The organism is Phormidesmis sp. 146-12 (assembly GCF_052939495.1).
In genome coordinates, this window is the sequence record NZ_JBJPHS010000043.1 from 11,108 (window position 1) to 55,587 (window position 44,480).

At 49.4% G+C, this 44,480-nt stretch carries 41 protein-coding genes and 2 pseudogenes; 19 read left to right on the forward strand and 24 right to left on the reverse strand.

Going from position 1 to position 44,480, the window contains the following annotated elements; translation table 11 throughout:
- The 3 genes and pseudogenes from ACKFKF_RS18330 to ACKFKF_RS18340 all read left to right on the forward strand — a co-directional run.
- Positions 1 to 603: pseudogene (locus ACKFKF_RS18330) on the forward strand (hypothetical protein); the annotation flags it as partial.
- Positions 604 to 1,076: 473 nt separating this feature from the next.
- Entirely contained in the window at positions 1,077 to 2,111 is a 1,035-nt protein-coding gene (locus ACKFKF_RS18335) for a caspase family protein (protein ID WP_446869024.1), read from the forward strand.
- Between the two features lie 284 nt (positions 2,112 to 2,395).
- Entirely contained in the window at positions 2,396 to 2,707 is a 312-nt protein-coding gene (locus ACKFKF_RS18340; RefSeq protein ID WP_446869025.1) for a winged helix-turn-helix transcriptional regulator, read from the forward strand.
- A 210-nt stretch (positions 2,708 to 2,917) separates the two neighbouring features.
- Here the strand turns inward: ACKFKF_RS18340 and ACKFKF_RS18345 are convergent, their stop codons facing one another.
- The 6 genes from ACKFKF_RS18345 to ACKFKF_RS18370 form a co-directional block, all read right to left on the reverse strand.
- Positions 2,918 to 5,167: a tetratricopeptide repeat protein gene (locus ACKFKF_RS18345; protein WP_446869026.1), complete on the reverse strand. Its 2,250-nt coding sequence runs from the start codon at positions 5,165 to 5,167 to the stop codon at positions 2,918 to 2,920.
- Positions 5,168 to 5,511: 344 nt separating this feature from the next.
- A complete protein-coding gene (gene psb34 / locus ACKFKF_RS18350; RefSeq protein WP_446856200.1) occupies positions 5,512 to 5,691 on the reverse strand; it encodes a photosystem II assembly protein Psb34 in 180 nt (59 codons plus the stop codon).
- Positions 5,692 to 5,823: 132 nt separating this feature from the next.
- Positions 5,824 to 6,648, reverse strand: coding sequence for a thiazole synthase (locus ACKFKF_RS18355; protein WP_446856199.1), 825 nt, complete (start codon positions 6,646 to 6,648; stop codon positions 5,824 to 5,826).
- 9 nt (positions 6,649 to 6,657) lie between these two features.
- Positions 6,658 to 6,816 carry a hypothetical protein gene (locus ACKFKF_RS18360; RefSeq protein ID WP_446869027.1) on the reverse strand — a complete coding sequence of 53 codons (159 nt, stop codon included), beginning with the start codon at positions 6,814 to 6,816 and terminating at the stop codon, positions 6,658 to 6,660.
- Positions 6,806 to 7,351, reverse strand: a complete 546-nt coding sequence (locus ACKFKF_RS18365; protein ID WP_446869028.1) for a Uma2 family endonuclease — start codon at positions 7,349 to 7,351, stop codon at positions 6,806 to 6,808. Before ACKFKF_RS18365 ends, ACKFKF_RS18360 begins: the two co-directional genes overlap by 11 nt.
- 166 nt (positions 7,352 to 7,517) lie before the next feature.
- Positions 7,518 to 8,306 carry a hypothetical protein gene (locus ACKFKF_RS18370; protein ID WP_446869029.1) on the reverse strand — a complete coding sequence of 263 codons (789 nt, stop codon included), beginning with the start codon at positions 8,304 to 8,306 and terminating at the stop codon, positions 7,518 to 7,520.
- A gap of 271 nt (positions 8,307 to 8,577) precedes the next feature.
- On the opposite strand from ACKFKF_RS18370, the gene smc reads away from it, so the two are divergent.
- From smc to ACKFKF_RS18385, 3 genes are read left to right on the forward strand one after another with little or no spacing between them, the layout of a single operon-like run.
- A complete protein-coding gene (gene smc / locus ACKFKF_RS18375) occupies positions 8,578 to 12,240 on the forward strand; it encodes a chromosome segregation protein SMC (RefSeq protein WP_446869030.1) in 3,663 nt (1,220 codons plus the stop codon).
- A 40-nt stretch (positions 12,241 to 12,280) separates the two neighbouring features.
- Entirely contained in the window at positions 12,281 to 13,267 is a 987-nt protein-coding gene (locus ACKFKF_RS18380; protein ID WP_446869031.1) for a PRC-barrel domain-containing protein, read from the forward strand.
- Positions 13,268 to 13,269: 2 nt separating this feature from the next.
- On the forward strand, positions 13,270 to 13,761 hold the full coding sequence (locus ACKFKF_RS18385) for a Uma2 family endonuclease (protein WP_446869032.1): 492 nt from the start codon (positions 13,270 to 13,272) through the stop codon (positions 13,759 to 13,761).
- 127 nt (positions 13,762 to 13,888) lie between these two features.
- Here the strand turns inward: ACKFKF_RS18385 and surE are convergent, their stop codons facing one another.
- Positions 13,889 to 14,563 (reverse strand): 5'/3'-nucleotidase SurE, encoded by a 675-nt coding sequence (surE, locus tag ACKFKF_RS18390; protein ID WP_446869033.1) that lies wholly within the window; start codon positions 14,561 to 14,563, stop codon positions 13,889 to 13,891.
- Between the two features lie 68 nt (positions 14,564 to 14,631).
- Entirely contained in the window at positions 14,632 to 15,714 is a 1,083-nt protein-coding gene (locus ACKFKF_RS18395; protein ID WP_446856190.1) for an ATP-dependent 6-phosphofructokinase, read from the reverse strand.
- Between the two features lie 84 nt (positions 15,715 to 15,798).
- On the opposite strand from ACKFKF_RS18395, the gene era reads away from it, so the two are divergent.
- Entirely contained in the window at positions 15,799 to 16,743 is a 945-nt protein-coding gene (gene era, locus ACKFKF_RS18400) for a GTPase Era (protein ID WP_446856189.1), read from the forward strand.
- Between the two features lie 21 nt (positions 16,744 to 16,764).
- On the opposite strand, the gene ACKFKF_RS18405 is transcribed toward era, so the two are convergent.
- Entirely contained in the window at positions 16,765 to 17,355 is a 591-nt protein-coding gene (locus tag ACKFKF_RS18405) for a Uma2 family endonuclease (RefSeq protein ID WP_446856188.1), read from the reverse strand.
- A 346-nt stretch (positions 17,356 to 17,701) separates the two neighbouring features.
- Here ACKFKF_RS18405 and ACKFKF_RS18410 point away from each other — a divergent pair, with 346 nt between their 5' ends.
- From ACKFKF_RS18410 to ACKFKF_RS18420, 3 genes are all read left to right on the forward strand, one after another.
- The gene (locus ACKFKF_RS18410; protein ID WP_446869034.1) at positions 17,702 to 18,220 is read left to right on the forward strand and encodes an adenylyltransferase/cytidyltransferase family protein; all 519 of its coding nucleotides are present in this window, start codon (positions 17,702 to 17,704) and stop codon (positions 18,218 to 18,220) included.
- A 28-nt stretch (positions 18,221 to 18,248) separates the two neighbouring features.
- Positions 18,249 to 18,974 carry a GUN4 N-terminal ARM-like repeat domain-containing protein gene (locus ACKFKF_RS18415; RefSeq protein WP_446869035.1) on the forward strand — a complete coding sequence of 242 codons (726 nt, stop codon included), beginning with the start codon at positions 18,249 to 18,251 and terminating at the stop codon, positions 18,972 to 18,974.
- A gap of 276 nt (positions 18,975 to 19,250) precedes the next feature.
- Positions 19,251 to 20,747, forward strand: coding sequence for a GAF domain-containing sensor histidine kinase (locus ACKFKF_RS18420; RefSeq protein WP_446869036.1), 1,497 nt, complete (start codon positions 19,251 to 19,253; stop codon positions 20,745 to 20,747).
- A gap of 74 nt (positions 20,748 to 20,821) precedes the next feature.
- On the opposite strand, the gene ACKFKF_RS18425 is transcribed toward ACKFKF_RS18420, so the two are convergent.
- The 5 genes from ACKFKF_RS18425 to ACKFKF_RS18445 all read right to left on the reverse strand — a co-directional run bounded on the left by ACKFKF_RS18425 (position 20,822) and on the right by ACKFKF_RS18445 (position 26,120).
- Positions 20,822 to 22,069, reverse strand: a complete 1,248-nt coding sequence (locus tag ACKFKF_RS18425; protein WP_446869037.1) for a glycosyltransferase family 4 protein — start codon at positions 22,067 to 22,069, stop codon at positions 20,822 to 20,824.
- Positions 22,070 to 22,148: 79 nt separating this feature from the next.
- Positions 22,149 to 23,882: an MFS transporter gene (locus tag ACKFKF_RS18430; RefSeq protein WP_446869038.1), complete on the reverse strand. Its 1,734-nt coding sequence runs from the start codon at positions 23,880 to 23,882 to the stop codon at positions 22,149 to 22,151.
- A gap of 17 nt (positions 23,883 to 23,899) precedes the next feature.
- A complete protein-coding gene (gene recO, locus ACKFKF_RS18435) occupies positions 23,900 to 24,763 on the reverse strand; it encodes a DNA repair protein RecO (protein WP_446869039.1) in 864 nt (287 codons plus the stop codon).
- 182 nt (positions 24,764 to 24,945) lie between these two features.
- Positions 24,946 to 25,623, reverse strand: a complete 678-nt coding sequence (gene deoC / locus ACKFKF_RS18440; RefSeq protein ID WP_446856181.1) for a deoxyribose-phosphate aldolase — start codon at positions 25,621 to 25,623, stop codon at positions 24,946 to 24,948.
- 227 nt (positions 25,624 to 25,850) lie between these two features.
- Positions 25,851 to 26,120 (reverse strand): hypothetical protein, encoded by a 270-nt coding sequence (locus tag ACKFKF_RS18445; RefSeq protein WP_446869040.1) that lies wholly within the window; start codon positions 26,118 to 26,120, stop codon positions 25,851 to 25,853.
- A gap of 386 nt (positions 26,121 to 26,506) precedes the next feature.
- Here ACKFKF_RS18445 and ACKFKF_RS18450 point away from each other — a divergent pair, with 386 nt between their 5' ends.
- From ACKFKF_RS18450 to chlP, 4 genes are all read left to right on the forward strand, one after another.
- The gene (locus tag ACKFKF_RS18450) at positions 26,507 to 27,475 is read left to right on the forward strand and encodes a DNA-methyltransferase (RefSeq protein WP_446869041.1); all 969 of its coding nucleotides are present in this window, start codon (positions 26,507 to 26,509) and stop codon (positions 27,473 to 27,475) included.
- A gap of 880 nt (positions 27,476 to 28,355) precedes the next feature.
- A complete protein-coding gene (locus tag ACKFKF_RS18455; protein ID WP_446856178.1) occupies positions 28,356 to 28,583 on the forward strand; it encodes a hypothetical protein in 228 nt (75 codons plus the stop codon).
- Positions 28,573 to 28,962, forward strand: coding sequence for a PIN domain-containing protein (locus ACKFKF_RS18460; RefSeq protein ID WP_446869042.1), 390 nt, complete (start codon positions 28,573 to 28,575; stop codon positions 28,960 to 28,962). The genes ACKFKF_RS18455 and ACKFKF_RS18460 overlap by 11 nt, the downstream gene beginning before the upstream one ends.
- 263 nt (positions 28,963 to 29,225) lie before the next feature.
- Entirely contained in the window at positions 29,226 to 30,449 is a 1,224-nt protein-coding gene (gene chlP / locus ACKFKF_RS18465; RefSeq protein ID WP_446869043.1) for a geranylgeranyl reductase, read from the forward strand.
- A 218-nt stretch (positions 30,450 to 30,667) separates the two neighbouring features.
- On the opposite strand, the gene ACKFKF_RS18470 is transcribed toward chlP, so the two are convergent.
- The gene (locus ACKFKF_RS18470) at positions 30,668 to 33,124 is read right to left on the reverse strand and encodes an ATP-dependent Clp protease ATP-binding subunit (RefSeq protein ID WP_446869044.1); all 2,457 of its coding nucleotides are present in this window, start codon (positions 33,122 to 33,124) and stop codon (positions 30,668 to 30,670) included.
- 560 nt (positions 33,125 to 33,684) lie between these two features.
- Here ACKFKF_RS18470 and ACKFKF_RS18475 point away from each other — a divergent pair.
- Positions 33,685 to 33,954, forward strand: a complete 270-nt coding sequence (locus ACKFKF_RS18475) for a GlsB/YeaQ/YmgE family stress response membrane protein (protein ID WP_446856174.1) — start codon at positions 33,685 to 33,687, stop codon at positions 33,952 to 33,954.
- A gap of 141 nt (positions 33,955 to 34,095) precedes the next feature.
- Here ACKFKF_RS18475 and ACKFKF_RS18480 read toward each other — a convergent pair whose 3' ends face one another.
- Together ACKFKF_RS18480 and ACKFKF_RS18485 are read right to left on the reverse strand one after the other, a co-directional pair.
- Positions 34,096 to 34,515 (reverse strand): hypothetical protein, encoded by a 420-nt coding sequence (locus ACKFKF_RS18480; protein ID WP_446869045.1) that lies wholly within the window; start codon positions 34,513 to 34,515, stop codon positions 34,096 to 34,098.
- A gap of 3 nt (positions 34,516 to 34,518) precedes the next feature.
- Positions 34,519 to 34,611 (reverse strand): annotated as a pseudogene (locus ACKFKF_RS18485) (hypothetical protein); the annotation flags it as partial.
- Between the two features lie 264 nt (positions 34,612 to 34,875).
- Here ACKFKF_RS18485 and ACKFKF_RS18490 point away from each other — a divergent pair.
- A complete protein-coding gene (locus tag ACKFKF_RS18490) occupies positions 34,876 to 35,679 on the forward strand; it encodes a Crp/Fnr family transcriptional regulator (RefSeq protein ID WP_446869046.1) in 804 nt (267 codons plus the stop codon).
- Here the strand turns inward: ACKFKF_RS18490 and ACKFKF_RS18495 are convergent.
- From ACKFKF_RS18495 to cax, 4 genes are all read right to left on the reverse strand, one after another.
- Positions 35,630 to 36,094 carry a response regulator gene (locus tag ACKFKF_RS18495; RefSeq protein WP_446869047.1) on the reverse strand — a complete coding sequence of 155 codons (465 nt, stop codon included), beginning with the start codon at positions 36,092 to 36,094 and terminating at the stop codon, positions 35,630 to 35,632. The two genes, ACKFKF_RS18490 and ACKFKF_RS18495, sit on opposite strands and share 50 nt — an antisense overlap.
- Before the next feature lie 256 nt (positions 36,095 to 36,350).
- On the reverse strand, positions 36,351 to 36,647 hold the full coding sequence (locus ACKFKF_RS18500) for a M48 family metalloprotease (RefSeq protein ID WP_446869048.1): 297 nt from the start codon (positions 36,645 to 36,647) through the stop codon (positions 36,351 to 36,353).
- Entirely contained in the window at positions 36,644 to 37,189 is a 546-nt protein-coding gene (locus ACKFKF_RS18505) for a hypothetical protein (protein ID WP_446869049.1), read from the reverse strand. Before ACKFKF_RS18505 ends, ACKFKF_RS18500 begins: the two co-directional genes overlap by 4 nt.
- A 111-nt stretch (positions 37,190 to 37,300) precedes the next feature.
- Positions 37,301 to 38,389: a calcium/proton exchanger gene (gene cax, locus ACKFKF_RS18510; RefSeq protein WP_446856172.1), complete on the reverse strand. Its 1,089-nt coding sequence runs from the start codon at positions 38,387 to 38,389 to the stop codon at positions 37,301 to 37,303.
- A 27-nt stretch (positions 38,390 to 38,416) separates the two neighbouring features.
- Between cax and ACKFKF_RS18515 the strand changes: the two genes are divergently transcribed.
- Complete coding sequence (locus tag ACKFKF_RS18515; RefSeq protein ID WP_446856171.1) at positions 38,417 to 38,557, forward strand: hypothetical protein; 141 nt, start codon at positions 38,417 to 38,419, stop codon at positions 38,555 to 38,557.
- 191 nt (positions 38,558 to 38,748) lie between these two features.
- On the forward strand, positions 38,749 to 39,120 hold the full coding sequence (locus ACKFKF_RS18520) for a TSUP family transporter (protein ID WP_446869050.1): 372 nt from the start codon (positions 38,749 to 38,751) through the stop codon (positions 39,118 to 39,120).
- Here the strand turns inward: ACKFKF_RS18520 and def are convergent.
- Entirely contained in the window at positions 39,067 to 39,657 is a 591-nt protein-coding gene (gene def, locus ACKFKF_RS18525) for a peptide deformylase (protein ID WP_446869051.1), read from the reverse strand. The two genes, ACKFKF_RS18520 and def, sit on opposite strands and share 54 nt — an antisense overlap.
- 147 nt (positions 39,658 to 39,804) lie before the next feature.
- A complete protein-coding gene (locus ACKFKF_RS18530; RefSeq protein ID WP_446869052.1) occupies positions 39,805 to 41,058 on the reverse strand; it encodes an HhoA/HhoB/HtrA family serine endopeptidase in 1,254 nt (417 codons plus the stop codon).
- A gap of 1,652 nt (positions 41,059 to 42,710) precedes the next feature.
- Between ACKFKF_RS18530 and ACKFKF_RS18535 the strand changes: the two genes are divergently transcribed.
- A complete protein-coding gene (locus ACKFKF_RS18535) occupies positions 42,711 to 43,115 on the forward strand; it encodes an AbrB family transcriptional regulator (RefSeq protein WP_446869053.1) in 405 nt (134 codons plus the stop codon).
- A 405-nt stretch (positions 43,116 to 43,520) separates the two neighbouring features.
- Here the strand turns inward: ACKFKF_RS18535 and ACKFKF_RS18540 are convergent.
- A partial coding sequence (locus ACKFKF_RS18540) for a chloride channel protein (protein ID WP_446869054.1) occupies positions 43,521 to 44,480 on the reverse strand: 960 nt, incomplete at its 5' end.

The window sequence follows — 44,480 nt, forward strand, 5'->3', positions numbered from 1 at the left end:
TCTCCTAATCCTATTTCCACGCAGTCACCTAATCCTTCTTCTAACAACCCTCAACTCACTCCAACTTCTCCTAATCCTATTTCCACGCAGTCACCTAATCCTTCTTCTAACAACCCTCAACCCGCTCCAACTTCTCCTGCTCCTCCTACAGACAGTTCTTCAAAGCTGCCACTACCTGACCGCACTCCTGGCAAAGCATCTGAACTCGGATCATCTATCAACATTTCTCCTGGGCCGAATATTCCACCATCTCCACCAAAAAATCCTTTGCGTATGGGTAGAATGTGCAGAAGTGTATTTAGAGTTGCCGAAATTCGTGGTCAGGGTCAGGTTACTCTCAATGGTGGTCAACCCGTACAAGTCGGGCAAATCATTGAATCACCTGCGATTATCAGTACTGATGAAGGGGTATCTGTATTGTTAAAAAATGAAACATTGCAAAATCTCATCAAAGTACCACTACCTGATAGTGCTGGAGTCTCTCCGTCTCCGCGTACACAAAAGTATTCAGCCACCGGTGATTTTCCCGATCAAACTATTAATCCTAAAAGCGAAGTTGATATCTGTTCTTTCAGAAACGGTTCTACCACAATTTTAAAGTGACAAACGAACTGTCCCAATCTCGTTGTCTTAAGCGATTACTCCAAAGATTTCTTCGATGAACTTCGCTTGAGCCACACTCTCCCCTTTACTGATTCCTTTCACTTGTCCTTTTCTGATCATATTCATTGCTTCCATCTCATCAAGGGTAGATTCCCCGCCCCTTGGGGCGTAAGAAGTTCACGCTCAATTGGATGACAATCTCTATCCCACAGGGATTCAAGTATCTGATGAGCAGTTCAATGCTATTGCAATCGAACGGTGTTGATTTCATGGAGAATGGAACTACCGGATTGCGCCGTGAAATACTGCTTAGTTAATCAAGTTATTCTTAAGCGGCTTCAACCACCAATCTAGCTACGCTGCAACTCCAGCTCGAGGAATCACTAAACCAATTAAAATCTGTAACATAACGAAGTCAACGAATCGTGGTCGAAAGTGAGTTCAACATCTTTGTTCAGGGAAATAGGGTTACTGTGAGCAACCAATTATTTGCCAATGGCTATGCCCTCCTCGTCGGAGTTGGTGCTGATCTCCCAGTCACGGTCAAAGATGCCGTCGCCTTGCGGGATGTCTTGATTGATCCTAGCCGCGCCGCGTATTCCACCCAGCGGGTCACACTCCTCACTGAAACTACTGCCACCCGACATCAGATTCTTGCTGCCTTTGACCAAATTATTGAGCAAGTCAATCAGAACCCATCCGCAACGGTAATCATCTATTACTCTGGTCACGGTGGATACATTCAAGCTACCCACGAATACTTCCTGGTTCCCTACGGCTACAATCCCAGCCAACGAACCGAGACGGCTATCACTGGACTAGAATTTACTCGAAAAATCGAGGCAATTAAATCGCAAAAGCTCATCGTCTTGCTAGATTGCTGCCATGCTGGCGGCGTACCCGCCCTGAAAGATTCCAGTGAAACATTCACCAAATCTCCTGTTCCCCCCGATCTCTTAAATGTTTTGAATTCAGGCAGTGGTAGAGTTGTGGTTGCCTCCTCACGAGAGAATGAATACTCCTACACAGGCAGCCCTTACAGTGTATTCACGGCTTGCCTGCTAGAAGCGCTACAGGGCAGAGCATCTCTGAAACAGGACGGATATGCTCGTATCCTGGACATCTTGAGCTACTTATTTGAGCAGGTTCCTCAAAGAGCAAGTGGTTCGCAGCATCCGTTTGTCAATAAAGTGCTAGATCTCAGCGATAATTTTCCTCTTTGTTACTATGCAGGCGGTAGCAAAGACTTTCTGAATGAGGTTCTAGAGCTACTGCCAACTTCAACGACTGTCACTCCCGGACAACGCCGACGTTTAGAGCAAAGACAAGGCGGATTACAAATGGAGTACGACTTACGGAGCGAGAAATTGAAGCGATTGCGAGAGGCATTGGCAACGGAAACCGACCCCTCTATAAAATTTAAGCTAGAAAAGCAAATTTTGGAACAAAAAGCCGGACTGACAAATCTAGGTGAAGACTTGGACAAGATTGAAGCAGAACTTCAGTAAGATAAGTCTATAAGTACTATGTGTTGATTCAGGATAAGCGTAAAAGGAATAGATTAAGGATACGTGCGTTTTTGTGCCACACAGCCCTGAAAGGCTTGAAAGAGCCTGTTGCTTAATCGCTCTAAATTAGTTCAACCGCGATTGTTCTGAAGCGACTCGATAAATTTATAATTGATTCTTCACAGAATTGAGGCCTTGGTTAACCCGTTAACTCCTACGAATTTCCACGATTGACTTTCCAGATTTGATCTGTCAGCAAAGAAGGGTATCTGGGTACTACTGAAATGCTGAGTATTTTTCAAACGACTGGACAGGGAAAGCAGACACGATCGCAGGTGATCGAGACGCTGAAGCAACGGGATGGGCTGACTCGTAACGAACTGGCTGAGGCATCAGGGTTGAGTTATGAGCAGGTGAGAAGCCAGACGGCAAATCTGATTAGTGAAGGCGCGATCGTGCCCAGTGCTGACAAGGGAAAACGTCGCTACTACCTGAGACTGGTTGCCTTACTGTTGGCGGGTTGGCTTCCATTTTGTGGCGCTTCGATTGAGGAAGATAGTATTAGCGATGTGAGACAAGAACTGTCTGATTCCTGATAGCTAATCTCTGACTGAGGCAAATAGTTGATGTGAGGAAAATTGAAACCAAATCGACCGATTTACTTTTCTGGCGAGTCGGGTGCTTCACCAACTCTTCACCCGAATTCTGGTAGGCTTTCGGAATCAATTTTTCATACAGGTTTCCATAATATGTACCATTTAAAAGAAGTATCTTGAGCCAATAAGATTTAGGGGATCGTCATCCTATTAAAGCTGTTTCATCACGGCCGGAATCAGCGTTGCTGGGATTTTTGAGAGAGCCTGCGTTTGTCCTTGAATGCCGCTACGCTCATGAAACGCTCTGACGTTTTGCACAATGCAATTAAGGGCAGTCGAGTAAAAGTCAGGCTTGTCTTGCCAGCCGTGGAGCGCCTGAACGTGATGAGAAAGAGACGCTTCGAGATAGGCCAATCGCTGCTGAGTATCCAATTCTGCATGGGTAGCCGTCGCCAACTGATAGAAAGCCGATCCCAAATTGTTGTAGGTTGAGAAGCGATCGAAGGTCAGCGCTGGCGGATGGGGCATGTGAGTCGTCAAATAATCTACGGCGGCGATGGCTTCTTTGTAGGCTGCGATCGCTTGATGTAAATAGCCTTCTGCTTCGTCGTAGTGGGTCGAGGGCTGGTTTGCCAAATGCCAGTAAGCAGTCCCCAAATTGTTTTGAGTCGAAGCGTAGGCCGCAGGAGCCGCATCCAGGGTTCGGTACATTAAGGCAATCCGGTAGGCTCCGATCGCCAGCAGCAAAAAGTCGCCCGGAGTCGCATCGGCCTGTTCTGAGCCTTGAGCGCACTGAGCTAAATTCCAGTAAGCGGTGCCCATATTGTTTTGCAGCATGGCATAGTGCAACGGCTCCTGATCGGGATCGTAGTGACGCAGAGCCGCACTGTAATAGGCGATCGCTTGCTGCAAGTTGTCGATCGGGTTTTGGTGCTGGGCCAGATTCCAGTGAGCGGTGCCTAGATTGTTTTGGGTGGCTGCGTACCGAGAAGCTTCCTCTTCGATCTGACGATATTGCAAAGAAGATTGGTAAGCGGCGATCGCCTGTTGCAAATTTTCAGCCGGATTCTGTCGTTGAGCCAAGTCGCTATACGCTGACCCCAGATTGTTTTGAACCATTGCGAAGGTGCTGGGTCGCGTTTGAGGATTGATTTTGCTCAGAGCAAGCTGGTAGGCTTTCAGCGCTTTTTCTAAGTTGGGTAAGGCAATATCAGCCGCCGTCGGACAGCGAGACAGCATCCAATAAAGGTTGCCTACGTCGTTTAACACATCTGGAGCTTGAGAAGAAGTCGGCTCCAAAAATCGCAAAACCTGTTCGTAAGCTCGGACGGTAACCGTGAGATTGGATTGAGACGAATGGCCTTGCTCGACGCGATCGCGATACCAGTCTCCCAACTGACGATAGGCGGCAGCATGAGAGGCAGGAGGCGCTTGAGCAAGCTGCAATTCCTCTAAATGCTGCAACAGACGCATCGGTTCTAAACTGGGATGGTCAGCAGCCACCTGATCTAACGAGATTCCATCCGCCTGCTCCACGTCCTGCATGACGGAAGCCAGCACCAAATCGGCAAATTCGGAGTCTGCACGAGTGCGATTGATTGGGGCTTTGGGCTTTGCAGGTTGAGGGTCGGGAGGCGTTGAAAAATTGAGGGATGAGGAGTTGTCTGCGATGATCTGTTCCCCCTTTGGGGTAATCCGCTTTGCGATTGGGACGGGGGATGAAGGCGGATTTTGTTCCGCTTGGCGAGGAGAGGTGAGGGGTGTTGGCGGACTGTCTTCGACGCGCTTTGGCAATGGAATGAGCGTTGAGGATTGAGGAGCCTTTCTGCTCTTTTGGTTACCTGCTCCCTGGTTCCTGCGTTCTCCCAGGGGGGCCGGGTCGCCTTCAAACTCAAAAATCCCTGTATGCCAGCGCCAAAATTCTGGAACGGACTGCTGAATCGATCGACACCAGGGACGCGACACCCATAGGACTAGATTGAATTCGATCGACGATCGCTGTTTGGCAAATCGCTGAAGCGAGTCGAGAAAGGCGCGTTGAATATGGACGGGCTGACGGGTGAGCGCCTCAATGCCCACGATTTGAAAGGTCGGCACCCAGTTGGCTGGGCGGTTGGAATGCTGACTGAGCCAGTGATTGATTTGCCCCAAAATGTCGGGGTTGGGCAGGTTGAGACCGAGGCTGACAATTCGAGAAGGGCTTGCCTGAAGAGGTGCGACACCGTTTTTCTCGGTTACAGGAGTGGTGTGAGCATTGGCAAGATCGGTTCGGAGTTGAAGGGCGAGGCGATCGCGCAACTCGACATCATCGCAGACGGTCACAAAAATTTGACGGCGCAGATTTAAGCTCAACGCCAGCCTTAAGCGCAGATAAATCTGTTGATTCAAGCTTGAGCGGCCCTGAGAAACAAGCTCGGTCACGGGGGTGCTGGAGGCAGGTTGGCAATCGACGAGTGTCATCAGCGATGATTTCGGTCACTTTATTGTGACCCGAATAGATTGGGCTATGAACCCTTTTTCGATTGATTTTGGCTGATGTCAGGATGAAACCTGGGGTGACAGTTGAGACTCTGGTCTGTATGGGGCAGATAAAAAATCACAAAAGGGCTTTTGCGCTGAAAGTTTGAGCCGTGGTTGAGATCGTCTGGCTTGATTCATCAATCATGAGCCTGAGTCGTTTGGCGATCATTCTAATAATGCCCATCAAAAAGCCAGGTGCTGTCTATTACAGTAAGCGACCTGGCTCGTCTGAGGCTACAAGAATACTCAAATCTTCTGATTGTATAAATCTTTTAGAGGTTGAGCTAGGAAGCTTGTGAAACCACAACCGCGACGGCAATTAATCCACCGACCAGCAAGGTTCCCAGGGTACCAAGGATCAGGTAGCCACGCTGTTGGGCTTTGTCAGGAGGAGTCGCTTCATACATCTTTGGCTCAATTGCGTAGTTGTTTAAGCGACCACCTTCTTCGGTTGTGTATCTCATAAGAGTCGTTCCTCTGTTGTTTTGTTAAGTTTATCAAAAGATGAAGAAATAAACTCGATTTAACGTAAGAAAACTTAATCAAACGGTTAACTTTTAGCATTCGATCTGCATAAGCTAACCGCTGTAAGCTTTTTAGGCGATCGTGCCGGATGTGGGTGAACTGGCACTGGCGATCGCTTTAACGGGAATTCGACCCGCCTGGTAAGCAAGACGACCTGCTTCAGTAGCCAAATTCATCGCTCGTGCCATCATGACCGGGTGAGTTGCCTGAGCGATCGCCGTATTAATCAGTAGCGCATCGGCTCCCAACTCCATCGCTTGGGTGGCTTCGCTGGGTGTGCCAATCCCCGCATCGACGACGACAGGCACCTGAGCGTTTTCGATGATAATCCGAATGTTAGCGGCGTTTTGGATGCCTTGACCAGAACCGATCGGCGACCCCAGCGGCATAACCGTGACACAGCCCACTTCTTCTAAACGCTTGGCTAGTAGAGGATCAGCATTGATGTAAGGCAGGACTGCGAAGCCTTCTTTGACCAACTGTTCGGCGGCTTGCAGGGTACCGATCGGGTCAGGCAGCAGATACTTTGCATCGGGAATCACTTCGAGCTTGACGAAATTATTGTCTTCTTGTCCTAGCAGTTTGGCCATTTCGCGACCCAGACGCGCCACTCGCACGGCATCTTCAGCAGTTTGACAGCCTGCCGTATTGGGCAACATCCAGATTTTTGTCCAATCAAGGGCTTCGGCCAGTCCCTCGTGTCCGGGTGCTTTGGTTTGGACTCGACGCACTGCCACGGTGACGATCTGACTGCCACTGGCTTCGATGCTCTGCCGCATGTCTTCAAAAGTGCGATATTTGCCCGTCCCGGTCATCAGGCGCGATCGAAATGTCCGTCCAGCAATCACCAGCGCATCATTGAGTGAATGTTCTAAAGGTTTATCCAGCGTTTGCATTGTTATGTCCTATTTATGTTCGATTTGACGATCGGGATCTTGCCCCATTGATTTAAGCTGTTCTTTGAGTCGAGCAATTTCAGCTTGCTGTTCTGCCAGTTGCGCTTCTGCTTGTTGGGCCCTGTGTTCAGCTTGGTCGGCTCGTGCCGCGATTTCCTCATAGCGCAAAGGGTCGTCCGTCGGGCCGATATAGTTCCAGGCTACCGTCTTGCCCCAGAGTAAAGCGAATTTTTAAACGAGGGCTGACCCAACCTTCTATCGGCTCGATCGCTTCAAGTCTGCCTTCCTGTCTGACAAAGCCACCCAAACTGAGACGATCAGGGTCATAAACATAGTATTCTTCGATGCCGTAGCGATCGTAAAACTGAAACTTACGGGTCATTTCAGGAATCGTGTTGCTCGGAGAGATAATTTCAAACGCAACTTGGGGAGGCAAATTATCTTCTTTCCACTGCTGGTAGCTTCCCCGATCTCCCTTGGGTCGCCCAAAGACAACCATGACATCGGGAGCCTGTCGGAGTTTGTTGCTTCCCTCTTGCGGATACCAGAGCAAATCGCCGCCGACAAAAACTTGAGGATCGTCGCTAAACAGCCAATCGATACCCTTTTTGATATACACAATGTACTCAAACTGGCGGGTATTGTCTGACATGGGCAAACCATCGGAGTCGGGATAGACGATCGACGTGGGAGTGGCAACCATTGGCTTTTCCTGCGTTTGAGTCCAACATTGAGGATCTTAATTATGACGGAAATCGAGACTGAGCGGCTGTTCCTTCGCCCGTTGACGCAGCACAACAGCAGGGCAACGTTTATGCATCAATACCTGCAATTTCATCCTCTTCTGATTCAAGACTCTCTATGATCTGCTAGATACTAACTTGAGGGTTGTACATATCTGCACTTATGTATGCAACTGGAAATGGAGCCATGTCGATTGATCGATTCCATTCTCTTGAATACTTGACTCCCCGATACATCAGTTGATTCCCATCGTCTAGTGTGATGTATGCTGCCTTTCGTCCCCACACTTGACAAGATTGTATACTTCCACCAACAAATATCTGGTTTGGGTCTTCAATCGCACGCCTCATCATACGTAGACACGCCAAATGCAGGGCTGAATCTATCTCCATTCCTGCACACATGAGCGAATTGGTTTCTCTTCTAATCATGTCGTAAGCTTCTTCAGCACGATCCCCTATGACTGCAAAAAGTAGCCCATCCTCTGCTTCGATTTCCTCAATGATTAAATCTGATTCCGTTCCTCTCATATAAATGATTCTTATTTCACCGCCATCGTCAGCCGCTGTTACGAGATACTCAATGTCTTTATCCCAAGCATCTTGCCAAAACTCTCGGAGTGTTCCTTCCACTCTTTTGAGATAATCTTCAAAACGATAATTTGCAAGAAACGTTTTGAAAACTGAGTCCAAATGAATCAGACTTTGCAGCCCTAAAGGAACAGCACCAGCGATGGAAAACACAAAATCACGACGGACATCACTCTTGCCGTATGCTGTTGCGGAAACAATCTGAATTTTAATACCTCGTGCGGTTTGATGCTTAATTTCCGCATTCGAGGGTAAAAAACTACCCGTACCAGTCTGTTGGCTGTTGGCTCCTAACGTTGTGATTAAAGAATCCGAGTAGCACATGGCTGTGACAGTGCCATCGTTAAGAGTTTTGTACTTGTATGAGATGCAAAGAGTCATGCCAACCGAGAAAAACCATGTCTCAATGCTAATAGATAACCTTTGCCTCACGGAGAAACTGATCGCGCGAAAAGAATGACCATCGCTGATCGACTTAGAAAATTAGTCTAGAACATTTGTTCTGATTGTGGTATCACTGTAGAAACCGCCTAATTTTGAGTCACATCGCCTTTTCCGGGCTACACTGAACACTAATTTTGCCACCATCTAGCCTGTGTACGTCAAGCGCGTCGAACTGACCAACTTCAAATCCTTTGGTGGCACGACTCCGATTCCGTTGCTGCCAGGTTTTACTGTGATTTCGGGGCCCAATGGGTCGGGTAAGTCAAATCTGCTAGATGCCCTACTGTTTTGCTTGGGGTTGGCAGGCTCCAAAGGAATGCGGGCAGAGCGATTGCCGGATCTGGTTAATCATACGCAAAGCACGAAGGGACGATCGACCGTCGAAGCCAGCGTCACAACCGTATTCGACTTGTCTGATGAAGTCGATCTGCTCAATGCGCTCAACAATCCCGAAACCGAAGGCGCAGAAGATGTCACGTTCAAAGATCATTCACAGAATGGTCATGCGAACGGGAATGGAAACGGTACGAGTGATGTAGCGCCCAATGCTGAATGGAGCGTGACTAGAAAGCTGCGTGTCACACAACAGGGAACCTACACGTCAAATTATTTTATCAACGGCGAACCCTGTACGCTCACAGAACTGCACGAGCAATTGAATCGTTTGCGAATTTATCCCGAAGGCTACAACGTCGTCTTGCAGGGGGATGTGACCCGGATCATCTCGATGAATGCGCGGGAACGGCGAGAAATTATTGACGAGTTGGCAGGAGTGGCTTCGTTCGATCGCAAGATCAATCAAGCCAAAGACAAACTCGATGCCGTCAAAGATCACGAAGACAAATATCACATTGTCGAAAAAGAATTGATTGATCAGCGCGATCGCCTCGCCCAAGATCGCATCAAAGCTGAGAAATATCAAAAACTTCGGGCCGAACTGCAAAACAAAGAACAGTGGGAAGTTGTCATTCGCTATGAGCAGGCGGCTCAGGCAGGAAAACAGCTACAGGCGCAGATTCAAATTGGTGAACAGGAAATCGCGGATCTGACAACTCAGTTAGGCACTTTGGTAACCGAAATCGAACAGAAAACCGCTGAACTGGAGACACTCAACGCTCACGTTCGTGCGCTCGGAGAAGAAGAACAGATTGCCATTCAGTCTACTTTGGCGACTCGTGAAGCAGAACTGCGCCAACTTCAACGACAGGAGCAAGACTTACAAACTGCCAGCCAAGATCTGACGAAAAATCTATCTCGCGCCCAGCAAGACATTCAGGAGCAGATGAAAACGCTGGAATCGTTGACCAGAGAGCAACAAACGCTAGAAGCGAGAGATTTAGCGTCATTTCGGCAACAAAGAGACGAAGCGAGAGCAACCCTCGAAACGAATCGAGATGCGGCGAATGCGTCGGCAGCGAGTGCAGAAGCTTGGGTACAAGAACAAACGGAGTTGCGTCATCAGATTGACAGTATCCTCAAAACATTGGAGCCACAGCGCACAGAGCAGGCTCGACTGAGAGAACGCGCCAGTCAGTTAGAAAAGCAGGTTGAAGAACAAAGCCGATCGCTCCTCACGCTGCAAACCCAACTGCTCGAAAAACAATCCGAACAATCTGAACTTACAAAATTACTCGAACAAGCAACGACCAAAATTCAATCACTAGCACAGTCTGTTTCCGCAGCCGAGCAGGAAGTGCAAATCCAGAAGGAAACACAAACGCGATTGCTGAATGAACAGCGTGAGAAACAGCGCAAGTTAGACAAATTAGAAGCGCAAACTCAAGCGATGTCCGAAGCTCAGGGCACTCATGCGACTCAGGTGATTCTCAAGATGGGAATGACAGGCGTGCATGGCTTGGTGGCTCAACTGGGCCGAGTCGAACCTCAGTATCAATTGGCGCTCGAAACAGCGGCCGGAGGTCGATTGGGGCAATTGGTGGTGGTGGATGATGCGATCGCCGCCGCTGCCATTGAGATTCTCAAACAAAAACGCGCTGGACGGGCCACATTTCTTCCGCTCAACAAAATTCGGGGTGGACGTGCGCCCTCTAATAGCAGCTTGCGATCGATGAGTGGCTGTGTCGATTTTGCGCTGAATTTAATCGAATGTGACGATCGCTATTGGGAAGTGTTTTCCTACGTCTTTGGCAATACGGTTGTCTTTCAGACGCTGCAAGATGCGCGGCGCTATTTGGGACAGTATCGGATCGTGACGATCGATGGCGAACTGCTCGAACAAAGTGGAGCCATGACCGGGGGCAGTTCCAATAACCGCTCTGCGATTCGGTTTGGGACGGTGGACGCGAGCGAATCGGCTGAAGTGCTGGACTTAAAAGAACGGCTGCGCGTGATTGATACGATTCTGCTGCGCTGTGAAGATGCGATGGCCAGGGCGACGATCGACCATCAAAACAAATCCAAACAATTGGTCGAATCTCGTCAAAATCATCGAGAAATTCAACTCAAATTAGAACAGCTTAAAACTGAGACGACGCGACTGGAAACTGAGCAAACTCAAACCAATTCGCAACTGCAAAAAAGCACCCAAGAAAACACTGCGGCTCAGACTCGATTACACACTTTAGAAGCCGAAATTCCCATTCAAGAAACGCAATTAGCGCAATTGAGACAAACGCTGGCAGATCTGGAGCAATCTCAAACTCATAGCGAATGGCAGCAAATTCAAGGCAGACTGCGATCGCTCGAATCAGACCTCAACCAAAAAGAACTCGCCCTTCGCACAGCGGAACAGCGGCTACAAGATCTCGAAAATCAGCGTCAACGCATTCAAGAAAAAATTCAGCAGTCTCAAACCAAAGTTCAGGAATACCGCACCCAGCAAACCGCCCAACTGCAAGAGCAAACCAGCCTCACCGAACAGCAACTCGCCGTCAACACCCACATTGCCCAACTGCAAGCCGCCCTCGCCAAACTAGAGAAGACGCTCGGAGAAGAACGGCAACAGCGCGATCGCGTCGATCGTCAACTGCGAGATCTGCAAACCCGCCAACAACAACTCGACTGGCAACGCAACAAAATTCAAGAAACTCAGGAAACTCGCCGGACTGAACTGATCGCCCTGCAAGAACAACTCGCCGCCCAACGAGCCGATCTGCCCGATCCCCTCCCCGAAATTCCGGAAACCGCTACCCGCGATCTTTCACAACTCCAACACGAACTGCGATCGCTACAAAAACGTCTGCAAGCGATGGAGCCAGTGAATATGTTGGCTTTGGAAGAATACGATCGCACCCAGGCTCGACTAGAGGAACTCACCGAAAAGCTGACGACGCTCGAAGAAGAACGTACCGAACTGCTGCTGCGGATCGAAAACTTTACAACCCTGCGTCAACGCGCTTTCAAAGAGGCATACGATGCGGTCGATATTAACTTTCAGGCAATTTTCGCGACACTTTCAGATGGCGATGGTCACTTACAATTAGAAGATTCTCAAGATCCCTTCAACGGTGGATTAAATCTCGTCGCTCATCCCAAAGGCAAACCCGTCCAAAGATTGGCTTCCATGTCTGGAGGAGAAAAATCCCTGACGGCGCTCGCCTTCATTTTTGCCCTACAACGGTATCGACCTTCACCGTTTTACGCCTTTGATGAGGTCGATATGTTTCTCGATGGGGCAAACGTAGAGCGATTAGCTAGAATGATCAAGCAACAGGCACAACAAGCGCAATTTATTGTCGTGAGCCTTCGTCGTCCTATGATCGAATCTGCGGAACGAACGATCGGGGTCACCCAGGCGCGAGGCGCATACACCCAAGTTTTGGGAATTAAGCTCCCTCAAAGTGCCTCCGTATGATTTGATATTTAACAGATTGCGAAACAGGATTCGGGACATAATGACAGAAGAATTTCGCCAACGCTCCGACCTCCTTGGAACACAGGTGATCACTCGATCGACCGGAAGACGGTTGGGTGTTGTCAGTCAACTGTGGGTGGATATTGACAGTCAAGAAGTCGTCGCCCTCAGCCTGCGCCCGAATCTGTTCTACGGTACGCCTCAGCCCATGATGTTGAGCAGCATTCGTCAGATTGGCGATGTGATTCTCGTCGATGATGACAATGTGATCGAGGATATCGATGTCGAGGTCTATAACGCCCTGATCAACTGCGAAGTGATTACTGAGACAGGCGAGTTGCTGGGTAAGGTGCGGGGGTTTCGCTTTAATATTGACAGCGGCAAAGTCGATACGCTGACTATTGCCTCGATCGGTCTCCCGCTGATCCCCGATCAAATTGTTAGCACCTATGAAATGCCCGTCGATGAGATTGTTAGTAGCGGGCCCGATCGCTTGATCGTCTACGAAGGGGCCGAAGAAAGAATGTCTCAGTTGAGTGTTGGCATTCTCGAACGGTTAGGCATCGGCAAACCCATCTGGGAGCGCGACGAAAACGAGCAATATTTGAAGCCGATCAACGTCAACAATCAGCTAGGTTCTGGGGTAAAAACGCCGATTCAGACACCGCTGCGCCAACCGATCGAAGAAACCACCTGGGACGAAGACAACTACGGCGAACCCGAACCCCTGCCTCTACGGCAAGAAGCTCCTCGCCAACGTCGGGCTGAAATGGCTTACGAAGACGAAGAAGAAGACAACTGGAGTGCAGCCAGTTCGCGCGATCGCTACAACGAAGACTACGACGACGATTATGATGATGACGACTACGACGACGCGATCGATGCTGAATCCGCCGAGTTTCGCGAACCCGAAGTCAAATTTGACGACCCCGAAGAAGACCCCTGGCAAGAAGAACCCTACAAGCCTCAAGAGCTAAAGATCCCCGAAAAAGCCAAGCAGCCCGAATACGAGGAAGAAGGCTACTAAAAATGAGCGTCATTCTGGCGAAGTGGACATTGGACGACTATCACCGCATGGTTGCCTCTGGTGTGCTGGACGATCGCCAGGTAGAACTACTGCACGGGGAAATTGTCGAGATGCCGCCCGAAGGAGAACCTCATGCCTACTTCAACACAAGTACCAGAGATTATTTAATTGGTCTGCTGGGCGACCCCTTGCGGGTAACTCGAAGAGATCGAGTCACCGTTCGGGAGGCAAAACCCATCACCCTACCTCACAGTACATCAGAGCCAGAACCCGACTTGGCGATCTCTTCGAGTTACCCGCAAGGGGTCGTTCAGCCATTGGGACGGGAGTACCTGACTCATCACCCCCATCCAGAGAATATCTTCTGGTTAATTGAGTTCTCAAATTCATCTTTGACCAAAGATACCGAAGTTAAGCGTAAAACATATGCTCAAGCAAACATTTCTGAGTATTGGGTTGTGAATCTCAAGACGATGGAATTGGTTGTGTATTGAGAGCCATTTGATGGAAATTACGCTTCTCAAACCACACAGGTAGATGGTGAGATTCGACCTGTTAGGTTTCCTGATGTGGTGGTGTCAGTGAAACGGTTGCTCAACTAATTCCGCTGCAAAACATTTTTCACAAATGAATCTGAGTGACAGCAATGCTTCCAGAGAGACACACCTCGACATCGCCACCTGGATCGCGCGGACGTTTGGCATACTCTCCGCAGTAATAAAAGTCACTGCCTTCAATCCGAAAATTGACGGGGAGCGGTTGGGTGCAGGGTTTGCAGAAGACGATCGCCACATCTACCTCAGTTTCTAAGTAAGGTAGATTCACATTCCAGAAGGCTCCAGGTTCAGAGGGTCGATCGCGCAGTTCTCGCAAAACTTTGGCAGCCCAATAAGCGGATAAGTTCCAATCGATCGGCAGCTTTCCTTTCTTGTATTGAGAAATTGCCACACCGGGAATTCGATGAAACGCGGCTTCTCTCACAGCGGCAACCGTTCCCGAAATGTAGACATCTGCACCCAGGTTGCCCCCAGCGTTGATGCCTGAGAGAACGAAATTCGTATCGGGGTAAAGATGATGCAACGCAATTCTTACACAATCGGCGGGCGTGCCTGCGATCGCATATTCTCGCGCTGCTCTTTGCTCGACTTGAATCGGCTGAGTCGTCGTCACTTGATGTCCACAGCCCGACTGATGATCGCGGGGTGCGACCAAAATGCCTTCTCCATCCACCGCTCTAAGCAAGGCACGAATTCCGGGAGCGTCAATCCCATCATCATTGGTGAGAATTAAAGTCATGTTGGCAAGATCTGAGTTAAATGCATGATTATTGAATCATACCGACGCGCCATTCGCTGCCAAACGCTTTAATCGCCCAAATAGATTCCTAGCCCGCGAGCGGTTTTGACCAGCGTGCTACCCGGATCGACAACGCAATAACGAGCGATCGCCTGCTCAATCGGCACACTGATCACCTGACGATCGCGCCAACCCACCATGCGATCGTACTTGCCTTCTGCGATCAGATCGACGGCGGCGACTCCAAAAGCTGAAGCTAACAGGCGATCGAGCGGTGAGGGGGTGCCGCCTCGCTGAATATGTCCCAAGACGGTTACGCGAGTTTCTGCACCGCTACAGGTTGAGATGCGGCTGGCGAGATATTGCCCGATGCCCCCATAGCGCGATTGTCCAAACGGATCGGTTGAGCTAATCTTCTCGCCTTCTTCGGTGCGAACGGCTTCGGAGACGATCACTAACGAATAGTTTTTGCCCTGTTCCTGGCGTTCTCGCAGTTTGTCGCAAATGTTGGCGATCGTATAAGGAATTTCTGGAATCAAAATCACATCAGCACCGCCCGCAATACCCGCACTGATGGCAATATGTCCCGCGTCTCGTCCCATCACTTCTAAAATCATGACGCGAGAATGGCTGGCAGCAGTGAAATGCAGGCGATCGAGCGCTTCAGTGGCCGTGTTAACTGCCGTATCGAAGCCAATCGAACATTCAGTAATGTCTACATCGTTGTCGATCGTTTTGGGAATCGTCACCAAATTCATGTTGCCTTGCTGCGCCAATCGTCTGAGAATCGCCATACTGCCATCGCCGCCAATGCCAATGATCGCATTCAATCCCAGCAGGTGATAGCCGTCGATGATTTCTTGAGAGCGATCGACCAACTCCCCATCTGCCATCGGAAAGGCAAACGGATTGCCCTTATTCGTCGTTCCCAAAACGGTTCCTCCGGCGGTCAAAAGGCGATCGACTTTCTCAATTTCCAGCGACACAAACTCTGGAGGACGAGACATCAACCCCTGCGTCGCTCGACTGATACCCAACACCTTCCAACCGTAGGAACCGATCGCCCGAAAAACGACTGCCCGAATAATGGCGTTGAGTCCTGCACAGTCACCGCCGCTCGTCAAAATCCCGATTCGTTTTGTCTCGTCCATGTCGATTACACTGAAAATGCCTAATTGCTGACAGTCAATCGCAAAACGGTAAACAGTATCCAAAACTACGGAATTAATTTAGCGATGTCAGAAACCAATGACATGATCACCTCTGGGATGATTCCCACTGCGCCCGACGGCTACAGGTCTGGATTTGTGGGGATTATTGGTCGCCCCAACGTCGGTAAGTCTACGCTGATGAATTATCTAGTGGGGCAAAAAATCGCGATTACCTCTCCAATTGCCCAAACGACGCGCAATCGTCTGCAAGGAATTCTTACGACCCCAGAGGCCCAAATTATCTTTGTCGATACGCCTGGTATTCACAAACCCCATCACGAACTCGGTCAAGTGCTGGTGAAAAACGCTCAAGTCGCAATTCACGCCGTTGACGTAATTTTGTTTGTCGTAGACTGTACAGCCGAGTTGGGTGGGGGCGATCGCTACATCGCAGACCTTCTCACTAACACCAAAACGCCCGTTATTTTGGGACTCAACAAAGCCGACCAGCAGGGAGAAGGCAACCAGTTTCTCGACAACAGTTACCGAGAATTGGCTAAAGAGCAAGGATGGACAATCGCCAAATTTTCGGCCGTCACCGGAGAGGGTTTGGAGGCGCTACAACAGTCACTGGTTCAAAACCTGGAGCCTGGGCCATACTACTACCCGCCCGATCTCGTCACCGACCAACCAGAACGTTTCATCATGGGCGAACTGATTCGAGAACAAATTCTCTTGCTAACTCGTGAAGAAGTCCCGCATTCGGTGGCGATCGCCATTGAGCGCGTTCAAGAAGAAGACTCGATCACACGGGTCTGGGCCACCGTCTTTGTCGAACGCCCCTCGCAGAAAGGCATTGTGATTGGCAAGGGCGGCAGTATGCTACAAACGATCGGCACCGCTGCCCGTCAACAAATGCAAAAACTGATCGATGGCAAAATTTATCTCGAACTCTTCGTCAAAGTCCAACCCAAATGGCGACAGTCACGCACCCGTCTGGCAGAGTTGGGCTATCGAGTCGAAGAGTAGCCGCGTGGGATGTTGGAAGAATTATGGATGCCCTGCCGAGAGGATTTGCTGGGCAGTGAGTTGGAGGGTCGGAAACGCTGTGAATTGCACAACTTCGGCATTTCGATAACGCCCAGACTCCCGGTAGGTGACATTTTCTAGAATCAGGACAACGACTCTCTGATCCAACGGGTCAACAATCACATATTCAGGAATGCCGACAGCAGCATACTGGGCACGTTTGCGGGTGTAGTCTCGATCTCGATTGGTTTTACCAGGACTAACCACTTCTAGCACAAAGCGCGGCGGGGGCATGTCTAAGGTGATGGTCATGCGATCGCGGGTCAACGATCGATGCTCTTCTCGGATCACCACAATGTCAGGATAACGATTGGCAGCATCTCCAGGGCTTAAGACCGGAGTTTGCAGTTCGCAGTTACCCATCTTGAGGTGAAGCCTATCTACCCCTGCGGCGAGGAGCGCAGCAAACAGAGTCGCAGCAATTTCAGTGTTGATTCCTGATTCGGGTGGCAATTCGATGAGTTCTCCGTCGATCAATTCAGTGCGACACTCAAACCCGGTGTCTGCTAAAGTCAGGTATTCTTCAAAAGTCAGCTTTTGAGTAGTGGTCATCGCGTTCATCTGCGGGAGCGTGAATGCCAGGATCTATGGCTAATCGATCGTATCCTGAATTCGTATTTCAGGCATCTTTACAGTTCTGGTCGCTGATTGACTGACAAATCTTTTCAGGTAGGTTGGGTTGAACCTGGTGAAACCCAACGTTAGCAACGGTAGAAAGGTTGCTGTTGGGTTTCACCAGGTTCAACACCAACCTGCGAAGAATCGAGGGTTTCAGGAGTTCTGTCAGTCAACCAGGTTCTGGTCGTCACTCATTCAACCCGTGGAAGAACTATAAGCCGCCCGTTGCACTCTACAATTCTCAAAGGATCAGAGAATTCTGCGATTTAATCGACTCCTCATGGTTTCTAGCATTTATACGTTGAGTGAACTGCAACAGGCGATCGCCGCTGATCCCCAAAGTTGGCGACCGCTGGTTTTGACGAATGGCTGTTTCGATTTATTACACGCAGGACATGTTCGCTATCTGCAAGCGGCGAAACGGTTGGGCAAATCGCTGATCATCGGACTGAATAGCGATCGCTCCATCCAAACCATCAAACCCCAACCCGTGGGAATGCCTCAGCGCCCGATCGTTCCCCAGGCTCACCGTGCTGAAGTTTTAGCAGCCCTCAAACCTGTCGATGGAGTTGTGATTTTTTCTCAAGAAACAGCCTGTCCCCTGGTTGAAGCGCTCCAGCCTGAGATCTATGCTAAAGGAGGCGACTACAAACTCGATACCCTACCCGAAGCGGCGATCGTTCAGTCCTATGGCGGTCGAGTAGAACTGATTCAAATCGAAATCCCCAGTTCGACCAGTGCCCTGATTGCTCAGATTCGAGGCGGCAGTCGCTTTGAGTCACCCGCAAGGGATCGCTAACCCACCTGTTCCCCCTTTAAATTGTTTCATGACAAACCTGGATACCTCCCCGGCTCTCAATCTCCCCGACAGCATCGCTACTCTGCAATACAAGCTAGAATCTGAGCCAGAAAAAATTCAGCTAAAGCTGGTTGATGACCTTGTGACACTGGGAGAAGCAGGTCTGGACGTATTGATGGACTTTTTAGCAAAGCATTCTTTAGACTCCTCCCGGTCTCAAGTCAACGCAAAAATTTATCAAGCGCTCTTTGATTGTCAAACGCCCCAAGTCGCTGATTTTTTACAAAAACACTTTCCAACGGGCACTGTGTTGCTCAAATCAGACTGCGCGATCGACTACGCCCCTCTTCAACGCCTCCTCGCTCAACAAGACTTTGAAGCAGCCGATCGCCTCACCCTCCAACTGATGTGCAAACTAGCCGGGGAGTCTGCTGTGCAGCGCAAGTGGATCTACTTCACCGAAGTTAAAAGCTACCCTGTCACCGACCTGCAAACGATCGATGCCATCTGGCTGGCCCACTCAAACGGCAAATTTGGGTTCTCAGTCCAGCGCGAAATCTGGCTCAGTGTCGGTAAAAACTGGGAGAAACTCTGGTCAAAAATTGGCTGGAAGTCAGGTAACAACTGGACGCGCTACCCCAACGAGTTTGACTGGAGTCTCGACGCTCCCAAAGGGCATTTACCTTTATCTAACCAACTGCGTGGGGTTCAGGTGATTGCGGCGCTGCTCGTCCATCCCGCCTGGTTAAAGTAGGCTTCGTCCCCAGCATTTTTTGAGCCAATTTCAGAGCGTAGAGGTACGGGAGCAATTCTTAAATCTTTTGTCAGTGAAGCTTTAGGATTCCGTGGTTTTTCCAATCCACTGGGCAGGGTCAATCTAAACTTCAGTAATCTCCCTTGCATGACTCCGTTGGTTGAGCGATCGGTGAGGGAAGTCTTTGTATAGTTGAAGACTTTCTTAATGAGTAATTCACTCAATCTTAGAATTTCTTAGAATTTCTACGGTTCACTTAGAGGGGTAGGGGTTGGAATGGGAATCCCTGAAAGCCGACTATTTTGTCGCTTAGATGGATTGACAGCCGCAGCACGTAGACAGCGCCAGATTGAGGTGTTGACTCGACTAGGACTGCTAGAAACAGAAAGTGTGCCAATTTTTGAAGAAGCCACGCAAACGGCCGCGCATTTTCTAGAAGTACCCATTTGCATCCTGAGCTTGCTCGATCAGGAACGTCAATGGTTCAAATCCGCCGTGGGGCTATCTCGATTAGGCTTGATGAATGATCTGGCTCGCGCGCGCCAACTGCCTCTCGCTGAATCGTTTTGCGTCCATGTGGTCGATAGTCATCAGGTGTTGGCGATCGCAGATACGCTCCGTCATCCTGCCTTTGCCAGCAGCCTTTTGGTGCAACAATACAACATTCGAGCCTACCTGGGCGCGCCGCTGTTGACATCAAGTGGCGAGTGTATTGGTGCATTGGCCCTGATGGATCTTTTGCCTCGATCGTTCACCCCTAAAGAAATCGAATTTTTAGCGCTAACGGCTCGTCTCAGTATGAGCGAATACGAACGGCTGCACTTAACCAAGACTCAGGAGACGATCGCGGCAAGTCAGCCGTCAGCAGACGCACTCCCCCTGACTCCAGAAACCCTCCAACCGAGGACTTTCACCTCGCTCTCTGAGCCGCCTACCCCGTCACCCCATGCCCACCCCGTCAAGTTTGCTCTACTGGCTCAACTCACCCAAGAATTGAGAACTCCCCTCACCTCCGTCATGGGCATGGCCAGCGTTTTGAATCGGGAAATTTACGGGCCGCTCACGGCTAAACAGAAAGAATACTTAGACATCATTCATCACAGTGGACAATACTTACTTTCTCTGGTCAAGGAGATCTTAGAACTGTCTCAGCTAGATGAAAGCACCCGGATTCTCAACCTGACCTCAATTGATATCGAGATGCTTTGTCAGCAGGCGATCGACACGCTAGAGCAAGCCGCCCACCGTCGAGAGCAGGCCATTCGTCTCTCTGTCGAACCTGGAAACCGCATTTGGCTACTCGATAAAGAAAAAGTTCGGCAGATGCTTTATCACCTGATCTTTAGTGTGATTCAATCCTCAAATGGTGGGAGTGTGATTCGCCTTCACGTCTCGCACAAAAGTAGCGGCTTGAAACTCACGGTTTGGGCAACGCATCCCTGTCTGGGCGACGGGTTGGCTTATACCGAAATTTATCCCGCTCAAACGGCTTCCCCTGCCTTGGTCGGACTGGATTACGACTACACTGCCCAACCCACATATTCTCAGCGCCCTCTCACCAATGGCAACGGCAAACACTCTTTTTTGCTAGACGAGCCTGATGTGGTCACTGATCTCAATGCAGAAGCGCTCCGCAAAAATTTGGGACTTATGCTCAGTCGCCAACTAGCCGAGATGCATGGCGGACAAGTTCTCGTTCAAGGCGTTGGTGAACCTGGATTTCGCTATTTGATTACCCTGCCTCGCCTGACAGAAATAGATGAGAAGTTTTGAGGGAATTTCTTTGCCGCACTCAAGCAGTACCGAGCGATCGCCATCCGGTACGAATCGCAAGCTCAACTACTCCTTTACAAAAACCAGTCTTTTGAACGATTTTGCGAATCGCTGCGGTGAGAATTCCAGGAGGGAATCGCGTCGCGAGCAGGTAGATTGGCGGGGATGCGGATGCGACTGCTGCGATCGTGGTAGTCCACCAAAAGCTGATGATAAAGAGCAATCACTTGCTGAATGTTACTGCTTAAGGTGTAGCGTTCTTCGACGCGCTGGCGTGCTTTTTGGCCCAGAAGGTCTGTCCAGGTGGTGTGGTCGCGCAGTTGAGGCAAAAGGGTTTTTAGCTGAGACGCAACTCCCTGGGTTTTGATGATTACGCCCGCCTCGGCTTCTAAGACTTCTCCATCGGCTCCCGCGTCGGTAGCCACACAAGCGACACCACAGGCCATTGCTTCTAGCAAAGATAAAGATAGCCCTTCTACTAAAGACGGCAACACAAACACATCCGTCCCTCTGAGAATCTCGATCCGGCGTTGCTCATCCGCGATAAATCCCAACCAGACGATCCCGTGTTCTTCTCCGTAAAAAGGAATGAGTGAGGCAGCCAGCGTGCCATGATTGCCCACAATGACGAGTTTACTATTTTTGCCCATATTCGCCTGCTTCCAGGCTTTGAGTAGCGATTCGACGTTCTTTTCGGGTGCGATGCGACCCTGGTAAAGAAAAATGCGATCGCCGCCCATCTGCGCCTTAAAGCTGGACTTGCCGGGAGAATATTTCGCCGTGTCTACGCCATTGGGGATCACAGCAATCCGATCGCTCGGTACGCCCAATTTGATCAAGAGGTCACGCTGGATTTGAGAAAAAATAATGATGCGATCGTACTTTGCTAAAGAAGGCGCATAAAGCTGATACATCAAGTGTTGAGTGCCCGATGTCAGGTTGCGCCGCTTGCGATCAAAGGGCGGATGAAACGTCGCCACCAGAGGTAGATTTAATTCTTGACAAATCTCAGGCAGCAAAAAATCCAGCGGGGAAAGCGTCAGCGAAGCGTGAACAATATCTGGACGGGGCGACAAATCTTGAAGCGCCTGGATCAGAACTCGACTGGACTTTAAAGTGGGAATCGTATAAAGCTGAGACTTGTAAAAAAAAGGAATCGGCACCTCTCGAATGTCAGGCCAATTATCAGGTGCGTCTTCCTCCTGAGCAAAATGTAGAAAGCTAACTTGATGGTTGTGATCTAATAAAGCGTTGGTGACTTCTCGACCATAGGTCACGTTTCCGCAAAACGGCGTTTTCTTGCCAAGCCATGCAATGTGCATTCGGGGTTATGTCGTAAGAGGGTTCGTACATCGCTAGTCGTTAGTGGTCGAAGGGAGATAAACGACTAACCACTAATCTCTAGCTTGTTTTAGAAATCGTTGTACGGGAAATATACCAGGTAAGGGTAGCCCCTGCGATCGTCAGGGCAGCAAGTGCCAAAAATACAGCCCGCAACCCAAACAACGTCTCAGACACACCCGCCAGCACCAGCGGCAAACTCAGAGCAATGTTAATTGCATTATTCTGCAAGCCAAACACCTTGCCCCGCATTTCTTCTGGCGTTTCTTGCTGAATGGTTGTCTGCATGGGAATGCCCACCAGAGAGGCAAATCCGCCCAACAGCGCAATCAGTAAAAGCGTCACCCAAAGCGTGTGATAAAAGAACGCCAGCCCGACTAAGGACGCAGACATACCCAACGACCCATATAGCCCCAATCGAGCATGAGGCAGCCGTTGCCCAAAGTAGCCAATAATCGCAGCACCACAGACCATGCCAACCCCACCCGCCGCCAACAAAAAGCCAAACTGAGAAGATTTGATCTCTGGGATCACCTCGGCCAGTCGCACAGATAACACGGCCAGCGCGGCAAAAATTGAGAACAAAATCACAAGCTGAATCAGCGCACTGCGAACATGGCTTTCTTTGCCCAGATAGCGCAATCCGTCTTTGATGTCTTCCCAAACGTGGGGATAGTCTTCGGGTTCGTCAGGCGTAATGCCATTGGTCGAGGCTTTTAGTTTCTCCCCGGTTCTCAAAAAGAGCAGCAGTAGACCCGCGATCGCATAGCCGCCCCCAACCAGCAGTTCTCGTCCAATCCCAGTAAAAACACCGCCCAGATGAGCGACGATCGCATCGGCCAGCGCCAAAAGCGGCTCCCCCACAGCAAAGCCAATAATCACCGAAGCCATCATCGTCGTCGTGTAGAGCGAATTGGCAGACAAAAGATGGCGACGTTCGACAATTAATGGAATAGCGGACTGCTCGGCGGGGGCAAAAAACTGGGTCAGGGTAGACACCAAAAAAGTGATGCCCAACATGATGAGGAACCCGACAGGCAAGCCATGCACTCTAGCCCAATCCTTGGAGATCCACAGCAGCGGCGGCAAGGCAAACACCAACCCCCCGCGCAATAAATTTGTAGCGACCAAAACGCCTTTTTTTGACCAGCGATCGACAAACACACCCGCCACCGACCCAAACAAAACTGCGGGAATCGTGAAGGCAATCATAATCGACGACACCCAGCCGCTGATCGTCTCACCCTCAGACTGAAAGCGACTGGCAATCAAGGCAATCATCAGCACCAGATACACTTTGTCTGCAAGCTGAGAAAAAACCTGCCCGGCCCACAGCGTCAAAAAATTACGGTTCCTCAAAACGGGGGCAAAGCCGCTTTCTGACTCGCTTTCTGATTCAGCATCCAGAGGCACAGCTTCTTTTTCCTCTAGCGCAGCCGCCTCATTCAAAAGTTTGAGCGGATCGGACTGCGGTACGAGATCGCCGTTTGTATCGTCTGACAAATGTTTGCTTGTGCCATTTTGACGCGACGAATTAGGGGCGATCGCTTCCTGCGAATTTATCTCGTCCCACTCATCCGATGGGGTATCTTGCGTTCTCAGCATCGCGGGCACACTCTCCTCACTCAACCCATTATCAGGGAAAACCGACGCATCCGAATCAGGTCGAGTCACTCTTTGCGCCAGATTGGGCGATCGCGAGGTTTTGGGATTGCCCACCCCCCGATCGCCAGGGCCACGATTGGGAGAAGGGTCGCTAGAGGACATCAACAGAAAGTCAGAAGATCGCATCATGATTAGCACTCAAAGGGTCACGGAGCGGGAGCAAAACAGGTGTCGACCAAGGCAGCAGACCGAATCGGCTGGTCAAAGTGATATTGAGCGTAATAGCGGAGAATGCGCTCGATCGCAAACCAGGCAGTCTCAACCGATGGAAAGGACTGGTCAGACAAGTTAGCTTGTGCCAGTTGTTGCAGCAGTGTGAGTTCGGTGGCATTGAGCAGCGTGTTGAGTTTGGCGGATCTTTTGGAGTGGGAAGTCTTGAAGTTGGGGATTTGGGTAGGTTTCTCTAAGTCGGTTAAACCTTGATCTTCTAGACGGATTTGTTCGAGTTCTTTGAGGGTGACGACTCCTCCGGCAACGGTGCTAAAGCCTGCCTGCCAGCTAGAATCCGTCAGGTCGGGGTGCAATTGAGTTTGAGAAACACAGCACTGATGCACTTGAGGAGCAATCCCGGCGAGTACCAAAAGCTGAAAGACAGCGTGGGTGAGATGAGAGAGCACTTGAGAAGAGGGCGATCGCTCCAGTCGTGCGAGATGTTCGTTGAGTAGATAAAACAGATCTTCTTGAGGCTGTTCGCTTAGAGCCTGCTGCAAAACAAGTTCAGCGAGATATTGTCCTGCGGTGAGTTTTTTAAGGTCACGCCCCAACCCCGGATAGGATTCTAACGTCTCAGCCTGAGTAATTTTGTCAAGTGACTTGCCCTTAGCCAGCATCAATTCGTTCACAACAAACAAACCGCTTCTGCCCCCCAGCTTAGAATTTTGCTTACGGCACCCGATCGCCACAACCCGCATCAAGCCAAACTCCCGCGTCAAAACCGTCAAGATCCGATCGGCTTCACCCAGGGGCATTGTTTTGAGATTAATTCCAGTTGCTTTGTAGGTGCGGCTCATGAAGGGAGGAAAGAAGAAGGGATGAGGGATGAGGGATGAGGGGTTTGAAACGGAGATTTCAACGTACTTCACATATAGATCTTCACATATAGATAGTGAGTGCAAGGTTGGAGCCAGGACTTGAGATGAAAACAAAGAATGACTTTTTCATCCCTCATCCCTCATCCCTCATCCCTCATCCCTCATCCCTCCTTACCTAGAGTATCGCGTTGACGAAGCAGATCAGGGCCCTGTGATGTGCCGAGCCGAGTTGCACCTGAGACAATTAACTCTAGAGCCTGGTCGATCGTGCGTATTCCTCCAGAAGCCTTAATTCCTACCCGGTCTTGGGTGATTTCTTTGAGCAGGCGAATATCGGCTACCGTTGCGCCGCCCGTCCAGCCTGTACTGGTTTTGAGAAAGGAAACGCCCGCATCCATGCAGATTTCGGCCGCCAATCGCTTTTCTGAATCGGTCAATAGAGACAGTTCTAAAATGGCTTTGATGACCAGGTTGGTGGATTCACAGATCTCTGCGATTTCTTTGTGAAGGGCATCGACCTGTCCCATTTTGAGCAGTCCCAGGTTGATTACGACATCTAACTCGGCGGCTCCGTTTTCGGCGGCTTCTTGCGCTTCGTAGAGTTTGACGGTTGAGGTCGTCGCTCCGGTAGGAAAGCCAATCACCGTTGAAACTTTGGGCTTTTTGTTGTGCAGCAACTCAACGGCTTGACGAACATAGCAAGGTTGGACGCAGACCGTCGCAAATCGGAAGCGATCGGCTTCATCACACCACTGTTGAACCTGGCTGGCGGTGGCAGTCGGAGACAAGAGCGAATGATCAATATAAGGAGCGATATCAATGTCTGGAGATGTTGCCATTGATGAAACCTAATTCTTAAAAACACTGACCATTCTTGGACTTTAGCCGATCACGTCTCACTTTCGTGGGGACTGTCTAAATTCCTTTCATCCTTTCTTAAAACAAAAAGAGCAAAAAATAATCCGTACCTCCTACCCCCTAAGAGGTCAAGAGTTACGGACTGTGTGGCTTTCTTGACAGCCTGCTTGGATTAAATGATTTCTTCGGAAGGGTTTTTTAGTTAAGGTTAGCGCGACCCCGCACCGCCCGTACCGCTGGGGGCAGGGTTTGGACTTGGACTGAAGGCAGCATTGAAGGAAAATGGCGAATGTGATGGCAAGCTTATCGAACTGGTCACCTTGGATGTCACGATCGCGCCCACTTTTTCTAAAGTTTGCTCGGAGCCGGATTGGTTAGATTCGCGGATGCTGACTAGAGAGGAACGAGCCTGAGAAACTCCGAGCGCCGTAACCGTAACCAAAACCAGAGGGCAAGCGATTTTTGAAAAGGTATTCATTTTAGCAACCTGAGTAATAAAGCAGCAGACGAATGACCCTTGCAGAACATTTTAAGCAATTATGCTGAAGTCATCCAGTAAAAATACTGAAACTTCATAATGGTTTCATGAGGGATTTAAGAAATTCCAGAACAAGCTCAGTGTTTACCCGTAGATAAGTGTACTGATACGTCACTCTACTCTTTCTGTTAAATGTGCATCCTCTTCCGTTAGAGGCAATTTCTGATGGTATTCAAGGATTTATTAAGGAAAAAAGCCTATTATTCTACTGTTAATACCAATTAATATAAATATGCTTACAGAAAAAATACGGAAAACTAATGTATTCTTTACAATTCACTGCGTAATTCTTCACAACTCTTGATTTGACGACTCAGAACATCGTAATGGAAGAAAACTATTCATCGGCAGATCTCAGTGTTCGTTCTCAGCGCAACCGTAGTATCAAGCTAACTCCTGCTGATTGCATCCGATTGCGATCGCGCTTAATCAACTTCACCAATAACCAGAAATTTACGGAAGCTCCGATCGGCACGCTCTGCGGGAATTACCTGGAATGGGTCGATCATCTGCCTGCCGCATTCGTAGATCTGCTGATTTTAGATCCGCCCTATAATCTGACCAAAGAATTTAACCAACTCAAGTTTTCTAAGCGGACGGTCGATGAGTATACGGAGTGGCTAGAAGGAACGATCGTTGCGTTAAAACCGCTACTCAAATCCACGGCTTCAATCTACATCTGTGGCGATTGGTTTTCGTCGGGGTCAATTTTTACCGTCGCTGCCCAACATTTCACCGTCCGAAATCGCATCACCTGGGAGCGAGAAAAAGGGCGCGGAGCCAAAGCCAACTGGAAAAACGCCAGCGAAGATATCTGGTTTTGCACCGTTTCTGATCAGTACACGTTCAACGTTGACGCAGTGAAACTTCGGAGAAAAGTGCTGGCTCCCTATCGCAAAGACGGGGTTCCTAAAGATTGGCAGGCCACCGATCGCGGCAACTTTCGCGACACTCATCCTTCTAATCTGTGGACAGACATCACGATTCCGTTTTGGTCGATGTCAGAAAACACCCATCACCCGACGCAAAAAAGTGAGAAAGCGATCGCCAAGTTAATTTTGGCCAGTTCCAATCCGGGTGATTTTGTGTTTGATCCCTTTGTGGGCAGCGGCACGTCTTCGATCGTTGCCAAAAAGTTAGGCCGACGCTATCTGGGCATTGAGCAAGATGAAGAATACTGTCTGCTGACCGAGCGCCGCCTTGAGCTTGCAGACACCGTTTCCACAATCCAGGGGTTTGCCGATGGCGTATTTTGGGAGCGAAATACGTTGGCGATGCAGAAAAAAGAGTCATGAAAAAGGTTAAAGGCAGCCGTTTGTTGCATTCAGTTGCTCTGTACTGAAGCCGTGGCTCACAGCGCGAACTCCGTTGAAACGAACTAATACGGACTAATTGCTAAAGGACGTTTAAAGGTGGTCGTTCATCGCATTCACCCACCCTGCACTGGAAGTCGTGGCTCACGGTGCGAACTCCATTAAAACGGGCTAAAGAAGTTGAAATGGCTCTGGAGTCCCTTCAGTGGACTTTTCTCAATTAGCCCGTACTTTCAGTGCAGGGCGGGAGGGCAGCGCAGCGAGAGATTGTTGTACTTTTCAAAGAAACTGAATGCTGAAACATCAATTATGCCGCCTTCAACTATCCGGAGGATTGAGGTGGAAGGTACATCTGAGTGAGAACATCAAGTAGCTGATTGACTGACAAATCTTTTGGGTTAGGTTGGGTTAAACCTGGGTGAAACCAAACGCTGGAGAAGTCTCTGCTGGGTTTTGCTTTGCTCAACACCAACCTGCGGGAAATGAAGGGTTTTAGAAGTTTTGTCAGTCAATCAGCATCAAGTAGTCATTTTCTTCTAAAAGAAGCCCTATCGACCCTACCTCGACAGCTAGTTGCTTAGTTGACTAAAATGAAGATGCACTCCACGATTGATCAGTAGCTATGTCAGAAGATAAATAAAAGAGAATAGTGGTTGCACCTCCATCCTTAGTTTCATCCTCTTCACTACCAGCTAATCGCGTCATTAGTGTTGAGCTAGAAAATGGCGAGGATGTCGAGTGAGTGTGGATGTCACTACCAGACGGCACAAAGTACGTCAGTGGATATACTGTTGTCAAACAATAAAGTAGATGGCGCAGCAATCGTAGTGATCATCTACGGCCTTAAGAAAAGCAGGAGAAAATGAGTGTTTTCATTATCAATGAAGTGATCAAACGGCTAGAAATAATGCCGCAGCACTTGCAACAACGAGTGCTTGAATTTACTCAGGCGTTAGTAAAAGCTGAAGTTCGAGGAACTCCAGGGCAGCAATTGCTACGATTTGCAGGTTCAATTCCTCCGGACGATCTCCAGTTAATGCGTGAGGCGATCGAGCAGGATTGTGAACGGGTAGATGTTGATGAGTGGTAGGTATTTGCTCGATACCAACATTATTATTGCTCTTTTTGCAGATGAAGCAGTCGTCAAAAGCAATCTCGCTCAGACCAACGAAGTTTTCATTCCAAGTTTTGTGATTGACGAGTTGTGTTATGGAGCCAGAAAATCAGGACGAGTGGAAGCAAATTTAGCAAGAGTTGACGACCTGGTTGCTAGCAGCACGATATTGGGATGTGACGCTGAAACTGCGAGGCAATACGGTGAGGTCAAAAATAAGTTGAGGCTCAAGGGTCGTCCGTTACCTGAGAATGATGTCTGGATTGCAGCCCTTGCCCTGCAACACGCTCTGATTTTGGTAACACGCGATGCTCATTTTCAAGAAATCGAGAGTTTGCAAACAGTGGCGTGGTGAGTAAAGCCGCCGCATAACAATCCGATCGGAGCATGGCGAAGGTCTCTGGTATGGATGCAAAGGTTGCTGGCGGTCGCTCAACCGGAGCGATCGAGTGAAAGCATTGCTCACACTCAGGTTCAGAGGTTTGTCACTCAAAACTTCATCTGTAAATACAAACCCCTTTTGTTAAGCTCTGTTTCAAGTTCACGAGAGTATGAACAATTCGGCAAAACGTCCGTGATACCATGCTTTCGTAGCTTTTAGAGAATGGGAGAAAACCTTTGGCACTACGGGTGGCAGTGGTAGGCGGAGGCCCAGCAGGGTCTTCTGCGGCAGAAACCTTGGCAAAAGCAGGGATTGAAACCTATTTAATCGAACGCAAATTAGACAACGTAAAGCCTTGCGGGGGCGCGATTCCTCTCTGCATGGTGGCCGAGTTTGATCTGCCCGAAAATATTATCGATCGCAAAGTCCGCAAGATGAAGATGATCTCTCCGTCGAATGTGGAGGTCAACATCGGTCACACGCTCAAAGATGACGAATATATTGGCATGTGTCGCCGCGAAGTGTTGGATGGCTTTATGCGCGATCGCGCCGTCTCGCTTGGAGCAGTTTTGATCAACGGCACGGTTCACAAATTAGAAATTCCCTCGTCTGACAAAGCCGCTTATACGCTGCACTACGCCGATCACTCGGATGGCAGCCTCGAAGGAACCGCCAAAACGCTCAAGGTCGATCTCGTGATCGGGGCAGACGGCGCAAACTCACGGATCGCCAAAGCCATTGATGCCGGAGATTATCGGTATGCGATCGCCTTCCAAGAGCGGATCAGACTGCCCGAAGACAAAATGGCCTACTACGAAGACCTGGCCGAAATGTACGTGGGCGATGATGTCTCGACCGATTTTTACGCTTGGGTCTTCCCCAAATACGATCACGTCGCAGTCGGGACTGGCACCATGTCGCCCAACAAAGCAGACATCAAAAAGCTGCAAGCAGGCATTCGCGCCAGGGCTGCCAAGAAACTCAGAGGCGGCAAGATCATTCGCGTCGAAGCGCATCCCATTCCTGAGCATCCCAGACCTCGCCGAGTGGTGGGCCGAGTTGCTCTGGTCGGAGACGCTGCCGGGACAGTGACCAAATCTTCGGGAGAAGGCATCTACTTTGCCGCCAAGTCTGCCCGCATGTGTGCCGAAACAATCGTCGAATTTTCTGAAAATGGCGCAAAAATTCCTACAGAGTCTGATCTGAAGGTTTATCTCAAGCGTTGGGACAAAAAATACGGCATCACCTATAAAGTGCTGGACATCTTGCAAACGGTCTTTTATCGATCGGATGCCACTCGCGAAGCCTTTGTAGAAATGTGTTCTGACATCGATGTGCAGAAGTTGACGTTTGACAGCTATCTGTACAAGACGGTCGTTCCGGCGAATCCTTTGGTGCAGCTAAAAATCACCGCGAAAACCCTGGGCAGTCTGATTCGCGGCAATGCGTTAGCACCCTAAAAAACCTGGATTCGATAGAATTTTGCGCTGCGGTTACAAGTTCGGGCAGTCCCTCAGAATTGGGGGCACAAGCACTCAGTACCGAAGCGGATAGTTCCATTGAATTTACCAAAAAATTGCCCTTAGCGATCGACTCCCAGATCCAGACTGCCAGGCCTCGTGGTTTGGCAATTTGATTCAAGTTAAGCCGATCGCTAAGGGCTTTTAATAGTCAGAGACTAACAGCTAACCGCCACCAGCGCTTTTTGTGACTTGACCTGCACCTGACCGTCATCATCGACATCGACGATCGCCGTGTCGCCTGACTGAATCTGACCCGACAGGAATGCCTCAGCCAAACTGTCTTCGAGCAGACGAGCGATCGCCCGACGTAACGGCCGCGCCCCATAGCTAGGATTGTAGCCTTCGGTGACGACCTGAGACCTGAAGCGATCGCTGACTTCGAGGTGGATGCCTTGATCGCTCAGACGATTAGCCGCTTCCTGAATCAGCAGATCCGAGATTTGGGTCACCTCGTCGCGAGACAACTGACGGAAGACGATGGTTTCATCCAGACGATTGAGAAATTCTGGACGGAAATGATTTTTCAACTCGTCGTTGACCAGTGTGCGAATGTGATTGTACTGAAGCGATTCGGACGAGCCGCTAGCAATCTCAAAGCCCAACCCTGAGCCACCTTTCTCAATCACCTTTGAGCCAAGGTTAGAAGTCATGATCAGCAGCGTATTTTTAAAGCTGACCGTCCGCCCTTTGGCATCGGTAAGTCGCCCATCTTCGAGTAGCTGTAGCAGCATGTTGAAGACATCAGGGTGAGCCTTTTCGATTTCGTCCAGCAGGATGACTGTGTAAGGCTTGCGACGAACGGCTTCGGTAAGCTGACCGCCCTCGTCATAGCCAACAAACCCCGGAGGTGAGCCAATCAGCTTAGAAACGGTGTGGGACTCCATAAATTCCGACATATCCAATCGGATCATCGCCTCTTCTGAACCGAAGACGGTAGCAGCTAAAGCTTTGGCGAGTTCAGTCTTACCGACTCCAGTCGGCCCAGAGAAGATAAAGCTGGCGATCGGGCGATCGGGATTCTGTAAGCCAACTCTGGCGCGTTTGATCGCTCTCGCAACGGCGGTGACGGCTTCATTTTGTCCGATAATTCGCTCGTGCAACGTATCTTCTAAATGCAGCAGCAGCACCGATTCTGATTCGGTCAACCGATTGACAGGAATGCTCGTCCAGGAAGAAACCACTTGAGCAATATCTTCTTCGGTGACGATCGGCGATTGAGCATTCACAGGAGCATCATCTCCGCGCAGGCTGGCTTCGAGTTCGAGTTCACGATCGCGCAGCGTCCCCGCTTTGTCAAAATCTTGAAGGGTAACGGCTGCCTGCTTAGACTTGGTGACTTCGCGCAGTTCTTTCTTGAGCGCTTTGGTTGCTGACTGATGAGTATGTCTCAACCGCACAAGTGACCCCGCTTCATCAATCAAATCGATCGCCTTATCCGGTAGAAATCGATCTGTAATATACCGATCGGACAGTTTAGCCGCCGCCGCGATCGCCGCATTGCTGATGATCAATTGATGGTGCTGTTCGTAGCGATCGCGCAATCCATAGAGAATGTCGATCGTGTCTTCAACACTGGGCGCACCGACCTTCACAGGCTGAAATCGTCTTTCTAGGGCAGCATCGCTCTCGATTTGACGGTACTCATCCAGCGTGGTCGCCCCGATGCACTGGATCAAACCTCTCGCCAAAGCAGGTTTCATCAGATTTGCAGCATCCATACCGCCACCCACGCCACCCGCACCCACCAGGGTATGAATTTCGTCGATGAACAGAATAACGTTGCCTGACTGCTGCACCTCATCCATAACTTGTTTCAGGCGTTCTTCAAATTCGCCCCGAAACTTGGTGCCTGCCAGGAGACTGCCCATATCTAAACTGACAACCTGCTTGTTTTGCAGAATCTCAGGCACGTCTTGATTGTAAATTCGCAGGGCTAACCCTTCGGCGATCGCTGTCTTACCGACACCTGGTTCGCCCACCAAGACGGGATTGTTTTTGGTGCGACGACCGAGAATTTGAATCACGCGATCGATTTCAGTGTGCCGTCCGATAATTGGGTCGAGTTTGCCCTCGGCTGCTTTTTGGGTCAGATTGATCCCAAACTCATCCAAACCAGGGGTACGCTCAGAAGAATTTCGGATAGGACGTTCCTTCAAACCCCCTGCGGGAACGGAAGCCACTTCTCCGAGGGTCTGGATGATCATCAAGCGCACTTGAGCGAGATCAACGCCCAGGTTAGTCAACACTTTTGCACCCACGCCCTGATTGTCTTGGACTAGACTCAGCAGCAGATGTTCGGGGTGGACGTAGCGATGGTCAAGTTGACGCGCCTGTTCGAGGGCATGGTCAAAAAGCTGTCTTGTCTTTGGCGTAAAAGGCAGATCCGCCAGCGATGAACCGGTGCCCCGCCCAACAATTTTATCGACTTCTTGGCGAGCGGCTTGCAGGGTCACGCCCAACTCCGTCAAAACCGAGGTTGCGATCGTGTCTTTTTGTCGAAGTAAGCCCAACAGCACCGCTTCAGTGCCCACAGAATTTTGTCTGAGGCGACGAGCTTCTTCTTGGGCGTTGATGATGGCGGCGATCGCCTGTTCGGTGAAATATTCAAACATTGGGACTTTCTCCACTAAGCTTTGTCAGCTTCCACTCGGTTAACCGACGAGCGGGACGGGTGTTGGATGCACGTAAAGTTTCTTGTAGTATGTCTCCCTAATCTAACGATCCCCAAAGCTAACCCACTAGGGAGGAAAACCGTATAAGCCAGAGTCGTAACTGTAAACACAAAAGTAGGCACCAGATTTACGCTCTAAATGTTTAACTTCCTCAAATTTCTTAATATCTTTGCCCAGGGCAGAAACTCCCATCATTCCTGGCTTTAACTTTAGCGCAGGCGGGTTGATCGCTCCTTTTTACTTTGTCTGTAGCTAATTAAGTAAACATTCCCAAAGATGCTGTGTTTAAGGCGACGAACTCTCAATGAGTTTGGGCAGTTCTTACCAACTAAACCGCCAAGAATTGAAGATAATAATTAACATTTCTATCCATTGAAAGAATGAACTTTGGGAGATATACTACCTCCAAAGATAGAGTTTTTGCTTAAAACGTTTGGCTCAAATCATGGCTCAAAACACTAAGCAAAACTTCTACAAAATCTCTGTTGGGGAATAGAACTATGAATATTATCGCTTGGGCTATTTTGGGAATTATTGCAGGTGCGATCGCTAAAGCCATCTATCCGGGCACTCAAGGCGGCGGACTTCTCAGCACTATGATCCTCGGCATCATCGGCGCATTTATTGGCGGCAGCGTTGTCACACTACTCACAACAGGGCAGATAGGGCTAACCGCCGCAGGGTTTAGTATTCCTGGAGTAATTGTGGCGGTGATTGGTGCCATAATTGCCATCTTCTTATGGGGTCTGATCACCCGGAATGCGGCCTAAAACCAAACTGGGGAGCCGAGAGAGGACTTTCTAAGCTAGTTTTTTAAGCTGTGTGAAGTCAGTCTCCCGCGCTTCCCCACCTGAAGTTTTGACGTTATGGCAGTCTCTAACAGGCTGATCAAAGAACGTTTTTGAGCAACTCTATCGCCGTAAGGCTGCCCATGTTTTTGCGGTCGGTGAGTTGGGATTTTGGGACAGTTTGGATGTGAAGGTTTGTCGATCGTTTGGGCGAAATCCTACCTGTTGTAAACCCTGCAAAACTTTGCCACGGACTTCTTCTGACTGACTATCTAAAACTGAGATGGCGGTCGATCGCTGTACTAAAAGCTCACCGAGAAAGCCACTTGCGAGTTCTCCTCCTGCCCCATCCGTCCCGCGATACAGATAGCGAATTAAAAGATCGATCGCGGCTCGATCGTCCTGCATTCCTCGCTGTCGTAGTTGTGTGAGATAGTCCGTGGTTCGACTAAATTCGCTGCCGCAAAATACCCGCGTCAAGTTTAGCGACACCCAGCCCTTGGTCGGGCGGCTAATTTCGAGCCAGCCGTTGTCACTGCTCACCACTGCCAAAGATTGTAGACGATCGAGTTTGCCGACAATATTGGCTTGAACGGTGGGACGCGATCGTACAGTGGTCGGCGGATTGGGGTCGTCTATTATGGTGACACTCGATCGCCTGCCTGATCAGTTTGGGCCGAGCGATCGCTAAAGGTTGTCTAGAGCAATCACATCCTTCAAGTAAAAACCAATCAGCCACAGATTCAACTACAGTTGAGGTGTATTCTAAGTTGCAGCCTAAAGCTCATTCAGACTTCGTTCTAGTTTAGAAAAATTAGCCCTTGACATTTAAGATTCGATTCCGAATTCTTCTCCTTGATGCCATTGGTTCGTTTGGTTAACCAATTGCGGGAGAAGTTGTCTATGTCTTTGATCGATAGCTCGGCAATTCCTAAAAACCGCTTGCTAGCAGCATTGCCCCTCAAAGATTACGAGCAGTTAATACCTTATCTAGAGGCCGTAGCGCTCCCAATTAGAACAGTCCTCTACCGAGAAGGGGAAATGATCGATTGGGTGTATTTTCCTTCTGATTCTATGGTATCTCTGGTAGTCATTATGGAAGATGGGGCTACTGCCGAAGTTGCGCTAGTTGGCAAAGAAGGCATGATTGGAGTCACTACTTGTTTGGGTAACACGATCGCTCGAAATGAAGCAAATGTACAAATCGCAGATGGGGCGATGCGAATGTCAGCCCATCAGCTAAAAATCGAGTTCGATCGCGGTGGTGCGCTTCAACAATTACTGCTACGCTACACAGAATTAGCTTTTAGCCATGCGTCGCGCCTTGCTGCCTGCAATCGGTTGCACACGATCGAAGAACGGCTAGCTCGCTGGCTGCTGATGGTACAAGACTCGATGGAGATTGATCAATTTCCTTTGACGCAAGAGATTATCTCTCAGATGCTAGGCGTTCGGCGCTCTGGAGTTACGCTGGTCATCGGAGTGTTGCAGAAAGCAGGGATCATTCAGAGCAGTCGGGGAATGGTTAGGATTTGCGATCGCCCCGCTCTAGAAGCTGTCGCTTGTGAATGTTATGGCGTGATGCGATTAGAGATTGATCAGTTGAGCAGTTTTAGACCAGGTTTTGAGCCTTTTCGCTCTAGCGAAAAGGCCACGATTAATTTGAGTTTTTTGATGTCGCTTTCAACAAATCGACGACCCCTTTGACCAAGGTTTCCAGATCAACAGGTTTAGTGAAATGCCCTTGAAAGCCTGCCAAAAATCCCTGGAGTCGATCTTCTTCGCGGGTACACGTCGTAACGGCGATCGCCAAAATGGGCGTTTCTCCTCGTTGAGCTTCTAGCAGCCTGACGCGACGAATTAGAGAGTAGCCGTCTTCTTCTGGAAGACAAATTTCACTGATCAAAATGTCAGGTCTAGACTGCTGAAGTGTCTCTAATCCGTCCTTAACTGAGGCAACCGTCACAACATCGGCACCATACGCTTGAAAAAAACAAGTAAGAAGCGCTCTGGTATCGAGATTGTCATCTACAATCAAAAACTGTAGCCCGACCAGCGGCAAAGCATCGGCGCAATTACTTGTGTTGTTTGTAGACTGACAATCCTCGCGCTCAAATCTCATTTCGCTACCCATCAGAAGTTTAGACCGAGGGTTAGAAACCTTCTGATAGAAAGGATAGAATTGTCAATCGCTCCCTTCTGTACGTTTTTGACGATCGCCCTTTACTGAATGGAAGCTCCTCATTTGTAGAGGATTTAGAGGCTATTTAGATTTGTGAGATGATGGTTGAATGGTCGTTCATCGCAACGAGGTATAGGCATTTTTATACTTTTCAACCATCATCTCAGACCTAGGAACCTATGGCGATCGCAGCGGTTTAGGGCTGTTGGGCTAGTTCCATCAAGCGGCGAATCCGTTCCTCTGTCGAGGGGTGAGTGCGAAAGAGACACTGCAAGCCTTTGGTCGAAAGAGGATTGACAATCAGCAACAGTGACATCGACGGATTGCCATTCATTGGGATCTGATGTCCCACTTCTTCTAATTTTTGTAAGGCACTCGCCAGCGCTAGAGGATTGTGAGTAATCTGGGCCGATCCCTGGTCAGCGGCATATTCACGAGTGCGAGAAATCGCCAACTGAATCACTGTCGCTGAGAGCGGCGCGAGAATGATCAAAAAGAGTAGCCCAAACGGATTTGTGGCGCGGCGATAGTCACGATGAACCGGCCCATACAGTGCGCCAAAGGTGAGAATTCGTCCCAAAAAGGTGATGGCTCCGAGCTTTTTTCACGCTTTGCGATCGCTGCCACTTCTCGCAACTTTTGAAAACTGAGCAACTTTTGCACAGTAGCAGCGGGCACCTTTTGAGCCAACAAACCCGCCTGCTCACCAAACGGCTCTCCCAATTCCATCGCGACGACTTGCCATTTACCTTGCTGTCGCCGCACCAAAAACTGCACGATCGCATCCCCGACAGCGCCCTCCACGATCGCGTAATCATTAGCCATTGTGATGTCATGCAATCTAAGTGCCTGTTCTGAAAGTGGCTTGCGATTGTAAGCATCCATGACCGTCTGTTTCACGATCGCTTCGTCTGGCGTGCTGTCTGGGGATCTGGGGGCAGCGGGTTTGGGGGTCGGTAGAGTGGCTGGGGTGGGAGCGCTACAGCTAAAAATTGCGATCGACCCTGTTAGTAATGCCAAGTAGATCGACTTCATAGACTTGTTGACTCAATCAATTTGGGTTTGTTAGCCCTACAGAATTGACTCCCAAAATTCCTGGAAAGGGAATGAACCTTCATTTTGCACAAAAGGTTTTGGTGTAGACAGCTAGGGGTGAAAGTAAAAGGCGGCTCCGATCGCCGCATAGGTCACGAGCAACATTGATCCTTCAAGCCAGTTAGATTTGCCGTCGCCGCTAATAGAGTTAGTGATGAGAACGGCGATCCCCACGGATAACAGTTCAAACGCATTAAATTCTAGATTCATCGGTTGCCCAATGACTCGGCCGACTAAGACCAAAACAGGCGCAACAAACATCGCAATCTGTAAGCTAGACCCCATCGCTACCGCAACAGAAAGATCCATTTTATTTTTGACTGCAAACGTCACGGCGGTAATGTACTCCACTGCTCCACCAAAAATCGGGATCAAAATTACGCCCGTAAATAGATCCGTTAAACCTAGCGTGACAACCGCTTTTTCTAGACTGGAAACCAGAATTTCGGACACAAAAACCAGGGCGATCGTACAGACCAACAACAGCGCTACTTGCCGCCACAAGGCCGATTTTGCGTGAGAGGGGTGTTCAGCTTCGAGTTCATTTTCAGTTGCTACACCTTGATAAAGATAGGTGTGAGTCTTCATCGAAAACAGCAGCATCAAGCCATAAAACACCAGCAATAAAATCGATAAAACGACCGAGAAATCGTTTAGCGTTGTGAATTCTAAACTCTTGGCTGTGGTGAGATGGATGGCCGTCGGAGTCAGCAAAACCACCACTGCTAAATTGAGCGAAGATGCATTGAGACGAGCCACTGCGGGCTGAAAATCTTGTTCCTTATATCGCAAGCCACCCAAGAAAGTTGCCAGGCCTAGCGCCAGAAGCAAGTTGGCGATCAGCGTGCCTGTAATGCTGGCTTTGACCACATCGACGAGACCGGCCCGCAGCGCGACGATCGCTACAATCAATTCTGTCGCGTTGCCAAACGTGGAGTTGAGCAAGCCTCCCAGCGTTGGGCCGACCACTTCAGCGATGCCTTCGGTCGATTCGGCAATCAGGGCCGCAAGGGGAATAATTGCAAATCCTGATGCCACAAAGACCAGGACGGGCGGAAGCTCCCAATGTTCGGCGGCGATCGCCAGTGGGATAAAGGTCAACATTCCCAGCAGCACAGTTTGTTTGGTCGTCAATTTCATAGATTCGCTCCTCGCCTGTGAGATTAGATGATTAAAAGAGTAGAAGGTCGAGCCAGTGAGGTGCGATCGACTTCCAACCTCAAGACCGCTCACCAGTCTAATTCTTATTTTTCTAGAGAACCCTGTTTTCCAGAAACCTCACTCTTTGATCCTTCCATTCAAAACTAAGCGACCATTAGCGGGACTTTGCACAGGAAAACAGTTTGAGTCTAACGTTCGATGTCTAACGTCCAATGTCTAACGTCCACAGCCATCCGAATGAAGCCTGTCAGCAAATCTCAACTTTTACCCTTTCAGCCCTTGATGACTTTACGATAAGCTTGCCTCTACACAAATCATGCAAAGGAGCTTACGGATTCATGTCTACTGTGATGGTGCAACTGTTGTTGATTGGGTTGGTCGCAGGAATTGCAGGCGGAATGTTTGGCATCGGTGGGGGCGCGATCATGGTTCCGGCGATGGTGCTGCTGTTGGGAATGGATCAAAAGTTTGCGACCGGAACGTCTCTCGCGGCTCAAATTTTACCGATCGGCATTCTCGGTGCAGGCGTATATTACCGCAACAACAATCTCAGCATTCGAGACGCGGTTTTGATCGCTGCGGGGCTGGTCGTTGGCAATCTTTTGGGTGCTTTATTCGCCAATCAGCCATTTATCAGCAGCGAGATGATGAAAAAGCTATATGGGCTGTTTTTGTTTGCGATCGGAGCACGTTACCTGTTCTATCGCTAAAGCATTCTCAGATTTCTGAATTTGCTGTTGATAGTCTTCTTCGGTGATTAAATCTTGGGGACTCTCGACTCGATCGACAAACATCAGCCCGTTGAAATGATCGAATTCGTGTTGAAAAATTCGCGCCACAAAATCGGTCATTTCCATTTTTTGCAGCTTGCCATTGCGATCGCAGTACTCAATCTCGATCGCTCGACATCTCGGCACCCACCCCCGAATTCCTGGAACACTCAAGCACCCTTCCCACCCTTTAATCGTTTCGCTGGAATGGGAGAGAATGCGCGGATTCAAAATAGCGGTTGGCTCCATCTCAGGCGCATCGGGATAGCGAGGATTGGGACGCGATGCAACAATCATTAACTGACAAGATTGGGCCACCTGCGGCGCAGCAATTCCTACCCCGTTTGCCTGTTTCACTGTCACTAACAAATCATCAATCAACGCCTGAATTTTTTCGTCTCTAACCTCTAAAATCGGCAGCGCCACCTGACGCAAAATTGGATTGCCTAACTCGATAATCGATCGCAGTTCACCCATCGGTTTTAGAAACGTGAATTAAATAAAATCGTTATCTACGGAATCTTCGAGTTTATTAACTTTACAGTCTTTAGAAAATGTTGATTCATTGCGAGACGAATGGTGAAGCCATTGGAAACATATCCGGCATTCACCATTCGTCAGCTTCTACTCGTTTTGTGCGGTCTGAGTTGGAAAGGCCCCCGGTTGAACGGCCAGATTCACGGCTCGCCCGCCTCGACTGACTTCGACTTGCAGCCTTCCACCGACCGAACTGGCTTCTACGGCTTGCTGCACCTGATCGGCCGTCGTGACTGGCTGCCCATTGACCTTCTTGATCACATCCCCTGGTCGAATTCCTGCCCTCGCCGCCGGAGAATTTCGCATTACACCAGAGATCAAAACGCCCCGATCGTCCTGCACGGTGATACCAGACTGGCGATCGCTGTTAATTTGCCGTCTGAGTTCGGGTGTCAGCGTTGTCATCTGAATGCCTAGGTAGGGATGATCAACTCGCCCTGTAGCAATCAACTTCTGAGAAATGCGTTGAGCCGTGTTGATCGGAATGGCAAACCCCAGCCCCTGGGCACCGCCACCAATAATGGCCGTATTCATGCCGATCACTTCACCGCGCTGGTTGAGCAACGGGCCACCCGAATTACCCGGATTGATCGCCGCATCGGTTTGAATGAAGCTCACCCGCTTGTCAGGCACTCGGACTTCTGCGCTCGTGCGACCCGTGGCGCTAATGATCCCCGCCGTCACCGTATTATCGAGTCCCAACGGATTGCCAATGGCGATCGCCCACTCTCCAGGCTTCAACGATTCAGAGTTACCCAGCGTCACCGTCGGCAGACTGCTCGCTTGAATCTTGACCACCGCCACATCCGTCACCGGGTCTTGCCCCAGCACCTTGCCCTGAAACTCTCGACCATCTTTGAGCTTGACCGAAACAGTATCTGCCCCATTGACCACATGAGAATTGGTTAAAATCACGCCGTTTGCGTTGATGATAAAGCCTGACCCCGTGCCTCGCTCAACCCGCGTTGCTGGCATATCAGGAATCTCGGAGCCAAAAAACTGTCTAAAAAACGGATCATTAAAGATCGGCGGTACTCGGTTTCTCACTGTGCGAGAAGCGTTGATCCGCACGACGGCCGGCCCAACTCGATCAACAGCCGCCGCAATAAAATTTGGATCGGTAGCAGACAAAATGGCCGAGCTTCGACTCTGAGCAATCTGAGTATCGGCCGCTTGAGCAACCGCAGGCTGAGTTTGCAGAAAGTCAGGGGTAACCAAACGACTTCCGGCAAGCGCGGTTCCGGCTCCCACAAAGGGCAAAAGTATATAGAGAACAGACTGCTTCCAGGTCGATCGCCATGCAGCCAGACGAGTTTTAGAATCGTGGTTTGGCATATTCATCGCACTTCAGTTTTCCTTAATCGTAACCATTGGACGGTCATAAAATGACCTTCATGTAACAAGACAACCATCCGGAACTTAGCAGACCTCTCACTGTTTTCAAGAGATTTGAAGTCGGTCGATCGCACTCTAGACAAACCAGATGACCTTCCATTGCAATCTGCTTTGAGTTGCCCGTCAGGAGTCGTATCACAGAGCCATCAAATTTGGGATTAGCGCTTTTGTAGACGAGATTGCCGTCAGTTTGCTCCCTTGTTTTTGTAAGAGACGCTGTAAAAGAGAATGACTCCCTCACAGGGGTGCAAACTGTCATTTCAAGTTCATCTTTGAAACATGAAATTGACAAGCCTGGTTAGTACTTTATAAAAACAGGTGAATGAATGGTTAAGAGCGGTCTGATTGCTGAACTGTCCTCCCCCTAATTGCCCAGATACCAGCGAGTGCTGAGTTAGTGGCTTAGGTTAAAGTCTCTCAGAAGCAGTCTTTCCGCTCTTTTTTTATTTTAGCCCTTGCAGACAGGGCGCGCAGGCGGTCTCAAAGAACTTTTTTTAACTGAACAAAGCAGTCAATCTTTTTAGCATTGTAGAGTGCTGAGATTTTGGCAGGATGTCTGGAGCAAATTTGGGGCAGCCTGCATGACTTCTTAGTCCTACTTCTTTGCCCTGATGCGTCGATCGCTTTAGACAGCCAAAATCAAACCGTTCTCTAGCCTCTTTGAGCGCGCGATTAGACGCAAAGTTCGGGCAGCATTTCAAGAGGATGTTTGAAAAGTGTTTTTTCTGACGTTACAGTTTTTCGATCCGCCCTAAATCTCCCTTAAAAAGATGTCAGTTCGATAAACTTTTTCGTTTCGTTGCCAGGGGATTCGCCCCCTAAATCCCCCATTCTGAGGGACTTTGAATCAGCATAATTTCTTTGAACTCTGGAACTTTCTCTGGGTCAAAGTCCCCCAATTTTGGGGGATTTAGGGGGCTGAAGCTGATCGCAACGAAGCGAGTCACTCTCATCGAACTGACGTTAAAAAGGTGGACTTTGAGGTCTTGTTCCCTTTTTTAAGGAGGGCTAGGGGGATCTCCTGACGATTTGATACTTTTCAAACATCCTCTGAGAAGAAGCGGGATCATCTTAATGTGAATTCGCTCAGGTTCTTTCGCGTCAATGTGTGAGACTTTTGCTTTCAACCGCCAACTCTGAGAGATTTTATGACAAGCGTTCCGGCTAAAGCTCTTCATTCACGAAGGAGTTAGAGAGACGTTCCTAAATTCGCGACTACAGCCAATCAATTTGTCGAATTTGCGTCCTTTTGGGCACACAGTTATCACCAAAAGCTTTGATCAGAAACGCTTAGGGTTGACTAAGTTAAGAGCGCGATCGCATGTGGTCAAAAACAGCCTCTCTCAACCAATTGCCCATCATTCATATTCGACAAACTAAAACATCGAGTCTACTAAATCTATCTCAAATCAAATCAGTTATCTTTAACAAATGTCTTAAGTGAATGCCTTAGAAACAATCGCCATTAAAAGGTGAAAAACCTACAACCTCAGTGTAATATAAACTAAGCGGCTAACATTAAGTAAGACTTGCTTGCCATCGTCTGTTAGCACCCGCCAACAACCCAACTGCACTGTTATTATTTCAAACCCAAGTTGATGAGCAAAAAGAAAAAGATTGAGCCTCTTGTTGGTGAAACACTCCTCAAGAAGGTTAAGGAACTCGAAAACCTCAACAAAGAAGAAAAAGCAAGAGAGTGCGGCTATTACACAGTGACCAAAAACGGTGTAGAGCGCGTCAACATGATGAAGTTTTTAAACGCGCTAATTGATGCGGAAGGCATTGAGCTTGACGGCAAGCAAAATACCAACGGGCGAGGTGGTCGCAGTGCCAGCTATCGGATTAGCGTCCAATCAAATGGCAATCTGTTAATCGGCGCAGCCTACACCAAACAAATGGAACTGCAACCTGGTGATGAGTTTGAGATTTCTCTAGGGCGCAAGCACATTCATCTACGTCAGGTTGAGCGACCCGAAGATGCCTTGCTGACTGAAGTGGAATAAACGCAACTAAAATTTGGCTGGCTGCTGCTCATCTTGCTGTTACTTATTGCTGTTACTTAGCGCGCGCTCAAAAACTGCTGGCTGAAGTAGAAAAATCGGATTGATCGTCGTCAATCAAAGACAGCTTCCCCGGAGTTTTTGATGCAATTTGCTCAACCCACTTGCCCAATCCAGGAGATTTCCTGAGCCACATCTTTTGCTTTTCTCAGAAATCCTTCTGTCTGTATTAAGGTAAGAGTACAGCACTGAATTTTTGTAAGCTCACCTCTGGCTGATTCAACTCTATGGAAAACATTGACTGGCTAAACGTAGCACCCGCCGGACTTGCGATCGCAATCTTTCTCGGCGGAATGCTGATGATGTTCACCGGGATTTGGACGGCTCGAAATAAGTGACTTTCACAAGCTATTGAATCTCAGGTAGGCGAGAAATCACCGATGTAGAAGTTGCTTGAGAAGTCTGAGGTAATTTATCCGCTTGGATTTTGATCGACAGGTAGGGCAACAGAACCGATCTCGTCAGAGCGAGGTTGTAAGCCAGATCAATATCTTCTCGCTCCAACATGCCAAGAATTTGATGGGGAGCCGCTCGATCCAGAACAGGGAGTTGGTGAATGCCACGGGCAGACATGCGATCGCGGGCTTCGGCAACTGGTTCGTCTTGATAAGCGTAGAGCAGTTCTTTGGTGCAGATTTCGCCAATTCTTTGAGCTTGCAGCGACTGATCGAGGTCACAAGCTTTGACTTGAGCGTGTTCCCAGCGAGTGATTGACCGATTGATGTCTTGCAGTGTCACGATTCCTAGCAGTTGGTCTTGGCTATCGACGACCAGGGCGCTGTGCAAATGATGTTCGGTGAGTGACCAGCCCGCTTCGACCAGGGGCAGCGACTCAGAAAGCAGGAGAAATGTTGTCTGCATGGCATCCCCCACAGCGATCGTGTTGAGGATTTGTTGAGCGCGATCGGCTTCTTGAGGAGACTCAATTTTTTTGAGATTTGTCCCGCGTTCTGGAGACTGATTCAATCGCTCCACTAGCCACACGCTCAAGCCCACCGCCGCCATCAGGGGCAACACGATCCGATAGTCACGAGTCATCTCAAACAGCAGCAAAATCGCCGTCAGTGGAGCATTGACACTCGCCGCCAAAACAGCCGCCATTCCCACCATCGCATAGGCAGGCGGAGCCGCAATACTCGCTGCAAACCAGGGCAAAGCAAACGGCAAAATCTTTCCGTAGGCGGCTCCCAACGTTGCGCCCAAAAACATAGCTGGGGCAAACACACCACCCACCAGACCACTGCCCAGACTAATCGCCGTTGCAAACAGTTTGACCACCAATAGCGCCACGAGCAATCTGAGAGAAAA

Excerpts from the sequence above, each read along its gene's own strand:
- ACKFKF_RS18340 (WP_446869025.1), top strand. The coding sequence starts at position 2,396 with ATGCTGAGTATTTTTCAAACGACTGGACAGGGAAAGCAGACACGATCG.
- ACKFKF_RS18345 (WP_446869026.1), bottom strand. The coding sequence starts at position 5,167 with ATGACACTCGTCGATTGCCAACCTGCCTCCAGCACCCCCGTGACCGAG.
- psb34 (WP_446856200.1), bottom strand. The coding sequence starts at position 5,691 with ATGAGATACACAACCGAAGAAGGTGGTCGCTTAAACAACTACGCAATT.
- ACKFKF_RS18355 (WP_446856199.1), bottom strand. The coding sequence starts at position 6,648 with ATGCAAACGCTGGATAAACCTTTAGAACATTCACTCAATGATGCGCTG.
- ACKFKF_RS18365 (WP_446869028.1), bottom strand. The coding sequence starts at position 7,351 with ATGGTTGCCACTCCCACGTCGATCGTCTATCCCGACTCCGATGGTTTG.
- ACKFKF_RS18370 (WP_446869029.1), bottom strand. The coding sequence starts at position 8,306 with ATGTGCTACTCGGATTCTTTAATCACAACGTTAGGAGCCAACAGCCAA.
- ACKFKF_RS18380 (WP_446869031.1), top strand. The coding sequence starts at position 12,281 with ATGACAGAAGAATTTCGCCAACGCTCCGACCTCCTTGGAACACAGGTG.
- ACKFKF_RS18385 (WP_446869032.1), top strand. The coding sequence starts at position 13,270 with ATGAGCGTCATTCTGGCGAAGTGGACATTGGACGACTATCACCGCATG.
- surE (WP_446869033.1), bottom strand. The coding sequence starts at position 14,563 with ATGACTTTAATTCTCACCAATGATGATGGGATTGACGCTCCCGGAATT.
- ACKFKF_RS18395 (WP_446856190.1), bottom strand. The coding sequence starts at position 15,714 with ATGGACGAGACAAAACGAATCGGGATTTTGACGAGCGGCGGTGACTGT.
- era (WP_446856189.1), top strand. The coding sequence starts at position 15,799 with ATGTCAGAAACCAATGACATGATCACCTCTGGGATGATTCCCACTGCG.
- ACKFKF_RS18405 (WP_446856188.1), bottom strand. The coding sequence starts at position 17,355 with ATGACCACTACTCAAAAGCTGACTTTTGAAGAATACCTGACTTTAGCA.
- ACKFKF_RS18410 (WP_446869034.1), top strand. The coding sequence starts at position 17,702 with ATGGTTTCTAGCATTTATACGTTGAGTGAACTGCAACAGGCGATCGCC.
- ACKFKF_RS18415 (WP_446869035.1), top strand. The coding sequence starts at position 18,249 with ATGACAAACCTGGATACCTCCCCGGCTCTCAATCTCCCCGACAGCATC.
- ACKFKF_RS18420 (WP_446869036.1), top strand. The coding sequence starts at position 19,251 with ATGGGAATCCCTGAAAGCCGACTATTTTGTCGCTTAGATGGATTGACA.
- ACKFKF_RS18425 (WP_446869037.1), bottom strand. The coding sequence starts at position 22,069 with ATGCACATTGCATGGCTTGGCAAGAAAACGCCGTTTTGCGGAAACGTG.
- ACKFKF_RS18430 (WP_446869038.1), bottom strand. The coding sequence starts at position 23,882 with ATGATGCGATCTTCTGACTTTCTGTTGATGTCCTCTAGCGACCCTTCT.
- recO (WP_446869039.1), bottom strand. The coding sequence starts at position 24,763 with ATGAGCCGCACCTACAAAGCAACTGGAATTAATCTCAAAACAATGCCC.
- deoC (WP_446856181.1), bottom strand. The coding sequence starts at position 25,623 with ATGGCAACATCTCCAGACATTGATATCGCTCCTTATATTGATCATTCG.
- ACKFKF_RS18445 (WP_446869040.1), bottom strand. The coding sequence starts at position 26,120 with ATGAATACCTTTTCAAAAATCGCTTGCCCTCTGGTTTTGGTTACGGTT.
- ACKFKF_RS18450 (WP_446869041.1), top strand. The coding sequence starts at position 26,507 with ATGGAAGAAAACTATTCATCGGCAGATCTCAGTGTTCGTTCTCAGCGC.
- ACKFKF_RS18455 (WP_446856178.1), top strand. The coding sequence starts at position 28,356 with ATGAGTGTTTTCATTATCAATGAAGTGATCAAACGGCTAGAAATAATG.
- ACKFKF_RS18460 (WP_446869042.1), top strand. The coding sequence starts at position 28,573 with ATGAGTGGTAGGTATTTGCTCGATACCAACATTATTATTGCTCTTTTT.
- ACKFKF_RS18470 (WP_446869044.1), bottom strand. The coding sequence starts at position 33,124 with ATGTTTGAATATTTCACCGAACAGGCGATCGCCGCCATCATCAACGCC.
- ACKFKF_RS18475 (WP_446856174.1), top strand. The coding sequence starts at position 33,685 with ATGAATATTATCGCTTGGGCTATTTTGGGAATTATTGCAGGTGCGATC.
- ACKFKF_RS18490 (WP_446869046.1), top strand. The coding sequence starts at position 34,876 with ATGTCTTTGATCGATAGCTCGGCAATTCCTAAAAACCGCTTGCTAGCA.
- ACKFKF_RS18495 (WP_446869047.1), bottom strand. The coding sequence starts at position 36,094 with ATGAGATTTGAGCGCGAGGATTGTCAGTCTACAAACAACACAAGTAAT.
- ACKFKF_RS18505 (WP_446869049.1), bottom strand. The coding sequence starts at position 37,189 with ATGAAGTCGATCTACTTGGCATTACTAACAGGGTCGATCGCAATTTTT.
- cax (WP_446856172.1), bottom strand. The coding sequence starts at position 38,389 with ATGAAATTGACGACCAAACAAACTGTGCTGCTGGGAATGTTGACCTTT.
- ACKFKF_RS18515 (WP_446856171.1), top strand. The coding sequence starts at position 38,417 with ATGATTAAAAGAGTAGAAGGTCGAGCCAGTGAGGTGCGATCGACTTCC.
- ACKFKF_RS18520 (WP_446869050.1), top strand. The coding sequence starts at position 38,749 with ATGTCTACTGTGATGGTGCAACTGTTGTTGATTGGGTTGGTCGCAGGA.
- def (WP_446869051.1), bottom strand. The coding sequence starts at position 39,657 with ATGGGTGAACTGCGATCGATTATCGAGTTAGGCAATCCAATTTTGCGT.
- ACKFKF_RS18530 (WP_446869052.1), bottom strand. The coding sequence starts at position 41,058 with ATGAATATGCCAAACCACGATTCTAAAACTCGTCTGGCTGCATGGCGA.
- ACKFKF_RS18535 (WP_446869053.1), top strand. The coding sequence starts at position 42,711 with ATGAGCAAAAAGAAAAAGATTGAGCCTCTTGTTGGTGAAACACTCCTC.